This is a genomic window from Nocardiopsis ansamitocini (assembly GCF_030268225.1).
GTDB classification, from domain to species: domain Bacteria; phylum Actinomycetota; class Actinomycetes; order Streptosporangiales; family Streptosporangiaceae; genus Nocardiopsis_D; species Nocardiopsis_D ansamitocini.
The window spans coordinates 1-56,495 of the sequence record NZ_BSQG01000006.1 but is presented as its reverse complement, the minus strand read 5'-3'; the positions used below and the strand labels follow the sequence as shown (position 1 = coordinate 56,495).

Here is a 56,495-nt window from a genome sequence, read left to right as displayed (position 1 = left end):
GGTTGGGCCACCGAACCAGGCCGCGCCGGAGGGGTGGATGCTGCGAACGGTCGCGGACAGCGCGCCCGCATCCCGCGACCGTTCGCCTCGCGTGGCCACGCCCCCGGCAGAGTGTCGGCCACTGCGTCCCCATCGTCACAGGCGTGCGCCCTTCCCCCCAGATGCGCCAGTCACGAAAACCCGATGACATCTGTCACCGCGTGGCGGCAGGCAGCCACTGCACCGCTCGTCGGTTCCGGCATCGGTGAACGGTCGAGCAGGGCGTCGAACGATCCGGCATACGTGCGCGCAGCCGTGCCCGACGCACGGCCCGGCACTCATTGCGGCCGTCAGGGCAGTCGGGCCGGACGGTGACCACGACCCGCCTCAGCCGTCCTGCCCCGGCCCTCGCGGATCGTCGTGCTGCCCCCCGATCACGTCGCGGCCCGCCCGTGCCACCCGCTGATCGAGGTGATCGCCACGGTAAGCGGTGGCGGCGACTCCACCGTGGATGGTGCGGGCCTGCACCGCGATCCCCGACACGTCACCCGTGATCGTGTTCGCGACCCCGCTCTCTTCCGCGCGGGGGGCGAGCTCCTCCAGGAGAGCGCGCAATTCCTGGACCGCCTCGGGGTTGTCGGTGAGCAGGCGCCGCAGCTTCGGCTTCCACTCGCCCACGACCTCCTCCGCCAGCTCCGGGCCGGCAAGCGCATCGAGGCGGGAGCGTTCCAGCTCCGCGACCACGCCCGTGGCGGCACGGCCGAACAGGCCCGCGAAGCGGTCCCGTACGGCCTCCCAGCCGTCGGTGATCATGGCCTGTACCAACGTCGTGGCCGCGCTCGCCGCCAGTGTCACCGCTATCGGGTCCATTTCGCCTCCTCAACCGATCCGATCCCGCGCCGAGTAGCACCAGGATTGACGGACAGGCCAGGATAGTTCTCCCCGCTCGGCCGCCGCTTGCCCCGGCCGCAATCGGCCACTTTCCCCACCTGGGGCGTCGGAGCCGCGACGGCCCCGACCCGACGGTAGAGCGGACGGGGCGGCCCTGATCGAACGGCTCGGACCGCCCGGTTCCACCGAACCGTTCTGCGAGCGAGCGCCCGGGGCCTGTCCAAGGCGTCGGACCTCACGATCGGCGTGTCCGCGCCATCGCCGTCCGAGTCGAGGCCCTGGGGAAGGAGTTCGTGACCTGAGCGGCCCCGGCTCCGGGGAAGCCTGTTCGACGATGGCCGCACCACTCCCGTGGTACCTCCCGCGCAGATGGGAACCACCTTTGCGAACCGTCGGGCAACCTTTCCCTTTGGGCCGCATCCGGCCAAAAAGGGACGCCGGACCGGCCGTCCGGGAAAGTACCCGGTCAACCGGCAGTTGCCCGCGCTGCCCCGGCCCGCAGGGAGCACCGTGTCGACGAGGCTCGCACTCATCCGTTATCTCGCCCGCGACATCTACCTCGACCCCAACGAAGACGACCTCGGATTCAGTCGCCATCCCGGGCTCTGGGACGAATTGCGCACGACCCCTGAAGGGCGGCGTCGCAGCATCAGCCGAGGCGAACTCCAGTGCCAGGGATGCGTCTCCATCGGCCGCGCCTCACCCTGGGTCCATCTGCGCGAACAACGCGACGGCAGTCGGCAGATCGTGCACCACGGCTCTGCCGAGGGCCCCTGCCATGAACCCGAAAGCGACGAGCACAAGGCGTGGAAGGAACGGGTGGCGGCAGATGCCCAGCGCGCCGGATACAGCGTGGTTGTCGAAGCCACAGCCGCTCGCCGCGCCCCCACATCCGATGTCGTGGTGCACGGCGACGGTCTGGACCTGGGCTGGAGGATTCAGCTGAGTCGCCTGCGGCGAGCGACGGTCGTCCGGCACGCCGGTCTCGCCCGCCGGGATGGGCTCACCCCTTCCTGGCTGACCACCGACGGCCGGTCGCCCCTCGTCGACCGGGTGCCCTGGACCCTGGCCAACGACATGCCCTGGCAGACCGTCCTGCGTGACCGTTCCCTGCGGGTGGCGGGAGGCGTGTACCGGCTTCGCTACCCGCTGTGCAAGGACCTCGGCGGCGTCTGCCCCGATCCAGTACCCGGACGCCTGACTGTCGACTGCGGTAAACGACACTCCCACTGGGAGGCGGTACGCCTGCTCGTAGAGGAACTGGTGGGTGCGACCGCCGGCGGCGTCTACGTTCCCATGGCCATCCCAACCCCCGACGGCGGCGTCGTACGACGCTGGGTACCGGCTTCCGACCGCGAACGCTACGCACACGCCATCAAGAAACCCTGTACCGAGGAGACCTTGTCCCCTGCGTTCCCCGGAAGGGTGCCCCACCCCCGTACCCCGGACCGGGAGAACTGGAACGACTCCCCCCTGCACACCCCCGGGCAGGACCGGCGAACCGCACCGCGCCGCGGGAGCACACCTCTCTGCGAACCGCGCCTGCCCGTGCACACGATAAGCGCACAGTCGGCCACCACGACCGCCCTGCTCACCCAGGACGGCTGCCTCCACGGGTGCGCCGGCCCCGCTCGCCTCTACCTGGGCGGATGGCGCTGCCCGGCCCACGCTCCCCGATCGTGACCGTCCCGGTCACGATCGTCTGGCCTCCGGGGTGGATCGGGTCGGCAGGAATCCGGAGAGCACGACGGCCACCAGCCCCGCGAGCGGGACGACCACCAGGCCGTAGCGCAGTGCGGTCGCGTCGGCGACGAGTCCCACCACGGGCGGGGAGAGCAGGAAACCGAGCCGCATCAGCCAACTCAACATCGTCAGACCGCTGCCGGAGCGCAGACCGGGGAGTTGGTCCGCGGTGTGCATGGCCGCGGGCGCCAGGGTGGCGATCCCGAGACCGGCCAGCCCGAAGCCGATGATCGTGCCCCCGATGGTGGGAAAGACCAGGGCAAGCCCCATCCCGAGGGCGGTGGTCGCTCCGCCGACCCTGGCGACGGCCCGTTGGCCGAACCGGTCCACCAGGCCGTCGCCGATGATGCGGCCCACGAACTGCATTCCGGCGAGCGCCACGAAACCCAGTGCGGCGACCGTCGGGGCCGCCCCCAGAGACCCCGACAGGTAGAGGGCTGCCCACGTGCCTCCTGAGTCCTCCACGAGAGAACCGCTGACCGCGATCATGCCGAGGGCCAACAGGATCGCGTAGGTGCCCAGGCGCGCGGCTGCGCGGGTCCCGGAGGCGGCCTCGTCCTGTACGGCCGCCTCCCCTTCGACGCGCGTGGGCTCGGGCCCGGCGAGCAGGAACCGGTAACACAGGAGGTTGACGAGGGAGAAGACGAGCGCGGAGGCGGCCAGGTGCAGCCCCGGAGGGATGCCCAGGCCGGCGGCCGCTCCGCCCATCAGCCCCCCGAGCATGGCCCCCACACTCCAGATCGCGTGGAAGGAGTTGAGGATCGAGCGGCCGTAGCGACGCTGCACGCGCAACCCGTGGGAGTTCTGGGCGACGTCGGCGACCGAGTCCAGTGCACCGACCATGAACAGCGCCGCGCCCAGGAGGACCAGCATCGGCGAGACCCCGGCCAGGAGGACGCACACGCTCGACGCCACCATGCAGGCCACCGCCACGCGGGAGGAACGAAAACGCCTGATCAGCATCCCGGCCAGCAAACCGGAGGAGAGAGCGCCCAACGGACCGGCGGCCACGGCCAGCCCGAACTCGGCGTTGGTCGGCTCCAGACTCGCCACGATCGCCGGGTAGCGCGGGATCAGGTTGGCGGGCACCGCCCCGTTGGTGAGGAAGAGCAGTGCCACGGCGATTCGGGCACGACGGTCCTCCGGGGCCACCGGGACGGGGGATGCACTGATGGTCGCAGTCATAAGGGTGCGTCTGTCTTCACGGGGACACAAAAGGGCGTGCGAGCAAGGGGCGGCACGGGGAAGAGCCGGCTCGGAGACCGTCGGCTCCGAGGGTTCCCGGGGAAAACGAACTTCCAATGTACGATCGTACGTCAGAAGAGTACGATCGTACATATGAAGGACTACTTCGCGGGGGACCCCCGAACCAACCGTGAACGCATGCTCGCCGGCGACCTCTACATCGCCGACGACCCCGACATCGCCCGGGAATCGCAGCGGGCCGTGCGACTGGCCGCCGAGTATCTGGCCGCCTCTGTCCAGAACCCCGAAACCGCGCGCCCGATCCTCGTCGAACTCCTCGGCTTCCTCGGTGAGGAGGCCGTCATCAGGCCCCCACTGGCCGTGGACTACGGCAGCTACATCTCCGTGGGCGCGCGCACCTTCATCAACTTCAACTTCACCGCCCTGGACGTCGCGCCGATCACGATCGGCGAGGACTGCCAGATCGGCCCGAACGTGCAGTTGCTGACGCCCACGCATCCCGTTGAACCGCAGCAGCGACGTGACAAACTTGAGGCAGCCGAGCCGATCGTGATCGGCGACAACGTGTGGCTCGGCGGCGGGGTGATCGTCCTGCCCGGAGTCACGATCGGGGACAACAGCGTCGTCGGCGCGGGCGCAGTCGTGACCAAGGACATCCCCGCCGACGTGGTCGCCGTCGGCAACCCGGCACGGGTGATCCGGTCGATCTAGGAGGCGGCAGTGGCGACCAGGCGGGTGGACCCCGAGCGGCGGGACCGGATCATCGCCGCCGCCACCTCGCTGATCGCCGAGGTGGGGGTCGCAGGGACCTCACACCGCAAGGTCGCCGCCCGGGCCGACGTGCCTCTCGGGTCCATGACCTACCACTTCGAGAACATGGACGAGCTGCTGCGCGAGGTCTTCACCCGATTCTCGATCACGATCAGCGACCGGTTCGAGAAGCGCCTCTTCGCGGCCACCACCCCGGACGAGGCCCGGCGCGCGGTCGCGGACCTCGTCCACCAGGACCTCGCGGACTCACCGCGCGACCTCGTACTGACCCACGAGCTCTACACCCTGGCCGCGCGCGATCCCGCATACCGCCAGCTCACACGATCGTGGATGCACCGCAGCAGGAACGCCCTCGAACAGCACTTCGATCCGCTGACCGCACGACAGGTGGACGCGCTGATCGAGGGTCTGGTCATCCATCGGGCGCTGGAGACCGAACCCCACGATCGCGCACTGACCGTCGACGCGATCGCGCGCCTGACCGCTGGTACGGGGGAACGGCTCACGGAGAGTTGATCGGGGCCGGTTCCAACGGACGGCCACCGGGTCGCCTCCCCGGTACGCGGCGGCCTCCGGAAGGCACAACGGGGCCCTGTCGCCAGATCCCGGGGACACGAAAAGCGCGGCGGACCGGTTCGCGCCGCTCGCGGCCGTGTTGTACCGATGGAACCCGACACGTGTCCGGTCTCCCGCGCGCAACAGGCCCGACGGTACCTACCGCGCGGCACCGGCCCCTTCCGAAAGGACGCAGCTGTGCCGCACGCGACGAGCCCGGACGGGACCCGCATCGCCTACCAGCCCAGGGGTGAGGGCGCACCGCTCGTCCTGCTGGCGGGGCAGGCGAACAACCACCACTGGTGGGACGACGTCCGCGACGACTTCCCCGATCACCGCACCGTCACGCTCGACTACCGCGGCACCGGGGAGAGCGACAAACCCGACGCGCCCTACAGCACCGAAGGCTTCGCCGAAGACGTGGTAGCGGTGCTGGACGACCTCGGTGTCGAACGGGCTGACGTCTACGGCACGTCGATGGGTGGACGCGTCGCCCAGAAGCTCGCGGCCCGCCATCCCGACCGGGTCCGCTCCCTCGTACTGGGCTGCACGTCGCCCGGCGGCCGGCACAGCGTCGAACGCGACAACGAGGTGCGCAGGTCGCTGGCGGGGACGGACCCGACCGCGACCAGGTGGGCCCTGCTCGAACTGATGTACACACCGGCCTGGCTGGCGACCCACCCGGGCCCCTACCCGACCCTCGGTGACCCCGACATGCCGCCACACGCCAAACGTCGGCACCTGGTGGCCAGCAACCAGCACGACGCGTGGGACGCACTGCCCGCCGTCTCGGCACCCACCCTGGTGGTGCACGGAACCGACGACCTGCTCAACCCTGCCGCGAACGCGTACCTGATCGCGGACCGCATCCCCGGCGCCCGGCTCGAACTGATCCCCGGAGCGCGGCACGCCTACTTCGAGGAGTTCCGTGCCGTCGCGAGCCCACTCGTGCTGGCGTTCCTTGCCGAAGCGGCCCTCCGGCCCTAGGACAACTCCAGGGGCGCGACGGACGAGGAGCGACCCGTAGAACTGCGGCCCGGCGGCCGGGGAGGTCTCCGGCCGTGTGGCGGACTGGGCCTCCCAAGGACGCGCCGTCGATCCTTTGACCTGCTGAGATACCGAATCCTCCTGGCCGCAGCAGCTTGAGGCGGAGCGCACGCGGGCGCCGGCCCCGGGCTCCGTCCGTCCAGGACCGATGGGGCCGGACCGCTCGTCGCGCTGTTTCGCGGAGGCTGGGCCGATGGGGACTTCGCGGTGGATCAGGAAGCGGGGGTGATCCCCACGAGTGGCACCACCTCGGCCTCGACGTTCGGGGCCCTCGTGGACGACTGGGACCCGGTGCTTCGGCCCACGCGGGGCGACGCGCTCCCCCGGGCGCGTCCCACCTGTGAGCAAGGGACCTGGGCGGAGCGACTGCCCGCGTTGGTCGGCATCGCGCCCCGGCGTGGCACTCCCGCACGTTCGTCACCGGCGTGGGGCGATGGTCCCGGCCGACGCTCGATCGACAACAATCACGCAGGGTCGTCAAGCCATCAGCGTGGCGGCCTGACCTGGACAGCACGGGGACACTGAGCAGGCACGGCGCCCTTGCGCGTGCCCGCCCGGCGTTGTTCGGCGCCGGACACACCGACCAGGGCGTGTGGCACCGTCCCAAAATCTGACGAAGATCAGCTCCAGCGGTGACCGATACCGGCAACTGGAAGATTTCTAACGCTTGGCCCCGTTATGGTCCGATATGTCGGCGCGACACAACGTCGCCCCCCATCCCCCTTCAGGAGAACCCATTGCAGCCCCAATCCCCCTACCCCCAGCCCGGCGGTCAGCCCAAGAAGAAGTCCCCACTGCTGTGGGGGTGCCTCGGTTGCAGTGGCCTGCTCGTCCTGTTTCTGATCATCGGCGGTATCGGTGCCGCACTGACCAGCGGTGGCGGCGGCGAGGCCACCGGCGGTTCGGCCTCGGAGTCCGTGGAACCGGCCGCTGACGGCGCAGCCGACGACGCGGTCGAGGAACAGGAGGGCCCGGTCACGCTGGAGGCGCAGGCGGCCGAGTTCGTGCCGAGCGTTCTCGCCGACGGCAGCGACTACACGAGCGTCCAGGTCACGGTGACCAACAACGGTGAGGAATCGGTGGAGGTCAACCCGTTGTTGTTCTCCATCACCGACGACAGCGGCACCAAGCACTCCACCGCCGGCGGCCTGGGCATGGCGGAAGGCCAGATCGACACCCTCACGCTCGACGCCGGCGAGAACGCCACCGGAGTGGTCACCGCGAAGGGTTCATTCGTTCCCGCCTCGGTGGAGTTCGCTGAGGGCTTGTTCGGCGACAACACCATCAAGGCCTCCGTGCAGTAGCCCCGGCGGACACCGACTCCTTCCCGGTTCGCTCCTCGGCCCGTCCCGACCAGGAAATACCGATCGCGGGCGGGACGGACGCCCGGCCGAGGGCGGGGAAGCGGCGGTGTCCTTCCTAGCGTTGCCGGCCGCTGTGGAGTCGATCCACCACCCGGTTGTGCAGGAGTTCGTACTCCATGCGCAACCGGGTGATTCTGGGCGGCCGAGGGATGACGCGTCCCCCGGTGACGACTTCCTCCGAACGAAACTGTTCGCGGGTGAGATCGATCTCCACCCCCATCCCCAGGCTGTTCCACCAGTGGTAGTCCGTCTGTTCTCCCCCGACCCGGACCTCTCCGCGGATCAGCGCACCGCCGAGCAGGTCGTTGAGCACAAGGGCGGTCACACCGCACTGGTTGCGGGCCGGATTGTCCCTGCTCCAGTACGGCCGAAAATCCGGTGTGCACGTATCGGCGTCCCAACTGGCGCGCACGGCACGCTCGATGTCGGCGAGGAGCAACGGGATCTGCATGGCGGCCATCATCGCAGCGGACGTCACCGCCCGGCCGCCGTCACCCGGGGAGAGTCCAGGCCGGAGGCGCAACCGCCCCCTGCGCCTCACCAGGCCGGGACCACCAGGAGAGCGCGCCACGGAACCGGCGGGCGACTCACCTTCCGACCTCCACCGCCAGGATGGTCTGCCCGGGAATGCGGTCGGAACCCGTGTGGGAGCGGGCCCGGCAACGACGGCAGGTCACCGGCTCGGACACGGCGCGCAGGCGCAACGGGTCGGCGGTGGCGTGGCAGGCCACACCGGGGACCGGGAGGCCCGCCCACATCTGGGTGGTGAGCGCGTGCACCACGCGGGCATCGCCGATCACGGCGCCGTGGGCGTCGGCGAGGTCCTCGCGGACCCTCCTGAGCTGGGCCACCAGGTGCTCGACGACCGGGTCGTCGACAGTGACCAGGGGTGGCTGGGAGTGCACGGGGAGAGGCATACCCCAAGTGTGCCCGCCTCCGCGGACAGGACCACGCGGCCACGCGCGCAAGCGCCGTGTCCGACGCGCGTCATGACGATCGTCCCTCGGCAGCGGCCGGGCACCGGCGCCGAAGAAGTGGGATCACGCCTCGTAGACGTCGGCGAGAAGGCTCAGCGCGGCGATCGGGTCCGGCAGGACCGGTGGCGTAGCGCCCAGGACGAAGGCCGAACGGATCCAGGTCACCTCACCGTTGCCGGGAAGAACCGACCCCGGGGCCGGAACATAGCTGTCACGGCAGTGCCAGCGCAGACCGGGCGAGTCGTCGACGGTCTCGGGGACGCAGTCCAGACTGCAGGACCACCACTCGTCCTCGTCGACGGGTGATCGGGTGGCGACGAAGAACAGCGTGCGCAGACCGCCCACCGAGGCGACCGGCCCCGGGGCGAACCCGTGATGGGCGTCCATCCTGGCCAGGGCGAGCGTGCCCGTGTCGGCGGGGACGTCCAGGACGTCGAAGACCCGGCCGGTCGCCAAGATGATGTTGGCGTCGGGTTCGATCTTCCACCAGCGTTCCAGGACGGCGGCGTCAGTGGTGGCCTCGGTCGCCCAGGCAGCCGACATCGGGTGCACTCCGGGGTCCGGACAGCCCATGCGATCGCAGGTACACGAGCGGGGGCCGACCCGATCGGGGGACGCACCCCGGCACACCGGCCAGCCCAGAGCCGCATACTCCTGGGCCGACGCGAGCATGCCGCCCGGTTCCTGACGCTTGCGCCGTTTACGCCTACCGCTCAAAACGTCGGCCACTGGATATCCCCCTCGCGGTCGTGCCCGTCGGCTGACGCTCCGTGAGTGGAACCGGCTGGGCCGGGTGCACAGAGCATCGTGGTCGGTTCTTCGTCACCTCCCGACCTCGGACGGAGCCCGACCGGGAGAAGCTTCCCGGTTACCTGAGCAGGCGCGCTGCCTCGGTCGCCCAGTAGGTGAGGATCTGTCCCGCACCTGCCCGGCGGTAGGAGGTGAGGGTCTCCAGGATGACCCGCTCACGGTCCAGCCACCCGTTCTGGGCTGCTGCCTCCACCATCGCGTACTCCCCGCTGACCTGGTAGGCCGATACGGGGACCCGGACGGAGTCGGCGATCCTGGCCACGATGTCCAGGTAGGCGAGCCCCGGTTTGACCATCACCATGTCCGCACCCTCGGCGATGTCCAACTCGGCCTCGCGCAGTGCCTCCGACGCGTTGGCGGGATCCTGCTGATAGCTGGCGCGATCGCCGAACTGCGGTGCACACTCGGCTGCCTCGCGGAAGGGTCCGTAGAAGGCCGAAGAGTACTTGGCGGCGTAGGCGAGGATCGCGACGTCGGTACGGCCGGCCTTGTCGAGCGCGGTACGGATCGCGCCGACCTGGCCGTCCATCATTCCGCTGGGGCCGACCACCTGCACGCCCGCTGCGGCCTGGGCCAAGGCGATGGAGGCGTAGCGCTCCAAGGTCGCGTCGTTGTCCACCTCACCGGAGTCGGTGAGCAGGCCGCAGTGCCCGTGCGAGGTGTACTCGTCCAGACAGAGGTCGGCCATGAGCACGATGTCGTCGCCGAGGTCGGCGGAGAGATCCCGCAATGCCTTCTGCACGATGCCCGCGGGATCGTCGGCGGAGGAGCCGTGCTCGTCCTTGAATTCCGGGATGCCGAACAGCATGATGGCGCCCACTCCGGCCTCGACGGCCTCGTGGGCTGCCTTTCGCAGGCTCTCGCGGGTGTGCTGGTAGACGCCGGGCATGGACGACACCGGGTGCGGCGACTCGATGCCCTCCTTGACGAACATCGGCAGGATGAGCTCACCGGGGTGGACCCGCGTCTGTGCGACCAGGCGCCGCATAGCGGGCGTGGTGCGCAACCGGCGCGGACGGGCCACCGGGAAACGGGCGGTCATGGCGTTACCCCTTAACTACTGCTCGCGGAGCGTCAAAGCGTCTTGCGGCGACGGCCGCGGCGCTTCTGGCTGGGACGCAGGACGGGCTTCCCAGCCTCCACAGCCGCTTTCCGTTGTGCGGAACCGTACTGCGAAAGCGCCTCTGCCAGGGCTGAAACCGAGGTTTTGGGTGCGATGACGTCGACGCGCAGACCGAACTCCTCCGCGGTCTTCGCGGTCTCCGGACCAATCACGGCGATCACCGTGGTCGCATGCGGTTTCCCGGCGATACCGACCAGGTTGCGCACCGTGGAGGAGGAGGTGAACAGGACCGCGTCGAAGCCGCCCCCCTTGATGGCCTCACGGATCGGGGCGGGCGGCGGCGCGGCGCGCACGGTGCGGTAGGCGGTGACGTCGTCCACCTCCCACCCGAGGTCGGCGACGCCCGCGGCGAGGGTCTCGGTCGCGATGTCGGCACGCGGCAACAGGACGCGTTCGATCGGGTCGATCTCCGCGTCGTAAGGAGGCCACACCGCGACCAGTCCGGCACCGGACTGGTCGTGGGCCGGCGGGACGAGATCGGGCTGGATGCCGAAGGCCACCAACGCCGCAGCGGTCTGGTCGCCCACGGCCGCGACGCGCACGCCGGCGAAGGCGCGTGCGTCCAGGCCGTACTCCTCCAACCGCTCCCGGATGGCCTTGACCGCGTTGACCGAGGTGAAAGCGACCCACTGGTAGCGGCCGGTGACCAGGCCGCGCACGGCCCGCTCCATCTGCTGGGGGGTCCGGGGCGGCTCCACCGAGATGGTGGGGACCTCCTCGGGCACCGCACCGTATCCGCGCAGCTGCTCGGAGAGGCTCGCGGCCTGCTCACGGGTACGCGGGACGAGTACGCGCCAGCCGAACAGCGGACGGGTCTCGAACCAGGAGAGCTCCCGCTGTCGGCGCGCTCCCTCGCCGACCACCATGAGGGCCGGCTTGGTGACGGTGTGCCCCTTGGCGTCGGCGGCCTTGAGGTCCGCGGTGAGTCGCGCCAGCGTCGAGGAGACGGTGGTCTGCTCGGTGGTGGTCCCCATCCGGGTGACGGCGACAGGCGTGGTGTCGGGACGTCCGCCTGCGATGAGGGTCTTGCAGAGCCGGTCGAAGCCGGGGCCTCCCGCTCCGGGGTCCTCGTCGTCGGACGCATCGGGGAACATCACGAGCAGCGTGGCGTTTCCCTCCGCCGCGCGGTCCCAGTCGAGACCGGTCTCCTTGGCGTTGAGGACGCGCAGCTCCCCGATTCCCTCGGGCAGCAGCGGGAGCCCGGCGTAGGCGGGGACAGCCGTGACGGCCGACAGACCCGGCACGATCTCGTACTCGACATCGGCCGCGCGAGCGGCGGCGGCCAGGTCCGCGCCGCGGCAGCCCAGCAGCGGGTCCCCGCTGTAGAGGCGGACCACGCGCTGACCGTCGCGGGCGTGTGCCAGAGCCAACCCGTCGGCGTCGCCACCGCACTCGGCGGCGTCCACGACCAGGACGTCGGGGCGACAGTGGCTCAGCAGCGCCGGCCGGTACTTCGCGAGTTCCGGCCCGGGCTCGCGCAGCGTGAAGACGACATCGGCGCGCGCGAGAAGCGCGGCCCCCCGCAGGGTGAGCAGATCGGCGTCACCCGGGCCGGCCCCGACCAGGGCGATGTGGCCGACTGCGGGCTCGGCCGGCTTCTGCGACCCCGGCTCGCGGTTCTCGGTCTGCGCGTTCACTTGACTCCTTCGTACTTGCCTGGCCTGCCCCGGTGGTGCTGCGCGGATGGGACATCCAGTGCTAGCTGTCTCTCTGGGCCGCTTCTGCCACAATCCGGTCCGCCCCATGCGCGATCATCTCGCGCGCGAGGTCGCGGCCGAGGTGCGCGGCCGCCTCGACGGAGTCGGGGAAGTCGCTGGTGGAGACGGCGCGCTCCATGCGTACGGCCTCCGCGCCGTCGGTGGACACCACCGCGGCGCGCAGGCGCAGGCGCCCCTGCCCCGTGAACTCGGCATAGGCCCCGACGGGTGCGGCGCAGCCGGCCTCCAACTCGGCCAGGACCACGCGTTCGGCGGTAACGGCTGCCCTGGTTTCGAGGTGATCGACGGCGGTGAGGTAGTCCAGTGCGGCCACGCCGATGGGGCACTCCACGGCGAGCGCGCCCTGCCCAGGCGCGGGAAGCATCTGCTCTGGCTCGAACACGTCGGTGACGTCGTCGACGCGGCCCACGCGGACCAGACCGGCGTAGGCCAGTACGACCGCGTCGAGCTCACCGGAGGTCACCTTGCCCAGGCGGGTCTCGGCATTGCCGCGGATCGGCAGGTAGCGCAGGTCGGGCCGCAGCGCGGCCAGTTGGGCGACCCGCCTGGGCGAACCGGTGCCGATCGTCGCGCCGGCAGGCAGGTCGGCGAACTTGAGGCCGTCACGGGCGCACAGGGCGTCGCGGGGGTCGTCGCGTTCGGGGATCGCGGCGAGGGTGAGTCCGTCGGCGGGTGCGGTGGGCAGGTCCTTGAGGGAGTGCACGGCGAAGTCGACGCTGCCGGCCAGCAGCTCGTCGCGCAGCGCGTTGACGAAGACGCCGGTTCCACCGAGCTGGGTCAGGTGGGCCTTGGTGACGTCGCCGAAACTGGTGATGAGCACCAGTTCGATCGGGACACCGGTGTGCTCGGTGATGGCGTCCGCGACCAGCTGGGACTGGCTGGTGGCCATGGTGCTGCGGCGAGTGCCCAGGCGTGCGGGAACCGGGGCCATGTCAGCTCTCCTCGGCGGCGGGCTTGGGGGTGGCGACCGCGTCGGTGATCGCGGGGTCGAGGTCGAACAGAGCCCGCAGCGCCGCCTCGTACGCCCCTCCGTCGGGCTGGGCCGCGAGCTGCTTGACGCGGACCGTGGGCTGGTGCAGGAGCTTGTCCGCGACGCGGCGCAGGGCGTGGGTGATCTCACCCCGGGCCTTGTCGTCGAGGTCGGGAAGCCGCCCGTTCAACCGGGCGAGCTCGGTGTCGACGACCGTGCGAGCCTTGCCGCGCAGGGCGACGATGGTGGGAGCGACGCTCTCGGCGCGGCGCACCGACTGGTACTCGGCGACCTCCTCGTCCACGATGTCGCGAACGACGGAGACGTCTGCGGCGCTGGTGGCGGAGCCGGTGGCAGCCTGCGCGGCGGCGCGCAGGTCTTCGATGTCGATGAGGATCGCGCCGGGCAGCTCGCGGACGGCCGGGTCGATGTCGTGCGGCAGTGCGAGGTCCACGAACACCAGGGGGCGGCCCGGGCGGTTGCGGATGGCGGCTGCGACGTCGGGGGCGTCGAGGACGAGTCCCTGCGCTCCGGTACAGGAGATGACCAGGTCCACCTCTGCCAGGTGGGCGGCGGCGTCCGCAAAGGGAACGGCTCTGCCGGCCAGGGAGTCGTATGCCTCGGTGAGGCACTCGGCCAGGCGTGCGGCGCGTTCGAAGGTGCGGTTGGCCACGATGACGGAGCTGGCTCCCTGGCGGGCCACGGTGTTGGCCGACAACGCGCTCATCGAGCCCGCTCCGAGCACCATGACGCGGTAACCGGTGAGGTTCTGGGGCCGGGGCAGCGCGGCCGCGATCTCGCCGGCGATCCCCGCATGTGCGTCGTCCATGGGGCAGCGGGCGCCCGAACGGGCGGCGTCGGCGGAGGCCGCGGGCAGGTGTTGCTGGGCGACGGCGAGACCGAGGGTGACCATCCCCGCGCCGGCCTGGTCGAGGTGGGTGTCGGTGTGGGCGCGCTTGCCGACCCTCAGGGCCCGCTGGCCGAGGTCGTTGAGGACCCGGCCCAGCGTTCCCGCCTGCTGGGCGTCCTTGAGGGAGTTGCGGACCTGCCCCAGGATCTGGCCCTCACCCACGACCATCGAGTCCAGACCGCAGGCCACCGAGAACAGGTGCTGGACTGCGCGTTCCTCGTAGTGGACGTAGAGGTGGCGGGTGAGTTCACCGAGCGAGACGCCCGTGTGCCAGGAGAGCAGCTCGGAGATCGCGGCGACACCGGGGTGGAACTGGTCGACGTCGGCATAGACCTCGACGCGGTTGCACGTGGCGACCATCATCACCTCGTTGACCGCTGTCGCGCCCATGATCTCGGACATGACCTTGAGGCGCACCTCGCCACTCAGGGCAACGCGCTCAAGCAGCGCCACGGGCGAGCTTCGGTGGCTCATCCCAACGGCGAGGACACTCATCCGTACTCCAATGCAGGCACGTTGCTCAACGCTTTTGTCACGACTCGGCACCCGCCCGCCTACGCGCGCGCCGGCCCCGGCCACCTCACTGGTCCAGGGCGCCGACCCATTCGGGCCCTTTGTCCCCGCCGGCCTTGCGCTGTTCGTGGAAGGCGAGGATTTGGAGTTCGATGGATAGATCGACCTTACGCACATCCACATGGTCCGGCACATTGAGGACCATCGGAGCGAAGTTCAGGATGCTGGTCACTCCGGCACCGACGAACCGGTCACACACCCCCTGGGCCGCCGCGGCCGGGGTCGCGATGACGCATATGGAGACGTTCTCCTTGGCGACAACGTCTTCAAGAGTGTCAATATGCCGCACCTGAAGGCCCGCGACCTCATGGCCCACCATGGCCGGATCGGCGTCCAGGAGCGCGGCGATCCGGAAGCCCCGCGTGCCGAAACCCCCGTAGTTGGCGAGGGCGCGCCCGAGATTGCCCGCACCGGTGATCGCGACCGACCAGTCCTGGGTGAGACCAAGCTCACGGGAGATCTGGTAGATGAGGTACTCGACGTCATAGCCGACCCCGCGAGTTCCGTAGGACCCCAGGTGGGAGAGGTCCTTACGCAATTTTGCGGAGTTGACACCGGCCACCGAGGCCAGTTCCTCCGAAGACACAGTGGGCGTGCCACGCTCGCTCAGACCGTGCAGCGCCCTCAGGTAGAGCGGAAGCCTCGCGACTGTCGCCTCCGGGATTCCCCTCTCCCGAGGCCGTGGGGTACGGCTGGTCACAGGTGTGCGCTCCTGGGCGACTATCGGCGTTATTGATCCTCTTCGGACGCCTCGGACCGACGCGCCCCGATTCGGGGCGCCTCCGGTGTCCGCCGAGAACCGAACCGGAAAAGACCGTGCGTCCAGATTACGCCCTTGTGAATGCACGCACAAAGTGGATGCCGAATTAACAGAACCGCACGGCGGTCGGGACCGGGCGCTACTTCCCGGCCAGGGCCGCACGTAGCCGGGACTCGCTCACCCGCCAGAAATCGTGCTGCGCACCGTCGATGAAGGTGACCGGGATCTTCTCCCAGTACTCGTCCTTCTCCTCTTGATCGGAGCAGGTGATGTCGCGGACCTCGTAGGGGATGTCCAGGTCGGCGGCGACCCGCTCGATGACGGCCAGCGCCTCGTCGCAGAGATGGCAGCCCGGTTTGCCCAACATCGTAATGACGTGAGGCGTTTCACTGTGACGTCGACCTGATTTCCACAACGGCATAACCGCTGATCACCCTCCTGCGAACGGCGGAAGGACCTCGACGACCCATCCGTTGGACAGCGACACGCCCGCGGGCGGACGTTTTCCCACAGACACCCCGTTCACCAGCAGAGACGAGCGACGCAGCACCTCAAGGAACCGGTGATCGCCGCTGCGCCTGCCCCTTACCAGGTCAAGTGCCTCGGCCAGGGAGTCGGCGTCGAGGGTCTCCTCCCCCGTGCCGGCAGCATCTTTGGCCGCTGCCCAGTACCGCATGGTCCCGTTTGCCATTGATTGATTATCCTTGTGTTTACTCGGAGGCAATTTCCACAGCATTTTCACCGAGGGCAATGGGGCCTTCGATCAGCCGCGCAGCGCGGGCGACGGGAAGAAGCGCATGAGCCATCTCCTGCTACTGACGAACTCCAACGAACCGTCCGACCATGTCCTGCCCGCACTCGGGCTGCTCCTGCACTCGGTGCGGATCGCGCCCGCGGAGGCCAGCGCCCTGCTGACCCCCGGTCACGACCGTACGGCGGGCCTGCCGGTGGACGCCATCCTGGTGGACGCCCGGACCGACCTCGCAGCGGTGCGCAACCTGTGCCGCCTGCTCAACACCACGGGGCTCGACTGCCCGCTCATCACCATTCTCACCGAGGGCGGCGTCGCCGCACTCACCCCGGACTGGCAGGTGACGGACTTCCTGCTCACCTCCGCCGGACCGGCCGAGGTCGAGGCCCGGCTGCGTCTGTCGATCGGCCAAGCCGACAGCGCCACCGACGACCCCGACGAGATCCGCCGCGGCGACCTCACCATCGACGAGGCCACCTACATCGCGCGGTTGCGCGGGCGCATCCTGGACCTGACCTTCAAGGAGTTCGAGCTCCTGAAGTTCCTCGCCCAGCACCCGGGCCGGGTTTTCACCCGAGCACAACTGCTGCAGGAGGTGTGGGGATACGACTACTTCGGAGGCACCCGCACCATCGACGTCCATGTGCGGCGTCTGCGCGCCAAGCTCGGCAGCGAATACGAGTCGCTGATCGGCACCGTGCGCAACGTGGGGTACCGGTTCGTCCCCGATCCCGCCACCAAGGCGGCGAGCGAGGAGGCCGCACGGCAGGTCGAAACCCCGGAGCAGCTCGCCAACCGGGTCTGAGCCGGGAGTGGACACGCGGCTTCCAGGAACCCGGGGCAGGGTGATTCCTTCGTTACGGATCGTCACTCAAGGCTCGTCATCCAGGGCCGGAACGCTTAAGATGCTGGACAGCAGTCGCTGTGCGGCCGGTTTCGCGAGAAATCGGCCGCATTGCACGGAAACGGGCTAGGCACACCCGGGCGACTGGGTTAATTTGGGACGCCCAGCCCGCAGATCGGCCTGGCGCCGCCCCGACCGAGGAGGACCGCCCGCATGCCGAAAGAATCGACGGCGACCACCGCGCCTCGATCCTTCCCGCGGGTATGGGCCGGCGTTCCGCTGTGCGCGGTGTTCATCGGATGCACTCTGATCGGGTCGTCGTTGACCTCCCCCGCCTGGGCCGACTCCCGCACGCTGGGACTCGGTGTCGCAGGGCCCACCGTCGCCCCCAGAGCGGACTTCTCCCTGCCGCTGACCCTGACCAACAACCGCACGGACACCGCGCTCACCATCACCGGTGCCACGGTGACGGAGTCGGGCATGGGGATGAACATCACCCGGTTGCCCGCCGCCCTCGACGCCGGCGGGCAGGCGCCGGCGACGATCACCGGCCAGGCGCCCGCGGAGGCCGCCGAGCCGGTGGCGTTCACCGTGCGGGTGTCCTACGAGTACGCGATCGTCCCCGAGGACTGCGACCGCGAGCCGTCCCCCTCGCCCGCCGACCCCAGCGCGTCGCCGGCGCCCGAGTCGTGCCCGCGGGAGCAGCACAAGGGCACGACCGAGATCACCCGGTCGGTCACGCTGAGGAAGCCCGCCCCCTCACCGGAGCCGTCGGAGCCGAGCACTCCGCCGCCACCGTCCACGTCGCCCCCGCCCCCGCCGTCGGACAAGCCGACCACGACGCCGCCGACGTCGAACCCGCCGAGTTCGAGCGCGCCGACCGCACGGCCCTCTACCCCGGCCAACCGCCCCTCCTCCCCGGGCATCCGACGTCCGGCGGCACCGCACAGCCCCGTCTCGACCACGCGTTCGGACGCCGCCGACGACCGCTTCGGGCTGCCCACCGGCAACGCCCAACTCCCCGACCTCACCGCCCCCGGCGAGAGCGGGGCCGACAGCGGCCCGTTGGACCTTCCGCTGGTCTCCCCGGGCGAGGACGAGGAGGCCGCGACCACCGTGGCCCAGGAGTCCCAGGACCTGCGCGGCTCCATCACACCGAGCATCCTGTTGATGTTCCTGCTCCTGCTCCTGCTCCTGTCCGCCCCGCTTGCACCGGCCCGGCGGGTCAGGGTCGGCGGCGCCTACACCGGCAAGCGGCGCAGGAAGTAACCGCTCCGCCCAATGGCCCCGCACTGGTCATAGGCTCGGGCCCATGAGCCACATCATCACTGCGGAAGCACTGGATCCCAGCCGTCGCGACGCCGTACTGGCCCTGGCCGAGGCCGCCCGGGAGGCGGACCAGGTGGCCCCCCTGTCCGAACAGACCCTGCTGCGGGTCCGCCACGGCGCGCCGGAGGGGACGGGGCGCTTCTCCTTGCTCTACGAGGAGGAAGCCGACGGCGAGCGCCTGAGCGCCTTCGCGTTCACCGAGATCGCGCCGGGCGAACCCGAGTCGGCCGAGTTGGTGGTGGCCCCGGATCGGCGACGCCAGGGGCTGGGTGGATGGCTGTTGGGGGACCTGCTGACCGCCTCCGTGGGCCCCGGCCTGCGGGTCTGGGCGCACGGACGCCTGCCGGGCGCGGTGGCTCTTGCCCGTTCCGCCGGACTGGAGCAGGTCCGGGGGCTGTTGAAGATGCGGATGGCACTGAACACGTCGGCAGGCGCGCCGGTCCCCGACCTGCCCGCGCCGGTCCTGCGCCCCGAGACCGCGCAACGGTTGGAGCTGCGGGCTTTCCGAGTGGGCGAGGACGAGGCGGGCTGGCTGACCGCCAACGCGCGTGCCTTCGCCGACCACCCGGAGCAGGGGCAGATCACTTTGGAGGACCTGCGCCAACGCGAAGCCGAAGACTGGTTCGACCCCGCCGGCTTCTTCGTGGCCGTCGAACACGGCAGCGGCGACGTGGCCGGCTACCACTGGACCAAGACGCACGCCGACGGTGCCGGACTGACCGACGGGGAAGCGGTGGGCGAGGTCTACGTGGTGGGCGTCGATCCGCGGTGGCAGGGCAGCGGGCTGGGACGGGCCCTGACCCTCGCGGGGCTGGTGCACCTGCGCGACCGCGGTCTGCCCTGGGTACTGCTGTACGTGGATGAGGAGAACCGGGCTGCGGTGCGTCTCTACGAGTCGCTGGGCTTCACCCTGTGGGACGCCGACGTGATGTACGCCAAGCCGGGAAACTGACCTCTCGGCGGACCCAACACAATGGCAACTCTATGTGTCTTCTCGATAGACACAGTGCGATAATCGCAGCTCAGTTACCGACATAATTCACAAAAGGGGCGCGGTTCATCTGGTGGACACCAGAAAGCCGCGTCTTTTTCGTGGACTCTCACCGCCACGTTCACCGTTCGTTCATCCTCCCTGGTCCGACTGGCCACCTGGGCTGCCTACCTTCACATTTGACGGGAACGGCAGTCGAACTCGTCCACAGGTGACCATGCTCAAAGGAAGGACCCCCGGGCTGTGAAGCTCTCTAGGTATGGCCGAATCGCGGGCGTGACCCTCGCCGGCGCCCTTGCGCTCTCCGCCTGCGGCAGCGACCAGGCCGTCGACCCGGCCGGCGACGGCGCTACCGCGGCCGGCAACGCCGACTGCGTCGACGGCGGTGGCACCCTCGCCGGCGCCGGCGCCAGCTCCCAGGAGAAGGCCATGGCGGCCTGGGTCGCCGCCTACACCGGCTCCTGCGAGGGCACCACCGTCAACTACGACGCAGTGGGTTCCGGCGCGGGTGTCGACCAGTTCCTCGACGGTGCGGTGGCCTTCGCGGGCTCCGACGGCGCGGTCGAGGGCGAGGAGCTGGACCTGGCCACCGAGCGATGCACCGGCGCCGACGCCGTCAACCTCCCGGTCTACATCAGCCCGATCGCCGTCATCTTCAATCTCGACGGCATCGACTCGCTGAACCTCAAGCCCGAGGTGATCGCCAACATCTTCAACGGCGAGATCACCACGTGGAACGACGAGGCCATCGCCGCGGACAACCCCGACGCCGACCTCCCCGACACCACGATCACCCCGGTGAACCGCTCCGACGAGTCCGGCACCACCGAGAACTTCACCGCCTACCTGGCCGGCGCCGCCGGCGACGCCTGGCCCAACGAGCCGGAGAAGGTGTGGCCCTACGAGCCCAAGGAGGCCGCTCAGGGCTCTTCCGGTGTGGTCTCCGCGGTCGAGGGCGGCAACGGGACCATCGGCTACGTCGACGCCTCGCACGCCGGCGAACTGGGCACCGCCTCCGTGGGCGTGGGTGACAGCTTCGTCGAGTACAGCCCCGAGGCAGCCGCTGCGATCGTGGACAGCGCCGAGCCCGCCCCGGGCAACGACAACGACCTCGCCATCACGCTGGACTACGGGACCTCCGACAGCTCGGTCTACCCGATCGTCCTGGTCAGCTACCACATCGCCTGCCTCAGCTACGCGGAGCAGAGCGACGCCGACCTGGTGAAGGGCTTCCTGAGCTACGTCATCAGCGAAGAGGGCCAGCAGGCCGCCGCCGACGAGGCCGGCTCCGCGCCGATCTCCGCCGAGGCACGCGACAAGATCCAGGCGACGCTGGACAAGATCGAGGCCGCGGCCTGATCAGCGCGTCGACTCCGTCGAGGGTAGGGCTCCACCGAGCGAGGTGGGCCCTGCCCTTGGTCGCGTTGGTCACCCGCGGCCCGCTCGGCGGAGTCGGCGCCCGGCTCCTCCCACGCACTGGGAACGCCAAGCAAAACCGGTCCATCACCGCAGGTCAGAGCGCCCTGTATCGCCCAACCGGCAGTCGCGTTCCAACCCGCGGCGGGCAAGCTCCACAATGTAACAGGCCCCGCCATCGTCTGTCTGGAAAACGCGCAGAAGAACGCTCTGCATGGGGGCGGACCTTGAACCATCTCGACCGGAGTCTCACATGACCACCACAGACCCGTCTGTGACGGCCCGCGAACCGCAGGGCAAACGTCGCGTCGGCGACGTCGTCTTCGCCAACAGCGCGAAGGGATCGGGGATCCTGATCCTCGCGATCCTGGCGGGTGTCGCGGCGTTCTTGATCGGCCAGTCCTACGACTCACTCGCCGCGAACACCGCAAACTTCTTCACCAGCTCCGAATGGGGCGCCAACACGCGCGAGGCACCCGCGTTCGGTGTGGCCGCACTGGCCTTCGGCACCGTGCTCGCCGCAGCGATCGCCCTGATCATCGCGACTCCCATCGCCATCGGCATCGCGCTGTTCATCGTCTACTACGCGCCGCGGCGCGTCGCGGCGGTCCTGGGCTACGTGGTGGACCTCCTCGCCGCGATCCCCAGCGTCGTCTACGGCCTCTGGGGCATCGGCTGGCTGGTCGTGCAACTGGTTCCCTTCTACGCCTCCCTGGAGACGTACCTGGGCTGGATCCCGTTCTTCTCCGGACCGGTCTCCACGACAGGGCGCACCATGCTGACGGTGGGCATCGTGCTCGCGGTGATGATCCTGCCGATCATCACCGCGATGTCGCGCGACGTCTTCCAGCAGGTCCCCCAGTCCCACCGCGAGGCGGCCCTCGCCCTGGGCGCCACGCGCTGGGAGATGATCCGGATGGCGGTACTCCCCTTCGGCCGCCCCGGCATCATCGGCGGCGCGATGCTGGGTCTGGGCCGGGCGCTGGGCGAGACCATGGCCGTCGCCATGATCTTGTCGCCCTCCCTGGTCATCTCGTGGTTCCTGCTACAGAGCGGCAACCAGACGATCGCCGCACACATCGCCCTGCAGTACCCAGAGGCCACCGGCTACGGCGTCTCCGCGCTGATCTCGGCCGGCCTGGTCCTGTTCGCCATCACGCTCGTCGTCAACATGGCAGCGCGCTTCGTGGTGTCGCGCCGCAAGGAGTTCGCGTAAATGTCCGCCTCCACGCAACTGTCTCCGTCCTCCACCGAAGGCGGATCCACCCCGTCGGCGAACACACTCTCCCTCGGCGGGACACTGCCCAAGCCGATGCCGCCGGCGACCCTGGCCGCGATCGTGGTGCTCGGCGCCGGCACCCTCTACGCCCTGGACGCGTGGAGCCTGCCGATGCTGGCCGTGATCACCATCGTGGGCTACATGGTCGCGATCACCACCGCCTCCGCCTTCTACGAGAACGGCCGCAAGGCCAAGGACCGGCTCGTCACCGCGGTCGTCTACACCTGTTTCGCGCTGGCGATGGTGCCGCTCGTCTCGGTGCTGTGGACGGTTCTCAGCTCGGGCCTGGTCCGCCTGGACGGCTACTTCCTCCAGGTGTCCATGAACGGGGTCACCCCGAGCATGGACGCGGGCGGTGCCTACCACGCCATCGTGGGGACCCTGATGATCACCGGCTTCGCCGCGGTGGTGTCCATTCCGATCGGCCTGCTCACCGCCGTCTACCTCGTCGAGTACGGTCGCGGCCGGCTCAAGCAGGCCATCACGTTCTTCGTGGACGTCATGACCGGCATCCCCTCCATCGTGGCCGGCCTGTTCGTGGTCGCGCTGTGGATCATGCTGTTCGGCCCGGGCAAGACCAACGGCGCCGCCGGAGCGATCGCCCTGTCGGTGCTGATGATCCCGGTCGTGGTGCGCTCCTGCGAGGAGATGCTGCGCCTGGTTCCCAACGAGCTTCGGGAGGCCTCGTATGCACTGGGCGTACCCAAGTGGCTGACCATCGTGAAAGTGGTCCTGCCCACCGCGATCGCCGGTATCACCACCGGCATCATGCTGGCGCTGGCCCGCGTCATCGGCGAGACCGCGCCCCTCATCCTGACCGCCGGCTCCTCCGCGGTGGCGATCAACTGGAACCTCTTCGAGGGCCAGATGATGAGCCTCCCCGTGTTCATCTACTCGCAGGTGCGGATGGGCGGCGCCATCAACTACGAGCGGGCCTGGGCCGCTGCGCTGACGCTGATCATCGTGGTCATGCTGCTGTTCTTCGCGGCTCGGATGATCTCGCGTCTCTTCGCACCCAAGCTCGGGCGGTGAGGCCGTGCCCCTCGCCGACGCCCCCGCTCCCCTACTCTTGAGAACCTGAGGAACTTTCAGTGGCCAAACGAATCGACGTCTCCGGACTGCACGTCTACTACGGCGACTTCCTCGCCGTCGAAGACGTCTCGATGACCATCGAACCCCGCTCGGTGACCGCCTTCATCGGCTCCTCCGGCTGCGGCAAGTCCACCTTCCTGCGCACCCTCAACCGCATGCACGAGGTCACCCCTGGGGCCCGTGTCCAGGGCAAGGTCATGCTCGACGACCAGGACGTGTACGGCCCCGAGGTCGACCCGGTGGCGGTACGGCGCGAGGTCGGCATGGTGTTCCAGCGCCCCAACCCGTTCCCCACGATGTCGATCTACGACAACGTCATCGCCGGCTCCAAGCTCAACAACCAGCGGATGAGCAAGGCCGTCGCCGACGAGACGGTGGAGAACGCGCTGCGCGGCGCGAACCTGTGGGAAGAAGTCAAGGACCGGCTCAACAAGCCGGGAGCCGGCCTGTCCGGCGGCCAGCAGCAGCGTCTGTGCATCGCGCGGGCGATCGCCGTCGAGCCCAGCGTGCTGCTGATGGACGAGCCCTGCTCGGCGCTGGACCCGATTTCCACCCTCGCGATCGAGGACCTGATCTCCAAGCTCAAGGAGAACTACACGATCGTGATCGTCACGCACAACATGCAGCAGGCCGCCCGGGTCAGCGACGTCACGGCGTTCTTCAACCTGGCCGGCACCGGCAAGCCCGGAAAGCTGATCGAGATGGGCGAAACGAACCGGATCTTCACCAACCCGGAGAAGAAGGAGACCGAGAACTACATCACCGGTCGCTTCGGGTAGCCCTCGCCCCCCGGCCATCGACGCGGGGCGTCTCAGTGGCCCTCCAGGGGCCGCGGGACGCCCCGCGGCTGTTGCGGGCCGGACCAACCGCACGGAACAGGCTCACATCAGGTACAGCAGACCGTAGACGCCGGCTGCGATGAGGGCGGCGCTGGGAACGGTCAGCAGCCAGATCACCACGATGTCGCCGGCCACTCCCCAGCGCACCGCCGAGAGCCTGCGCGTCGAACCGACCCCCACGATCGCCGACGTGATGATGTGCGTACTGGAGACCGGTACGTGCCAGATGAACGAAGTGGCGCCCATGATCAGCGAGACGGTGGCCTCTGCCGCGAACCCCTTGGGTGCGTCCAGTTGGATGACCCGATGGCCCAGTGTGCGCATGATCCGCCAACCGCCGGTCGCCGTCCCCAAGGACATCGCGACCGCGGCGCCGACGATTGCCCAGGTGGGGACGTCGTAGGACTGCTGATAGCCGGTGGTGACCAGCGCGAGGACCACGATCCCCATCGTCTTCTGCGCGTCCTGGAGCCCATTGCCCAGCGCCATGGCGGCAGCCGACACGCTCTGCGCGAGCCTGAACTTACGGCCCACCGAGCGCGGACGGGCGTTGCGAAAACCCCACAGGATCGCCAGCATCAGCAGGTAGCCCAGCAACGCACCCATGAGCGGCGACACCAGCATCGGGATCAGGAAGCTGGTTCCCACTCCGCCCCAGTCGACAGTGGCCGCCGACACCAACGCCGCCCCCAGCATCCCGCCCACCAAGGCGTGCGAAGCCGAGGAAGGCATCCCCCGGTACCAGGTGAAGACGTTCCAGGCGATGGCACCGCACAACGCTGCGAAGAGCACCATGAGGCCCGGATGACCCGGCGGCGGAGCGATGATGTTCTGGCTGATCGTGCGGGCCACTCCTTCCCCGAGGAAGGCGCCCAGCAGGTTCATGCACGCGGCCATGACGACAGCGACCCTCGGGGTCAGGGCACGGGTCGAGATCGAGGTGGCGATGGAGTTGGCGGCGTCGTGAAAACCGTTGGTGAAGGCGAACACCAACGCGACGGCGACGACGGCGAGCAGAGCGGGGTCGGTTGGCACGATCAGCTGGGTTTCCCCCTGGGCGACGGGCTCAGGATTCCTTCACGGCGATGCTCTCGACAGTGTTGGCCACGTGCTCGAACGCGTCCGCGGCCTTCTCCAGCTCCTCGATGACGTCCTTGAGCTTGAGCACGGTCAGCGCGTCGTACTCACCGCTGAACAGGTGCGCCAGCAACCGCCGGTAGATCTGGTCGGCCTGGTTCTCCAGCCGGTTGATCTCGATCCAGTAGCTGGTGAGGTTCTTCATGGAGCGCAACCGCGTCATGGCCTCGGCGGTGAGCTCCGCGGCCCGTTCCAGGACCTCGACCTGGTCGATGATGCCCTTGGGCAACCGATCGAGGCTGTAGAGGCCGATGAGGTCGACGGCCGCGTCCATGGAGTCCATGACGTCGTCGAGACAGGAGGCGAGCCGGTAGATATCCTCGCGGTCGAACGGGGTGACGAAGCTCTCGTTGAGCCTTCGCATGATGGCGTGGGTGCGGTCGTCACCGGCGTGCTCGCAGGCCCGCATCTTCTCGGTGATGGCCTCGCGATCAGCACCGTCGCTGATCAGCTCCACCAGTAGTCTCGACGCGATGACCAAGTTGTTCGCCGAGTCGGCGAACATCTCGTAATAACTGTCGTCGCGCGGTGTCAGGCGAAGACGCACATCTCTCTCCCGGGAGTGCGGTGGGGCTCGTGGTCCATTTGGGGCAGCCGCGTTCGATGGCCACCCCTCCCCTGGGCGTGGCCGCGCGGCACCCCTTCGTTAGCTGACGCAGGGGCGCGTCACTCGATGTTCACTTGAACCGCACCGGCGTCAAATGCCGACGTAGTGGCGCAATCATCCTAACCACCCCTGCTCTCGGTGCGGGGTATCCGGGCGTATTGGGCCTTTTCACGGTGACATGCGCCGACAGGGCACGGGAATCCGGGTGCGGTGCCCTTGAAGAGCGCCCTCCTCGGCTCATGTAACCCACATGACACATTTGATCAACTTACTCGTTGGGGGCAGTTTTCCCAATCGCCGTCTTCGTCCGTGTCGTAACCGCACGTCAGACGGGTGAGACATTGTCGATCGTTTCGGGATCGTGATCGTCGCGAGACGGGCTAGGGTCGTGGGGTGCCCGCCAAGCCCACCTCGACCCAGCGACGCCGCGCCGCATTGCGGACCGCCCTCGACGACCAGCTCAAGGCCCTGGACGAGGCCCCCTATTGCGGCCCCGACCTTCCTACAGATGTCCTCCGGGCGTGCGCGCACGCCGTGCTGCGCGCCCAGGACAGCGGGGCCGCCCCCGAACGCTCTGCGGTGAAGGCGGTGGTGCGCGCAACCCTGGTCGAACTGGCCGAGCGCGTCCCCGGGCACGCCCTGGAGGTCAGGGTTCCCCCTTTCGGAGCGGTGCAGTGCCTGTCCGGGCCACGGCACACCCGGGGCACTCCGCCCGGCGTCGTGGAGACCGACCCACTCACCTGGATCGCGCTGGCCGCAGGAACTCTGGACTGGCCCGAAGCCACCTCTGCGCACCGGGTCTCGGCCAGTGGAGTGCGCGCCGACCTGTCCGCCCTGCTTCCGCTCTGGGGACACGAGTCCCGACCTGCTTGACACGGGCTTGGACATGAGACGTTAAGCTGAAGCACGTGTCGCATCCCGACGGCCGGCTGACCATGGATATCGATCCACAAGAACGCGGACCGCAGGACGCCTGCGGAGTGTTCGGGGTCTGGGCTCCCGGCGAAGAAGTCAGCAAGCTCACCTATTTCGGTCTCTACGCTTTGCAGCACCGTGGACAGGAGTCCGCGGGCATCGCCCTCAGCGATGGCGAACGCATCGTCGTATACAAGGACATGGGGCTCGTCTCCCAGGTTTTCAATGAGGCGACCCTCGAATCGCTCCGAGGTCATCTGGCGATCGGCCACTGCCGTTACTCCACCACCGGTTCCCCGGTGTGGGAGAACGCACAGCCGACCTTCTACTCCGCCCGTGAGGGCGGTCTGGCGCTGGGCCACAACGGCAACCTCATCAACACCCCCGAACTCGCAGCGATGCTGCCTTCGGACCGGCTCACCGCCACCACCGACACCGAGGTGCTCACCAGCCTCCTGGCGTCCAATCCCGACCGCACCACCGAGGAAGCCGCGATGGAGCTGCTTCCCAAGGTCAAGGGCGCCTTCTCCCTGGTCTTCATGGACGAGGACACGCTTTACGCGGCACGCGACCCGCAGGGCATCCGCCCGCTGGTGCTCGGACGCCTCGACAGCGGATGGGTGGTGGCCAGCGAGACCGCGGCACTCGACATCGTCGGGGCCACCGTGGTCCGCGAGGTGGAACCGGGCGAGATGCTCGTCATCAACGCCAACGGCGTGAGCGCCAAACGGTTCACTCCGGCAGAGCCCAAGGGCTGCCTGTTCGAGTACGTGTACCTTGCCCGTCCCGACACCACCATCGCAGGACGCAACGTCAACAGCGCACGGGTGGAGGTGGGGCGGCGACTCGCCAAGGAGCACCCGGCCGAGGCCGACATCGTCATCCCGGTTCCCGAGTCGGGGACTCCCGCCGCGGTGGGCTACGCAGAGGGCAGCGGCATCCCGTTCGCGCAGGGGCTAGTGAAGAACTCCTACGTGGGCCGTACTTTCATCCAGCCCAGCCAGACCCTGCGCGAACTCGGCATCCGGCTCAAGCTCAACCCCCTGCGCGATGTCATCGGGGGCAAGCGGCTGGTGGTCGTGGACGACTCGATCGTGCGGGGCAACACACAGCGGGCACTGGTGCGAATGCTGCGCGAGGCGGGTGCCGCCGAGGTGCACGTGCGCATCTCCAGCCCGCCGGTGTTGTGGCCCTGCTACTACGGCATCGACTTCGCAACGAAGGCCGAACTGATCGCGGGGAACCTCTCCACCGAGGAGATCTGCCGGTCCATCGGCGCCGACTCCCTCGCCTACATCGGTCTGGACGAGTTGATCTCGGCCACCGAGGTACGCAAGGACCGGCTGTGCCGGGCCTGCTTCGACGGCGTCTACCCCATCGAGGTGGACGAGGACTCCAGAGGCAAGTACCTGCTGGAGAAGTCGTGCGGCACCCCCAAGAGCGCGTCGGTGTCGGCGTAGTCAAGTTCTCCCCGTCCCGGCGGCCCCAGCACGGGCCCGCCGGGACGCCAGTCGAGCGAAGAAGAGGTTTTCCGCGTGTCCGAGGGCACCAACACCACTCCGGCCTACGCCGCTGCCGGGGTCGACATCGCCGCTGGTGAGCGCGCGGTGGACCTGATGAAGAAGCACGTGGCACGGACCCACCGCCCCGAGCTCGTCACCGACTCCAGCGGGTTCGCCGGTCTGTTTCGGCTGGACCCGACCAAGTACACCGCGCCCGTCCTTGCGACCTCGACCGACGGTGTCGGCACGAAGGTCATGCTCGCCCAGACGTTGGGCAAGCACGACACCATCGGCATCGACCTGGTCGGCATGGTCGTGGACGATCTGGTGGTCAGCGGCGCCGAACCGCTGTTCATGACCGACTACATCGCCTGCGGATCGGTGGTGCCCGAGCGGATCGCCGAGATCGTCGGCGGGATCGCCGAGGGCTGCCGTCAGGCCGGATGCGCGTTGATCGGCGGCGAGACCGCCGAACACCCCGGAGCGATGGGGGCCGACGAGTACGACCTCGCCGGCGCGGGGACCGGCATCGTCGAGGCGGATGCCATCCTGGGCCCCGACCGGGTGCGGGCGGGCGACGTGGTGATCGCGCTGGCTTCTTCCGGCCCGCACTCCAACGGCTACTCACTGATCCGGCACGTGATCGACCGGGCGGGGCTCGACCTGCGCGCCGAGGTGCCCGCGTTGGGCGGGGTGCTGGGGGACGTGTTGCTCACCCCGACCAAGGTGTACGCCAAGGACTGCCTGGCGCTGATCGAGGCGGCGGAGGTCCACGCGTTCTCCCACATCACGGGAGGCGGCCTCGCCGCGAATCTGGCACGGTCCCTTCCCGGCACGGTGGACGCGACGCTGGACCGCTCGACGTGGAGCCCGGACCCGGTCTTCGGCTATCTCGCCGAGCAGGGAAAGGTGTCCCGCGCGGACATGGAGGCGACCTTCAACATGGGTGTGGGAATGGTCGCGATCGTCGCACCGGCCTCGGCTGAGCGCTCGCTGGCGGTTCTCGCAGAACGCGGCGTGCGGGCCTGGACGATGGGGACGCTCGCCCCGGGGACGGGCGAAGCCGTTCTCACCGGTGAGTACGCCTAGCTCGGGTCCTTGGTGCAGACATGCGAAACCGGGGCCTGTCTCAGTGAGACGGCCCCGGGTTTCGACGCCCCGCTGGCGGGGTTACCTGCCTCGTTTCACCGGCCACAGACTCCGTGGCCCAGCCCACTGACGTGGACCGGACCGGCAGGGCCTGCTCAACACCGATGAACCCGGTTGAGCGGATATTGCAGCCTGCTGACGGTACTACCGGGCGCATCAGCGACGATTGTCCGAACGTTCGGAATCGTCCCCTGCGCCCTCTTCACCACCCGCGTACCGATCGGCGTAGTCCGCGTAACGGTCGACCAGGTCGTCGTAAGGGTCTTCGGTGTCATCCGGAGGGCCCGAAGGCTCCGCAACCGACACGTCTTCCTCAGCGACACCCAGCTCTGACCGAAGCCGATCAAGGTCGGTACCACCGGCGCTGTACTTCAACCGCCGGGCGACCTTCTGCTGCTTGGCCTTGGCTCGGCCGCGCCCCATTGGCTCGACCCCCTCAACGATTGGGTTCTCACAAACCCCAGATCACTAGCAAAACCACAATGCCTGGCTGGCGACCATCACCGCACTGACGAGGACAGGCGCCAGCTTACGTACGGATACAACCGTACCCGGTTCAGGACCAACCTGCCTACGCCGCCCGCTCGGAACCGAGCGTGCCGCACAAAGCCGGAACGACGCCGACACTCTCCGGCGTCCCCCGCACCGCCCCTGCACACTCACGTGCCAGCGCTCGTCGCCCTCCGGGCTCGCTTCGCAGACATCGGGGGACGACCGGTGCGACCGGAGGAGTCGGCGCACGGCTCACGCCGCCCGCTGTTCCCCCGGCACGCGGGTCACGCCCCGTGGAGTGCCACAGACACGGTACCGTCTCCGCATTTAAGGGACGGCATCGGCATGCCAGCGAAGTGACCACAAGTGGCTTGCTGGCAGGGGCGGAGGTCCCCCGAAAATCCCCTGTCGTGTGCCACGATTCAGGCGTGCTCCCCTATACGGCCTATCTCCGGCTCTACCAGCCGATTGTGGCGTTCTCCAGCCGCGACCGGGCGTACTGGCGCGCGTACGCGGACTCGCCCGCGCGGCCGCGACGGGTGGAGGCCATGGCGGTCGAGCACGCACAGAGCCTGGTCCGGCTGAGCGCCACCCCTCCGGTGGTCGCACCGGCGAAGGAGAGCGGCGACGCCTATGTGCGCAGGATCGGCGACGAACTGTTCATCTGCCCATGGCAGACCAGACTGCGCTCCTGGCTGGCATTCGAGTCGTTCGAGACCCAAACCGACGAGCGCCGGCGCGGGGCGTTCATCACAGAGACGGTGGCCGGAGAGGTACGCGCGGACTTCGCCCGCTGGCGAGAGCGCGGCGAGCCCGCCAGCCCACAGATCCTGACCAGCACCTGGCGGGTCCCGCTCGCGTGGCTGCTGCCGTTCGAGGCCGACGAGCGCTGCCTGGTCCTGGGGCCTGCTCGCGGTGCCGATCGCGACCTGTCCTTCCCCATCCCGGGCGGAACCGGAGCCCTCGGGGAGACTGCCCCGCAGCCCGCCCCACGCCACGAGCCCCGAACCCTGCTGTACGTCGCTGAGATGGCCGACGCCCGCTCCCGGCTGACCCGGGCGGTATCCCTGCTGGGCGGGGTTGCTGCGGCCGGTTCCTCGTTACTGTTCGCGGTCGAGCGCCTGGAGGAGTGGTTGGTCGAACTGGCCCACCCACGGGCCCTCCTCGAGCTCGACTACGGCGGCCTGGTGCATCTCATGGACGACAGCGCCCTGCGCGACGACCACTCCGTAGCGGAGGCGTCCGCGGCGCTCATCGGCCTGGAGACGGGGCACCCCGAGTTGGCCAAGGCCATGGCCGGGCGGCTTCGACAGCGCTGGAACGCTGTTCGGGCACTGCGCAACGCCAACTGAACGCAGGCAGCAGGCCCCTGAGCCCCCATCCGGCGCTCTGGCGGGGGGCTGCGAGCGGTCGGGCGCGGGCCCGGTTCCCTGTCTTTCCCACCCCTCGGGGTCAACCTGGTGCACCAGGTTTCTCAGGGTGTTCCACCGATTTTCGAACAGGTAGAGGTGGGACAGGTCATGACGAGCTACACAGTTGGCATCAACTTTGCTGAAAATGGGCATACCATCCGATAGATATCGACATAGACTGTGTTGAGACCGTTACAGAGCGCACTCTGTGTAACTGAACACCCGTGCCGCAAAGGGGGTTCACATGGCACCTGACAGGCGCCGACACACGCACCAGGCATTCATGCCCAGCAGGCAAAACTGCTGATGGGTGGCCCGGCAGCCCCGCCCAGCCGACGGGGCATCCAGAGCATCGACCAACGCCGCCCTAGCACCCCAAGGTCGTTGAATCGAGAACGACAGGGCCGGAGGACGAAGTTTTGACCGAATACGCCACATGCCACTAAACGTGTCGCTAGAATCACTCAGCGTGACGCAACGCATGTGCGACTTTGGAGCTCCCATCCAACAAAGTCGCGTTAAGTGGTCGCGCAATCACCTCGGGTGATGCCAATATGTAGACCTAAGGGCAATATTGGACATCCGGGCCAAGTGCCAGGATTGAAGTCTCAAGGATCGGCACACAGATCCAGGAGGAGAGGCCGTACAAATGTCAACTCGCACGCCCGAGGCGGAGCCCCTGTTGACCCCTGCCGAGGTGGCCACCATGTTCCGCGTGGACCCCAAGACCGTCACGCGCTGGGCGAAGGCCGGCAAGCTGACCTCGATTCGGACTCTGGGCGGCCACCGCCGCTACCGCGAGACCGAAGTCCGTGCACTCCTGGCCGGGATTCCGAGCCAGCGCAGCGAGTAGCCCGCCCTCCAACTTCCGGAGTCCGGAAGGATCGCTGGGGGAGAATGACTGCCCGACGCACGAGGGCGGGTCGCCGAGGAAAGCGACCCGCCCTCGGCATGTCCGGGGCTAGGAGACGACCCGGCCCTCGACGTAGTCGGTACCCACCTGCTCCCAGGCGAGAAAACGTTCGGATTCGCCGAGCAGGGCACTGGTCAGCCAGACCGCGACACCGATGTCGTCGGCCAGCCCGAGGAACGGGATGAACAGCTCCGGGATGAGGTCGACCGGAGAGGCGATGTAGGCGATTCCGGCCAGGAACAGCAGTACGCGGGATGCCGGGAGCTGGTCGTAACGCCCCCTGGCCTTGGCCCCGAGCATCCGGGGCAGCGCCTTGATCCGGTCGGCGACGGGGGGCTTACCCGGCTGGTTGGCCTCACTGACGACCTTCCAGGCTGCCGCGCCGGCCGCGGCTCGGTTGGACTTGCGCATTCGCTTCACCTCGACAAGATCGGTGCGCTCGGGACGCTCCGAGTGCTCTTGCGATATGACGCGTCCCTGCCCCGTTCTGTTCCCGCCAAGTGGCGGTGTTATGCGGACTCCGCGGTGAAATGGGCCTCACCCCGGCCATCGGACGCGAGCCGGAGAGTCGGTGCGTGACATAGGTTGTTCACGCAGACCCGACCGAACCACCCCACTTCATCCCAACGGGGGCAAGCATCGGCACCACCCGCGGCCTCCGCCGCTCTCGATCATCGCGCATCCAGGCGCTCGCCCTGCTTCCCGTGCTGTGCCTGTCCCTGGCGACCGGATGCGCAGGTTCCCTGCCCGAGGGTGCCCGGCCCAATCCTGAGGGCACCGCCGACCTGCCCCTTCCGACCCCCGGGGCGGGCGAAACGGCCGCCGGCGACAACGCGGCACCTCCGCGGCCGCAGCTGCCCCTCTCGGGTGCCACCGTGGTGGTGGACCCCGGGCACAACGGCGGGAACGCCGAGGCCGCGAGCGAGATCAACAAGCAGGTTCCCGCAGGCCCCGAGAAGAAGGCGTGCGACACCGTCGGTGCTTCCACCGGCGACGGGTACCCCGAGCACGAGTTCAACTGGGATCTGTCGCTACGTGTGCGTGACCGCCTCGCCGCCGAGGGGGCGACGGTCGTGCTGACCAGGCCGGACAACAAAGGCGTCGGCCCCTGTGTGAACGAGCGCGCGCAGATCGGCAACGACGCCGAGGCCGACGTCGCGATCTCCATCCACGCCGACGGCGGACCCGCGAGCGGACGCGGCTTCCACGTCATCGCCCCGGGCGAGGTGGCCGGGTACACCGAACCCATCCTGGAGCCCTCCCGCATACTCGCCGAGGACCTGCGCGACGAGTTCGTCGAGGTGCAACCGCACGCCGACTACCTCGCCGACGAGGGACTGGACTTCCGTACCGACCTGGGCGGGCTGAACATGTCCACTGTGCCCAAGGTCTTCCTCGAGGTCGGCAACATGCGCAACAGCACCGACGCCGCCAACCTCACCGACCCCGATTGGCGCGACGAGGCGGCCGAGGCCATCACTGCGGGCCTCTCCCGCTATCTTCTTCGGGACTGACCCAGGAATATCCGGTCCGCCCCGCGCCCTGTTTTCGGTGCGACCGTTGCAGGGCTTCGCGGGTTCCGGCCGACCGTCGCCACCGGCGGGCCGAAGAGGACTGCACAGCGTCCGGCCCGGCCTGGCGGACCCGCGATCCCCTACGGACGAAGCGATCCGGTCGACCGCCGCAGCAATACCGGAGATCTGGAGCAAAGACGCGCGCAATCGGGCGCAGATATGGTGTGGGTCACGTCGGATATGCACAATATGGCTATGCCACTGACGCCCGCGGACATCCGCAACAAGCGGTTCAGCACCTCGCGCCTGCGCCCCGGATACGTCCGGGATGACGTGGACCTATTGCTGCGCAGGGTCGAGGCCACCCTCACCGCGGTAGCGAACGGACAGCGCGGCGGCGACCTGATCACAGCCTCGGATGTCATGCGGTCGCAGTTCCGGACCACTCTTGTCCGTAGCGGCTACGACGAGGAAGAAGTCGACGAGTTCCTCGACCGGGTCGCCGAGAGCCTGCGCGCTGCCGGACTGTACGCCGCAAGCGTGAACACCGGACAGTTCAAGCGAACCGGTGTCCCGAACAAGCCGGCCGGGACGGTCTTTCGGCTGCGCCCCGAGGACATTCGGAACAAGGGGTTCACCACCACCCGGCTGCGCAGCGGCTACGTCGAGGACGAGGTCGACGCCTTTTTGGACCGGGCAGAGGCGACGATCTCCGCGGCGCTCAACGGAGCCGACGCAACCGAACCGCTGAGTGCGACAGAGGTGCGCGCGGTCCGGTTCACCTCGGCCCGGCTGCGCAGCGGTTACGCCGAGGACGAGGTCGACCAGTTCCTCGACCTCCTCGTCGACGAACTCGAACACCACGGCCTGCACTGAGGCCCGCCCCTGGAGGAGGTCCCGTCTCCACGGGGCCCGCTTCACGAAGCAACGGGCGGTCCGCCCTGCACGGCAGTCGGGTGGCGAGGGCGGACGGGCTCGTCACCACCGCTGCCGGCGACAGGACGATCCCGAAGAGGGCGCCGGCACCCCGACCGCCGGTGGGGCGGCGATCGCGTCACCCCCGACAACGACAGGACAGGGCTCCACCAGAACCTGGCGCGGAACCCGCGGTGCGGTTGCCTGCGCCTGGTGAACCGTGTCGTCCGCGTCCCGCCCGCCCGTTCAGCGTCCCACCTCGACCGATACCCCATTGGGGTATCGGTCGAGGTGCCGAGTGGATTATTCCGCCTCCGCCGCCCCGAATCGCGCGGAACACGCGTGGATGATTCGATCACAACCAGATACGGAAAGTAATATTCCATTACTTGAAGTAGCCATTATGTGGCTGGCGGGCCGCGATGCGAACGGCAGGGTGCGGAAATGGCCCAGGCGAAACTCCCCGAGAACCACGACGACACCGCCCGATTCCCCTATGGCGCGGCGCCTCTTCCCGCACAGTTTCCCCAGGGATACGCACCGGGGACGCCTTACCGATCCCAGCAGGTACCCGGGCAACGGTCACGGACCGTTCCGGCCGGCGCCGCGTCGGCGAGACGACATCCCTGGGAGCTTCCGCTGCTCCTCACCTGCCTGGTGATCACAGTGGGCATGGCCGCTGCCCTGAGCCGCGCCCTGTGGATCCACTCGGGCACCCCCGGCACGGCCGCCCTCGCCATGCTCGGCACGATAACGGGATACTGGCTGATCAGAGGACTCATCGAGGCCGATCACAAGGCGCGCTCGGCCAAGGTCTCGCCCACCCAGTTCCCCGAGGTGTACCGAATGCTGCGCGAGCTGTCCGCTGCGATGGACCTGCGGCGCGTCCCGGCCGTGTACGTGGGACCCGGCCGTCGACCGCTCCTCGGTGCGGCCGGGCACGGCTCCCGGCGCTACGTGGTCCTCGACCCCGACCTCTTCGAACTGGGCGGGCGGCTCCGCGACCCCGAGGCACTGCGGTTCCTGATCGCCCACGAGCTCGGCCACATCGCCGCCGGTCACACCGGCTACTGGCGCCGTCTGGGCAGTTGCGCGGGTTCCCTCCTGCCCGGGGTGGGCTCGTCACTGTCACGGGCGATGGAGTACACCGCCGACGACCACGCCTACGCGCACTGCCCTGACGGCGCACACGGCCTTCGGGTGCTGGTCGGCGGCAAGTACCTGTACCCCTACATCAACCTGGGCGAGATGGCCGAGCGCGCCCGAACCGAACGGGGGTTCTTCTCCCTCCTGCACAACCTGCTGTCGCGGCGGCCGAGCACGGTGCGTCGCCTCGCCGCCGTCCGGGACCGAAGCCGCCCCGGACGGGTGTTCGGCTGACGAGGCGCGGTGCGGTGCGCCCTCCCCCTCCCTGAGCGCCCGCACCCCCGACCAACGGGTGCAGCCGCTCCCCCACGACCGGTGCGGACGCCGTTCCCGGATACTGCCGTCGGTTGAGGTCACGGCGTCTTCCCCTCCCCGGCCGTCGGTCCGCCTCAACGGAACCGCGGACTCGGGACGGCAGACACCCCCGCTACGGCGGCGTCGGGACAAGAGAGGGCAGAGGCCGGGCCGGGTCAGGTCAGGTCAGGTCAGGTCAGGTCAGGCGCACGACAACAGACCGCCCGCCGGCCGGGGCTCACGTCCGGAGGCTGGCCAGGAGCAGGTCCGCGAAGTGCTCGCCGACCTGGGCACCGCTCAACTCGCCGTCGGCGTGGTACCACATGCCGAGGTGGTGGACCGCGCCGAAATACTGGCTGACCACGATGTCGGGCGGCACGTCGGTCCGGAAGGCGCCCTCGCGGGCCCCCTCCTCGACAAGCGACCGGAACAGTTCGTGGTAGGAGCGGCGTTCTTTGCGCACCTGCGACTGGCGCGCGGGAGAGAGCATGTGCAGGGAACGGAAGAAGATGAGGGTGTCGTCGAGGTTGTCCACCGTGGTGATGACGACATCGGCCGCGGCCTGGTGCAACCGCCGGGCCACCGGCCCCTCCGCCTCGGCGAACGCGGCGAGCCGCCGCGTCTGCATACTCAGCACCCGCTCGTACACGGCGAAGAGCAGATCGTCCTTCGAGGTGAAGTAGTGGTACATCGCGCCCTTGGTGACCCCTGCGGCCTCCACCAGTTCCTGCACCGAGGTTCGCTCGAACCCGTGCTCGGCGAAGAGCCGGGTCGCCGCGGCGGTCAGCCGGTCCGGGACCGAGAGTGGGGCGGTTTCAGCAGCACCCGCGTCCGGTTCCACCGGCTTGGTCATGTGTCCGCCTCCCGCGTCGTGCGGCCTCGGACGCCCCGGGCCCCTTCCCGACCAGGATAGGCCACCTACATACCGACCGGTCTGTGATTCTCGTCCCGCTCAAGCGGCAGGGAAAGCCCGGCTCAGCCGGGATCGACCTCCACCACTGTGCTCCCTCGCACCTCGCACAGAGCCTGGCCGGCGGTGAGCTCGGCGATCCAGGCCAGGAACCCGGGAAGTTCCTCGTCGGACACCGCCACGTCCACCTGGACATCGGTCTCGTAGCGCACTGCCAGGACCCGGTGGCGGGAGTCGCGCAGATCGCTCTCCAGACGTCCGGCCTGCTGATAGTCGGCGAGGACCTCGACGACCAGGAGCGTACGCAGCTCCAGCAGCCCGGACACGTCGACGGCAGCAGCAACGGCGTTCCCGTACGCCCTGATCAGACCGCCTGCACCGAGCTTCACCCCACCGAAGTAGCGGGTCACCACCGCGACGGTGTCGGTGATCCCGCGGTGGCGCAGCACCTCCAGCATCGGGACCCCGGCCGTGCCCGAAGGTTCACCGTCATCACTGGAGCGCTGCACACCGCCGTCGGCACCGAGCACGTACGCGGTGCAGTTGTGGCCGGCACCCCAGTGCAGTCTGCGTCGTTGTGCAATGAACGCGCGGGCCGCGGCCTCGTCGCCGACCCGGGCGAGCGCGCAGATGAACCGGGACTTCTTGATGTCGAGCTCGTGCTCGCCGTCGTGCTTGATCGTTCTCATCGCCGACCCGATCGTACGTGCCGGCGCCCCCGCGCCGGCACGTACGCCCTGCCCTGGGGACAGGACGCGGGTACCCGCGCCGCTGGGAGGGGAAGCGGCGCGGGTACCCGTTTTCTCCGGACCGACCAGCCGGGGAGGGACGGGAAGGCGGTCAGCCGGTCTTGGGGTGCCCGGCCGAGGCACCGGCCCTGTCGCCCCCGTCGCCGGGCGGCGCGGGATCGGTGCCCCCTTCTGCGGACGCGGTCTGGGCGGACGCGGCCTCGGTGGACGCGGTCTCGGTGGATACCGCACCGGAGGTCTCCGCCTCGGAGTGCGGGTCGAACTTCATCAGGGCGTCCATGTCGACGGAGTTGGGGTTGTCCAGCACGTAGCGCAGACGCTCCCGGTCGAGCTCGCCGTTCCAGCGGGCGATCGCCAGCGTCCCGATGCCGTTGCCGGTCAGGTTGGTGAGCGCACGGGCCTCGGACATGAAGCGGTCGATACCGACGATGAGCGCGATGCCGGCCAGCGGGATCACGTCGTCGAAGGCCGCCAGGGACGCCGCCAGCGTGACCAGGCCGGCACCACTGACACCCGCGGCGCCGTTGCTGGAGATCAGCATGAACAGCAGCAGGCCGATCTGGGTCCAGATGGACACCTCGACGCCGGTCACCTGGGCGATGAAGATGGCACCCATGGTCATGTAGATGGCGGTGCCGTCCAGGTTGAACGAGTAGCCGGTCGGGATGGTCAGGCCGACCACCGACTTCTTGGCGCCGGCCGCCTCCAGCTTCACCAGCATCCGGGGCAGGACCGACTCGCTGGAGGAGGTGCCCAGGACGATGAGCAGCTCGTCGCGGATGAACCGGATGTACTTCAGCAGGCTGAAGCCCGTCATCCGGCAGACCGCACCCAGGACCAGGCCGATGAACAGGATGCAGGTGATGTAGAAGCTGAGCATGAAGTAGGCGAGGCTGCCGAGGACCTGCTCGCCGTACTCGCCGACGGTGAAGGCCATTCCGCCGAACGCGCCGATGGGGGCCGCGTACATCACGATCTTGATGACACCGAACATGATGTGGGACATGGTGTCCAGGGCGCGGATCGCGGGCTTGCCGCGCTCACCCATCATGGACAGCGCGCACGCCACGAGGATCGCCAGTACCAGGACCTGGATCAGCTGGCCCTCGGTGAAGGCGGAGAAGAACGTGGTGGGGATCAGGCTGAGCAGGAAGCCGGTGAGGCCCTCGCCTCCGGTCTCCTGAACCTGTTGGATGGTTCCGGCCGCCGCCGACTCGTCCAGGGTGATGTTCAGCCCCACGCCGGGCTGGAGCAGGTTGATCGTGACGAGGCCGATGCCCAGGGCGAAGACCGTGGTGACGTTGAAGTAGAGGACGGTCTTGAGCGCCAGCCCTCCGGCCCTGGCCAGGTTGCCGAGGTTGGCGATACCCACGACGACCGTGCAGAAGATCGTGGGGGCGATGACGACCTTGACGAGCTTGATGAAGAAGTCGGCCAGCCACTTGGTCTGGGCCGCCTGCTCCGGGAAGGTCAGGCCGAAGGTGATGCCCAACGCGATTGCGACCAGCACCCAGAAATAGAGCTGGTGGTAGATGCGCTTGCGTCGGGCCGGCTTCGCGGAACCGGTGTCCGGGCCTTCCGGGGATGGTGCGGCTTGTCCGAGGGCTGACACGTCGGACCTCCTAGCGGGTTTGTGCGGGGCGTCACATGACTCTCGCCACAGTCGTGTTTTACGAGCAAGCCACACGGTTGAAACTTCAGGTTCGTCTGACATTCCGGTGCGCTGGGTCACCGGAATGCACACTGTGTGACGCCCGTCTCCCTGTGTGGCCACCGTTGGCACGCGGCTGTGAGCGGGGTCGCACCCCGAAACAGAGCGCGTAGGCTTGCGGCGTGCTCGAACGCCCCGGTCTCACCCGCCGTGCCGCCCTGCTGGGCGGCCTCGCGGTGCTGAGCGGATGCGCCTCCGACACCGTTGTGGACCCCGCGGAGCTGATCCTTGCCACCGGTCCGCCCGGCGCGGTGTTCCGCGAGATCGGCGCTGCTCTGGCGGGGGTCCTGGCCACCCGGCTGACACAGACGAGAGTGCGGTCGGTGGAGACGGGTGCCTCGGCGGACAATCTGCGAATGCTCAGCAGGAACCAGGCACAGTTGGGGTTCGCCAGTCTGGACGCGGTGGTCGGCGAGAACGCCACCCCACCGCCCTGGGCACGATCACTGGGCCGGGTCTACGACAGCCACCTGCACCTCGTGGTGCTCGCCGGTTCCCCCGTCGAGGAATACGCGGACCTGGCCGGTCGGGTCGTCTCCCTGGGCGCGGAAGGCTCGGGCACCGAGTTCACCTGCGAACGGTTGATCCGCCTGACCGGTCTGGGCATCGACGACGTGCGCCTGGACCAGGCCGAGTCGGCACGGGCACTGGTCGACGGCGAGATCGACGCCCTGTTCTCCCTGACCGGTATCCCCACCCCCGCGATCGAGGCGTTGGCCCGGGACCACGACGTCCGCTTCATCCCTCTGGAGGAGCAGGCGACCGACCTGGTGGACACCTACCCCGGTCCCTACATTCCCGCGACCGTGCCGTCCACTGCGTACCCGGGGGTGCCGCCCTGCCGCACCGTGGCCATCCCCAACCTGCTGCTGTGCCGGGCCGACCTGGCCCCGGAGGTCGGCGCGATCGTCACCGAGACCGTCTTCACCCAGTCCTCGGTGATCGCCGCCGACCGTCCCGAGGCCGCGCACATCAACGTGCGCACCGGCATCGCCACCGGCCCCGTGCCGCTGCACCCGGGCGCGCAGACGTGGTTCCGGGCCGCCAAGAAGTGACCGGTGCGGCGCGCCCCGCAGCGGCCGCCCCGGCGGCGGGCGCTCTGTAGGGTCGGGACATGCCGACTCCCTCCTTCGTCCTCGAACTGCGCGAGCGCCTTGGCCACGACCTTCTGCTGCTGATCGGTGCGACGGCGATCGTCATCGACGACCAAGACCGAATCCTGCTGCACCGGCGCGCCGACGACGGCCACTGGGCCACCCCGGGGGGAATCGTCGAGCCGGGCGAGCAGCCGGCGGCCGCCCTCGTGCGCGAGATCGAGGAGGAGACCGGCGTGCGGATACGGGTGGCGGAACTGGTCAGCGTGGTGATGGAGGAGCCCCACACCTACCCCAACGACGACCGGGTCCAGTTTCTGGACCTCGCGTTTCGCTGCCATCCGGTGAGCGGCACCCCTCGGGTCAACGACGACGAGTCCTTGGAGGTCGGCTGGTTCGCCTACGCCGACCTGCCCCCGATGCACGAACGCCTCATGCGGCGCATCGACCAGGCGCGCGCCGGTGTCAGCGGCTGGTTCGACCCCGACCGCACCGGCCCCTGGACCCCGTGATCCCACCCCGGCCGCACGGTTTCCGCCATTACCCCGGGGTGGACGGGGACGCCGCGGTCAGCGGGGGTCGTCCTCGGCGCGCGGCAGACCGATGACCACCGCCAGGCCGTAGCCGCCGTCCCGGGGCAGCCCCGGGCGCAGACGCAACTCACCGCCCGCGGCCTGCACGAGTTCGGCGCAGATGGCCAACCCCAACCCGGTGCCGACGGTGTTCTGGTGTTTGGTCGCCCGCCAGAAGCGCTGCAGCGCCTGCACGCGCTCGTCGGAGTCCAGGCCGACTCCGTCGTCGATCACCGACAGCTCCACCGGATCGCCGGGACGCGCGCGCAGCACGACGCGGGAGCCGCCCGAGAGCCGGATGGCGTTGCTCATCAGCTCGTCGAGAACGCTGCCCAGGCCGCCCGGCGGTTCCAGGATGCGCAGCCCCGGCGGGATGTGCGTCTCCAGGTCGAGTCCGCGCTCTGCGCACAGCACCCGCCAACGCTCCAGGCGGGTGTCGAAGACCTCGTCCAGTTCGACCGGCTCGGCCTGATTGAAGCTCTCCAACCGGGTCGCGGCCAACAGCGCGTTGAGCATACGGTGCATGGCCTTCGCTTCCTCGACCGCGTCGGCGTGGGCTTCGCGGGCCTGCTCGCCCTCCAGGTGGGGCTCGATGTTCTCCACCGCCAGACGCAGGCTGGCCAGTGGATTGCGCAGTTGGTGGGAGGCGTCGGAGACGAACGCCCGTTGACGGTGCAGGGAGCGCTCCACGACGTCCACCATCGCGTTGAAGGACCCGGCCAGGGTGCGCAGCTCGGGTGGGCCGCCCTCCGCGTCGGCGCGCACCGACAGGTCACCGTCGGCGATCTTGGCGGTGGCCGCGTCCAGGCGACGCACCGGCAGGAGCACCCAGCGCGAGACCGGCCAGGCCACGGCTGCGAGCGCGGCCGTGGGCAACAGCCCGACCAGGGCGAGCCTGCCCCAGCTGACAAGGATCTGGTCGCGCAGCTTCGCGGTGGGCGACACCAGCACCATCACCCCCACCACCTCGCTGTCGCGCCCGATGGGCTCGGCGAGGATCAGGGGGGCGGGATTCCAGGGCCACACCGCCGTGGGCGCCTCCGGGCGGTACCCGGCCAGTGCCTCGTTCAGTACGCCGCGGGTGGCGGGGTCGGCTAGCACGTTCTCGACCTCGTGCCCGGGCCCCGAGGACAACAGCACCTCACCCGCGGGGTCGAGGAGCGCCACCGGGATGCCGTAGAGATCCTCGTAGCGGGTCAGTTCCATGGCCAACGACTCGGTGCGCTCGGCGGCCAGTGCGGTCGCCGCCAGCGAGGAGAACCGACCGATGTCGTTGAGCCGGTCCACGTAGACCTCTTGGGTCTCCTGTTGGGCCACGATGGTGCTCAGCGGCACACCCAGCGCCGCCACCAGGACGAACGCCAGCGGCAACAGGACGATCAGCAGCCTGCGCAGCACCGGCTAGCCCGGTTCCGCCTCGGCGAGGAGCCGGTAGCCGACCCCGCGCGCGGTCTGGATGCGGACCTGATCACCGAGCTTGCCGCGCAGGGCGGCGATGTGGGTGTCCAGGGTCCGCGAGGACGACTCCCAGGTGGCCCCCCACACCTGGTCCAGGATGACGTCACGGCCCACCACTCCCGGCGCCCGACCGGCCAGCAGAGCCAGCAGGTCGAACTCCTTGCGGGTCAGCGACAGTGCCGCACCGCCCAGGCTCGCCTCCCTGGCTTCGGTGTCCACCGTGAGCGGCCCGATCCTCAACGGGGGTTCGGGATCGGCCCCGGCGCGGGCCGCTCGGGTCCTGCGCAGCACGGCGTCGATGCGCGCCAGAAGCTCGGCGATCCCAAAGGGCTTGACGACGTAGTCGTCGGCGCCGGAACGCAGGCCCCGGACCCGTTCCCGTTCCTCTGCGCGTGCGGTGACGGCGATGATCGCGATCTCGGGTCGTTCCCGGAGCTTGCGCAGCAGGTCGATGCCGTCCGCGTCGGGCAGTCCGAGGTCGAGCAGCACGACGTCCGCCGCTGGCGCACGCAGCGCAGCAGCGGCGGTGGAGACCCGGTTCACCTCGTAGGACGCGTTGCGCAACGCGGTGACCAGTCCCCGCGCGACGCGATCGTCGTCCTCGACCACCAGTATGCGCATCGCAAGACATCGTAGAGCGCCTGGCAAACGGCCGGGCGCTCCCACTGGGCGAAACACCGCTCCCGGCGCAGCGCACGGCTGCGCCGGGCCGGCAGGCACGACGTGACCGCCTGTGCCGCGGACCCGGCCGAGGACTGCGTCCGTACGCGCCGCTGGCGGGCTATCCGGGAAGGTTCTCCTCGATCGCCGAGATGACCTCGGGATCCTCGGGCTGGACGCTGGTCCGGAAACGATTGAGCACCTTGCCGCCGGGGGCGACGAGGAACTTCTCGAAGTTCCACGCGACGTCTCCGGCCAGTCCGGAGGAATCGCGGGTCTTGGTGAGCTCCGCGTAGAGCGGCAACCTCTTCGGCCCGTTGACCTCGCTCTTCTCCAGCAGGGGGAAGCTGATGCCGTAGGTCATGGCACAGAACAGCCGGATCTCCTCCGCGGAACCCGGCTCCTGACCGGCGAACTGGTCGCACGGAACGCCGATGACGGAGAAACCCCGGTAGGCGTACCCTTCCTGCAAACGCTCCAGGCCGCTGTACTGCGGAGTCGCGCCGCACTTGGAGGCGACGTTGACAATCAGCAGCAGCTGGTCCTGCGGCAGCCGGAACGACTCACCTTCCAGGGAGCGCAGTTCGCTCTGATAAATCCTCATGGCACCGGAGCCTAACCCGCCTCGGGTGGTCGCCGCGGTTCGCGGGAGCCCAAGCGGCGCCCCGCAAGCCGCGGACGTGCCCGGCGACGCGTACCGTAACGGGACGGACAAGGGCTGTGTCACGGTACGACAGCTGGTTCTAGGATCGGTCAACAGGGACAGCCGTCGCGAGGGGAGTGAACGGGAATGCGCAGCCGGGCGCGAGGGGTACTGGCGCTGACGGCCGGGGCGTGTCTGCTCGTCACCGCCGCGGCCTGTACCGACGACCCCGAACCCGAGGCCCCGACCGGTTCTCCGCCCCCCTTGCCCACCACCTATGACGGTGCGGCCCCGCCAGGGCTGTCCGGGAAGGCGCTGCGGTTCCTGCACGGGCCCGAGGGCAGTGGCCCCGACCTCCTCGACGACCCTCTCGGCGTGCGCATCCAGGCGGTCGGCGACTCCTTCCTGATCTCCGCCAACAGCGAGGAACGGCACCTTCTCCAGGACGCCGCCGACGGCCGCACGCTCTGGGAGGACTCCCAGCGCGTGGAGCGGTTCACCACCGACGACTCCGGCGACGACGTGTTCGAGGTGAGCCGCCCCGGCGACGGCACAACCGTCACCACGGTCCTGGACGATGCCGGCGAGCAGGTGTGGAGCGGCTCGGACCCCCGCGAGGGCTACCTCAACGGATGGGTGGTGCGGCGTCCCGCCGACTGGACGCCGAACGAGCCCTACGGCGCGTTCGCCATCGCGCGCCCCGACGGCGAAGCGGTCTGGGAGTACGAGTTCACCGAGCCCGAACCGCCTGCCGCCCCCGAGAAGGAGGACGACGAGGAGGCGGCGGACCCGACCGACAGCGCAGAGGCGGAGGAGGCCGTCGCGCACCTGGGCGTGCCGGTGACCGCACGCGGCGAGGTGGTCCTGCTCGACGACGGCGCGGGACGTCTACAGGCCCGCGATCTCGACGACGACGGCGCGTTGCTGTGGAGCGTGTCCGGCGAATCCCCGGAACTCGCCGAGGACACCGTGCTGAGTGGCGCCCGCCCCCAGGTGGCCGGGTTCTACACGCTGGACGTGCCCCCCGATGCCGAGGCGACCGGGCCGGCAACGCCTTCGACCAGTGCACGTCCGAGCCCGGCCCCCTCGGCCTCTCCCGCCCCGCCCGAGGAGCGCGAGACCGTACTGGTGCGTTGGGGCATGCCCGAGGAGCCGTCGGTCCTGTCGCTGCACGATCTGGACGACGGCGCACTGGTGTGGTCGCTCGCCGAACCCGGTGCCAACCCCGTCAGCGCGTCCCTGGGTACCGCGCCGGTCCCCGGTACGGTCCTCGACCCGACCACCGACACCCTGCTGCTGCCCCAGTCCAGCGGCACCACCCCGATGATCGCGGTGGATCTGGCCACGGGCGCGGTGCGCTGGCAGTTCGAGGACCAGGAGGAACGCTCGATCGTGCCGCGGTTCGCACTGGGGGGCTACATCTACGGCGACTCCCGGGGCGCCGAGGACGACAGCGGCCAGGTGGTGCTGGAGGCCGACGACAAGGCAGCGGTCTCCGACGAGCTGACCGGCTACGTGGAGGCGATCACCCGGGACGGTCACGCCCTGGTCGTACAGAACCGTCAGCGTTTCGTGTTCGCTCCCGAACCGGACGCTCCCCGGCCCAGCGATTCCCCCGGCCCCGGGGCGTGAGGACGCGGTCCGTCACCCGGGGCACTTTCGGTCCCGGCCCGGTCACTGGCAGGGTGCACCAGCTCGGGAACGAAAATTTTGTGCACCCTGGTGGACCCGATACCGAACGGCGTTCTCTACGCTTTCGGCTATGAGTGTGCCGGAGAACGCAGCCACCGCACCCGAGGCACTGGCCCTGGCAGCCGAGTTCCCCTCGGCCGATCCCGGGCAGTGGCGCGAGTTGGTGGCGGGGGTGCTGCGCAAGAGCGGGGCCGACCCCGACTCCGCCCGTTCTCCCGAGGACCTGCTCAACTCGACCACCTACGACCGGATCACGATCCGACCGCTCTACACCGGGGACGACGGCCTCGACTCCGGCTTCCCCGGCCTGGCACCGTTCACCCGCGGCTCACGGCCGCAGGGTGCGGTGCCCAACGGCTGGGACGTCCGCCAGCGTCACGCCGATCCCGACCCCGCCGCCACCCGCAAGGCGGTAATGGCCGACCTGGAGAACGGCGTCACCTCCCTCTGGCTGGCCACGGGCGCCGCCGGGGTCGCCACGGAGCACATCGGTGAGGTCCTCGCCGACGTCTACCTCGACCTCGCCCCTGTCACCCTGGACGCCGGAACCGATTACGAGGCGGCAGCGCGGGCCCTGCTCCAGGCGCACTCCGACCGCCGCGTTCCCGACAGCGCTGTGGTCGGCTGCCTTGGCATCGACCCCTTGGGGACCGCCGCGCGCACCGGTGGCCGGGCCGAGGTCGCGGAGGCCGCGGGGTTGGCGGCACCCTACGCCGCCCGCTACCCGGCCCTGCGGCTGATGGTGGCCGACGGGACGCCCGTCCACGACGCGGGCGGCTCGGAGGCCCAGGAACTGGGCGCGGCCGTGGCCGCGGGTGTCGCCTACCTGCGGGCCCTCACCGATGCCGGGCTGAGCACGGCCGATGCCGCCTCCCGGATCGAGTTCCGCTTCGCCGCGACGGCGGACCAGTTCCTGACCATCGCCAAGTTGCGGGCCGCACGCGCCATGTGGAACCGGGTCACCGAGGTGTGCGGCCTGGCACCGCACCACCGGGGGATGCGCCAGCACGCGGTCACCTCGGCGGCGATGATGACGCGGCGGGACCCTTACGTGAACATGCTGCGCACCACACTGGCCTGCTTCGGTGCGGGCGCCGGCGGCGCCGACGCGATCACGGTGCTGCCCTTCGACACGGCAGTGGGACTGCCCGACGGCCTGTCCCGGCGCATCGCCCGCAACACCCAGGCGCTGCTGGTGGAGGAGTCGCACGTGGCGAGGGTGATCGACCCCGCCGGTGGCTCGTTCTACGTGGAGCGCCTCACCGCGGACCTCTACGAGCACGGGTGGGCGTTCCTGCGTGAACTTGAGGGCGCCGGCGGCGCCGCAACGGCGTTGGCGGACGGGGTGGTGGCCGAACGGGTACGGGAGGTCTGGGAGCGACGCCGGGCCAACCTGGCGCACCGACGCGATCCGCTGACCGGGGTGAGCGAATTTCCCAACCTGGCCGAGAAGCCGCTGGTCCGTCCGGCCGCACCTTCCGCACCTGCCGCACCGGGTGCGCTGCCCGTCCACCGCTACGCCGAGGACTACGAGGCGCTGCGCGATCGCTCCGACGCCGTACTCGCGGCAACCGGTGCGCGACCGCACGTCTTCCTCGCGACGCTCGGACCGGTGGCCGCCCACACGGCCCGGGCCACCTTCGCCGCCAACCTGTTCCAGGCGGGCGGGATCGCGACCACCCCCGGGGGCGGCGCCGAGGGGCCTGAGGCGGTGGCCGCCGCCTTCACCGCCAGCGGCGCGCGCATCGCCTGCCTCTGCTCGAGCGACAAGGTCTACGCGGAGCACGCAGCCGATGCGGCCGCCGCGTTGAAGGCGGCCGGCGCCGAGCAGGTGCTGCTCGCCGGAAAACGGTCCGCGGAGCTGGAACGGGCCGGGGTGGACGGTTTCGTCTTCGCCGGTTGCGACGCACTCACCCTGTTGACACGACTCAACGACACCCTGGGGGCGGCGCGATGAGCGCGAACATCCCGAACTTCGCCGCGGTCGAGGGCGGCGCCCTCCCGGTCTGCGACAGTCCTGCGCTGAGCGGGCAGTGGCGCGAGGCACTGGCGGCGGCCACCGGCAAGGGGCCCGATGCCCTGGTGTGGGAGACCCCGGAGGGCATCGGTGTCCGACCGCTGTACACCCGCGCCGACCGCGCCGGGCTGGACTTCGTGGGCACCTATCCGGGAATCGCACCGTTCCTACGGGGCCCCTATCCGACGATGTACGTCAACCAGCCGTGGACGATCCGCCAGTACGCGGGCTTCTCCACCGCCGAGGAGTCCAACGCCTTCTACCGAAGGAACCTCGCCGCGGGGCAGAAGGGCCTGTCGGTGGCCTTCGACCTGGCGACGCACCGCGGCTACGACTCCGACCACCCGCGGGTGTCGGGCGACGTGGGCATGGCCGGGGTGGCCATCGACTCCATCTACGACATGCGCCGGCTCTTCGACGGCATCCCCTTGGATCGGATGAGCGTGTCGATGACGATGAACGGCGCGGTGCTGCCGGTGCTGGCGCTGTACATCGTGGCCGCCGAGGAGCAGGGGGTGAGCGCGGACAAACTCTCGGGAACCATCCAGAACGACATCCTCAAGGAGTTCATGGTCCGCAACACCTACATCTACCCCCCGCAGCCCTCCATGCGGATCATCTCCGACATCTTCGCCTTCACCTCGCAGAAGATGCCGCGCTACAACTCCATCTCCATTTCCGGCTACCACATGCAGGAGGCCGGGGCCACCGCCGACCTGGAACTGGCCTACACACTGGCCGACGGCGTGGAGTACATCCGGGCCGGCCGCGCGGCCGGGCTGGACGTGGACTCCTTCGCGCCGCGGCTGTCGTTCTTCTGGGCGATCGGGATGAACTTCTTCATGGAGGTCGCCAAGCTGCGCGCGGCGCGGCTGCTGTGGGCCAGGCTCGTCAACGGCTTCGCACCCGCCAACACCAAGTCGCTGAGCCTGCGCACGCACTCCCAGACCTCGGGCTGGTCGCTGACCGCCCAGGACGTCTTCAACAACGTGGTGCGCACCTGTGTGGAGGCGATGGCCGCGACCCAGGGCCACACCCAGTCGCTGCACACCAACGCCCTGGACGAGGCGCTGGCGCTGCCCACGGACTTCTCCGCGCGTATCGCGCGCAACACCCAGCTGTTGCTGCAGCAGGAGTCGGGCACCACGCGGGTGATCGACCCGTGGGGCGGCAGCGACTACGTCGAACGCCTGACCTACGAGCTGGCCGCGCGCGCCTGGGGCCACATCCGCGAGGTGGAGGAGGCCGGCGGGATGGCCAAGGCCATCGACGCCGGCATCCCCAAGATGCGGATCGAGGAGGCCGCGGCGCGCACCCAGGCCCGGATCGACTCGGGTCGCCAACCGGTCATCGGCGTCAACAAGTACCGTCCCGACCACGACGACGAGATCGACGTGTTGAAGGTCGAGAACAGCCGGGTGCGCGCCGAGCAGTTGGACAAGCTGCGGCGGCTGCGCGAGGAGCGCGACGAGGACGCGACCCGTGCGGCACTGGAGCGGCTGACCAATGCGGCGGGAGCCGCCTCCGACGGAACGACGCTGGAGAACAACCTGCTGGCCCACGCGGTGGACGCCGCGCGGGCCTACGCGACGGTCGGGGAGATCTCCGACGCGATGGAAAAGGTGTTCGGTCGCCACTCCGGGCAGATCCGTACCATTTCAGGGGTGTACCGGGACGAGGCGGGTTCTTCGAGCGGGGGGACGGCGACCATGGACGCGGTCGCGGCGCGAGTAGTGGAGTTCGAGGAGGCGGAGGGGCGCCGTCCCCGCATCCTGGTCGCGAAGATGGGTCAGGACGGCCACGACCGGGGGCAGAAGGTCATCGCGACGGCCTTCGCCGATCTCGGCTTCGACGTGGACGTGGGCCCGCTGTTCCAGACCCCCGCGGAGGTCGCGGTCCAGGCGGTGGAGGCCGACGTGCACATCGTCGGGGTGTCGTCGCTGGCTGCGGGGCACCTGACGCTGGTGCCGGCGCTGCGCGAGGAACTGACGGGGCTGGGCCGCCCCGACATCATGATCGTGGTCGGCGGCGTCATCCCGCCCGCGGACTTCGACGCCCTGCGCGCGGCGGGGGCCTCGGCGATCTTCCCGCCGGGCACGGTCATCTCCGAGGCCGCGCTGGACCTGCTCGGCACCCTCGGCGAACGACTCGGCCACTAGGAGGTTCCGCTGCGCGGCCATCCCGTTGTCCACGGCCACCGGGCCCGGTGCGCCAGACTCCTGCGCGGACCTGGTCTGATGGCGGGTGGGCGCACACGGTCCTCCCTCACCCCAAGGCGGCCCCCGGGTCCGGGGACGTTCCCGCGTCCAGGCGACGATCCGGCGTAGGCGGAAGAGAAGACATGGCCACATCCATCGACATCGACACCTACGCCGAGGGCGTCCTCGCGGGGCACCGCCCCACCCTGGCGCGGGCCATCACCCTGGTGGAGTCGCGACGCGCCGACCACGCCGCGCTGGCCCAGGAGCTCCTGGTGCGATTGCTCCCGCACAGCGGGGCCGCGCACCGGGTCGGCGTCACCGGGGTGCCCGGCGTGGGCAAGTCCACCTTCATCGACACCCTCGGCACGAGGCTGACCGGTGACGGGCACCGGGTCGCGGTGCTGGCGGTGGACCCTTCCTCCACTCGCAGCGGCGGCAGCATCCTGGGGGACAAGACCCGGATGGCGCGCCTGGCGGTGGACCCCAACGCGTTCGTGCGTCCCTCCCCCACAGCCGGGACGCTCGGCGGGGTGGCGCGGGCCACCCGGGAGACCATGGTCCTCATGGAGGCCGCCGGATTCGACGTCGTACTGGTGGAGACGGTGGGCGTCGGCCAGTCGGAAGTGGCGGTGGCCGCCATGGTGGACTGCTTCCTGTTCCTGACCCTGGCGCGTACCGGGGACCAGTTGCAGGGGATCAAGAAAGGCGTTCTGGAACTGGTGGACGTGGTCGCGGTGAACAAGGCCGACGGCCCGCACGAGGCGGACGCCCGCAAGGCCGCGCGCGAACTGTCTCGCGCGCTGCACCTGTTGCAACCGGTCAGCCCGTCATGGACGCCCCCCGTGCTGACCTGTAGTGGCCTGGAGGGGAACGGGCTCGATGCCGTATGGGAGCAGGTGCTGGCGCACCGTACGGCGTTGGAGGACGCCGGTGAGCTGGCGACGCGCCGCGCCACCCAGCAGGTCGACTGGATGTGGGCGCAGGTCCGGGACCGGCTGCTGCACCGGTTGCGCACCGACCCCGCGGTCCGCGCGCTCGCACCGGATCTGGAAACGACGGTGCGTGACGGGGAGATCACCGCCACGTTGGCCGCCGAACGACTACTCAGCGCCTTCAGTGGCGCGAACCAAACCACTGTCGAAGCCGAACCGTAATGGCGGAATCCGGGGCATTGAACACCCATACGCCCCCAGAACACCGCACTTCCCAACCGGTTTTGTGACCGGCGGGCGAAAATTTCTACCGGTTCGCCATTCCCGAGGGGCGATTCGCCTAATACCGTGTGTGTCCAAAGCCCTAAGGGTGGCCAAGTGGTACCGGGGAGTGGGTCCGCGGCCTGTCGGTGGAGGATGGAGGCCGTCCGGCAGCGGACGCGTCGGCGTGAACAGGGACCGCGCCGTGCGGGAGTCACCGGTTCTCCATTGCTGGTTATGGTTGCCACGAGGGGACCCTCATACGTACGTGGGGCTGGGGAGGAGTGAACGTGCACAGACTTGGGGTGAGCACTCGGGTCGAGAACCACAGTGTGATCGTTTCCGTCGAGGGCGAACTCGACATCGCGACCGCTGGCGACCTCCGCGAGAACGTCCAAAACGCTATCGACGCGCACGGGCCGTGGCTGATCCTTGATTTCTCCGCATTGGAGTTCATGGACTCAAGCGGACTCAATGCGGTCATCAACGCCTACCGACTGGTTCGGGAACGCGGGGGCAGTCTCGCGTTGGCCGCTCCGAACGAGCGGGTCACCAAGGTCATCCGCCTGGTCGGCCTGCACCGCCAGGTACCGGTCCACCGGACGGTCTCGGCAGCCCTCATCGCGATGGAGGCGCTCGAAGCCAAGAAGGAAGCCGGATAACCGCACCGCCAAGGGGCCGGACCGACCCAAACCCCGATTCCCGCGACCGCGCCGCCCCAGAACAGACCGGCCCCGCCGACTCCACCGCTTCGGCCCCCGCCTGAGCGGCACCGGCTCCGCACCGGCGCGCACGCGACAGCCATCGAACCGGTGGGGTCGTGACCCCACCGGTTCGCTTGTCCGGCACCGCCCGGCGGGTGCGTCCTCCCGGAGCACGCACCCGAAAGGTCCACGTGCCCTTCGACCTGAGTTGGAGCCACAACTCCCACTACCACCCCCTGCTGCTGCGCCATGTCCCCGTCGGCGCCGTGCGCGCGCTGGACGTGGGGTGCGGATCAGGGCGCTTCGCCCGGCGCCTCGCCCGGCACGTGGACCAGGTGGACGCGTTCGACGCGTCAGCGGAGATGGTGGCCACCGCACGCGAGCGCACACCGCCCCGGCTCGCCATCCACTACAGCGTGGCCGGACTGGCCCGTTTCGTCCCCGATCCACACGGCTACGACTTCATCGCCGCCATCGCCAGCATCCACCACATGCCGCTGGCCGAGTCCACCGCGCGGCTGCGCTCGATGCTGGCCCCCGGCGGGGTTCTGGCGGTGTGCGGTCTCTACCGGTCGAACGGCATCGGCGACACCGCCGCCTCCGTCGCAGCGCTGATCCCCCAGTGGACGACGGGCGCGGGACTGGCGGTGGGCCGCGCCGTGTCCGGGGTCGTCGATCCCGACCGTGCCGGCGGCCCTGCCATGCCGGTGCTCGATCCTGAGACGACGCTGCCCCGTGTCCGGGCCGTCGCCGCCGCGCACCTCCCCGGCGCGAGGGTGCGCCGCCTGTTGTTCTGGCGCTACCTCCTGACCTACCGGGCTCCCCGCTCCGCCTGAGCCCCCGGGCCGGGCCACGAAAGCACGCGCGACACCCTCGATGCGGGTCCCCAACGCCGGCGGCCCCCACCGTCGTGAAGACGGTGAGGGCCGCATCCAACGGCATACGTGGGTCAGAGACCGGCGACCTCGTCGTCGGCCGCGCCACGCACTGCGTCGCGGGCCTGAGCCGGACCGGCCGCGGCCAAAGCGAGCTCGGCGAGGTCACGGCAGTCGGCGAGGGTGTGCCGGGCCAGGGCGTAGCGGACCGCCGCAAGGGACGGAGCCGACATCGACAGGCTGCTCACCCCCAACCCGACCAGGACCAGGGCAAGCAGCGGGTCGGCGGCCGCCTCGCCGCACACGCCCACGGGCTTGTCCGTGGCGACACCGGCGGTTCCGACCTCCTGGATCAGCCGCAACAGCCCCGGCTGCCACGGGTCCAGCAGATCCGGCAACGAGTCCAGCATCCGGTCGGTGGCCAGGGTGTACTGGGCGAGGTCGTTGGTCCCGATCGAGACGAAGTCCACCCGGTCGAGAACCTGGCGGGCCAGGAGGGCCGCACCGGGAACCTCGATCATGACGCCGACCTCGGCGAGGCCGGCCGCGCGGGCGAGCTCCGCGAACTCCGCGGCCTCGGCAGGCGTGGAGATCATCGGTGCCATGACCCGCACGTGGGCACCGGTGTCGGACGCGGCCCGCGCGATCGCCGCGAGCTGACGCTCCAGCAGGCCGGGCAGTGCCCGTGCCGTGCGGAAACCCCGCACCCCGAGAGCAGGGTTGGGCTCCTCGCCCTGCGCCACGAAGGCCAAGGGCTTGTCCGAGCCCGCGTCGAGGGTGCGCACGGTGATGATCCGGTCCCCGAAGGCCCGGAACAACCGCGCGTAGCTCTCGTACTGCTCATCGGGGGTGGGCTCGGTGTCGCGGTCCAGGAACAGGAACTCGGTGCGCAGCAGGCCCACACCCTCGCAGTCGTGCGCGGCGGACTCGCCAGGGTCCTCCGCTCCGACGTTGAGCAGCAGTTTCACCGCCACACCGTCCTCGGTGCGCCCGGCGCCACTGCTGTGCGCGAGGATCTTCTGCCGACGCTCGGCGCGCTCGACCGCGGCGGCGACCTGGGTCGCTGTCGGGTTGAGGACGACCTCTCCCCGATCGCCGTCCACCGCGACCTCGACGCCGTCGGTGAGCTCCCCGGCCCGACCGCAGGCGATGACCGCGGGGATGCCCAACGAGCGCGCCAGGATCACGGTGTGGCTGGTGGGGCCGCCTCGCCTGGTGACGATCGCCAGAACCTTGGCGGGGTCCAGCTGAGCGGTGTCAGCGGGCGCCAAGTCGTCGGCGACCAAGACGTAGGGGTGCCCCGGGTCGGGCAGCCCCGGCATCGGGACGCCCAGCAGCACGGCCACCGTGCGGTCGCGGATGTCCGCCAGGTCCGCCGCACGCTCGGCCAGGTAGCCGCCGGCCGCGCGCAGGAGGTCCTGGTAACCGGCCACCGCGCTGTGCACAGCCCAGGCGGCCGGAACACCCTCGCCGATCTCCTTGGCGATGTTGGTGCCCAGCTGCGGGTCGCGTGCCATGAGCGCCTGGGCGCCCAGCACCGCGGCCGCTTCGGGCCCGCTGCCGGCCGCCCGGGTCTCAAGACCCACCGCGACCTGCTCCAGCGCCGCGTGGGCGCGGTCGGTCTCGGCTGCGGTGTCGGTCACCTCGGGCCGCTGCTCCGGGAGCGCCGGAGGCGCGGCCAGCACCGCCACCGGGGCGACCGCGCTTCCGGGGCTGCCGGGGGTCCCGGTGATCGTCTGAGTCTCGCCCTCGGCGGGCTCCGGATGCGTCTGCGACACCGCTGTCTCCTCGGCCTGCACGGTCGCTTCGGGCGTGCTCTGCGACATGATCCCTGTTCCCTCTGTCGTTCCAGGCGCCCCCGCCGCGCGGGCGGGGGCGGGGGCGGATGGCATGGTCACGGCTCGATGGTCACGGCTCGATCGTTACCTTGATGGCCGTGCCGGAGGCCACGGTCTCGATGGCGGTGAGCACATCGGACAGCGGCATGCGGTGGGTGATGAGGTCGGACACCGGGACCTGACCGGAGGCGATCAGCTCCAGGGCGCGCTTGTTGTGGTCGGGGCTGGAGCCGTTGGCGCCGTAGATGGTGATCTCGCGGTAGTGCACCACGTTGGAGTCCAGCGTGATGGTCGGCTTGTCCTTGGGCAGGCCACCGAAGAAACTGATGCGGCCGCGCCGCGCCACCATCTGCAGGGCGTCCTCCTGGGCCTTGCCGGAGGCGGCCGCGGTGATGACCACGTCCACACCACGACCGTCGGTGAGGCGCTTGACCTCCTCGACCGCGTCGACCTCGGCGCCGCAGATGGCGGCGTCGGGGTGGACGACGTCGGCGGACATGTCCAGACGGCCGCGGTTGAGCTCGACCAGGAAGACCTTCTCGGCCCCGCGTGCCCGGGCCAGGCGCACGTGCAGGCAGCCGATGGGGCCGGCGCCCACGACCACGACGGTGTCGCCCTTGTTCACACCGGCGAACTCCTGGGCGTTGAGGGCGCAGGCCAGCGGCTCGGCGACGGATGCCTCGTCGAAGCCCACGCCCTCGGGAATGCGGTTCAGACCGTCCACGGCCAGGACCTTGGCCGGGACGATCATGTACTCGGCGAAACCGCCCTCGTACTGGTAGCCCATGGACTCCTGGTTGGGGCAGATGGTCATCCACCCGCGCTGACAGTCCGGGCACTTGCCACACGGGATGGCGGCGATCACCTGGACGCGGTCGCCCTCGGCCCAGCCCTCCACACCCTCGCCCGCGGCGACGACCTCACCGGCGATCTCGTGGCCGATGACGCGCGGCGGCGAGATGTGGTGGTGACCGTGCCGGTGGATCTTGACGTCGGTTCCGCAGGTGGAGCAGTTGCGGACCCGGATCTTGACCTCGCCGGGGCCGGCGTCGGGCTCGGGTGCGTCTTCGATGCGGACATCGCCGGGCGCGTAGAAACGGGCGACCAACATGTGTGCTGCCTTCTCTCTGTGTACTGCCTAGTTCGCCTGGACCGGCCGGAGCAGGTCGATCACGGTGGCCGCGTCGGGCGCGGTGCGCAGCCGCTCGGCCTTCGCGGGGTCGGTGAGGACGGTGGCCAGCGCCGAGAGCACTCCCACGTGATCCTCGCCGCTGGCTGCGATGCCGATGGCCACGGTGACGGTGTTGCCGTCCCAGTCCACTCCGTCGGGGAACTGGATGACGGCCAGCGCGCTGTGCTTGACCAACGCGCGGGCGGCGTCGGTGCCGTGCGGGATGGCGACGCCCTCACCGATGTAGGTGGGGATCGACAGCTCGCGCTCGTGCATGGCGGGCAGGTAACCGGGCTCGACCGCGCCGAGCTCCAGCAGGAGCTGGCCGCACTGGTCGATGGCGTCGGACTTGTCCGAGGCGGTGCGGTCCAGCCGCACCGCCTCGGGACCGACCGAAAGGTCAGTCGGCAATCGTCTCACCGGCCTTGATCGCCTGCTCCAGCCGCGCGAACGCCGGGTCGCCCAGGAACATCTGGAATCCGATGACGACCTTGTCGGGGGCACCGGCGCGGGCCCGGTCCACCAGACCGGTGTGGCACAGGACCACGTCGGCGTCGTCGGGGATCCGGTTGACCGGGGCGTGCGCGACCTTGACCGAGTAGGGGGCAAGGCTCTTGGACAGCTGGGAGGTCAGCAGGACGCTGCTGCCCATCCCCGCGTCGCAGGCCACGATGACCTTCTTGACGTCAGAACCGTTGATGCTGCTCATGCTGCTGAAACCTCCGAGTTGTCGTTCTCAGCCTTCTCCTTGGCGCGCTCCGCGCGGCCGAAGCCGAGCAGGAGCGAGGCCACGGCGAAGGAGACCGCTGTGGCCACGAAGACACCCGCCAAGACTCCCAGGTGTCCGCCCTTGGGCGTAACCGCCATCAGGGCGATGATGCTGCCCGGGGAGGGGGAGGCCACCAGGCCGGCACCGAAGATCATGAAGGTGGTCACACCCGCCATGCCGCCGGCGATCACCGCGAGGATCAGCTTGGGCTGGGCCAGGATGTAGGGGAAGTAGATCTCGTGGATGCCGCCGAAGAAGTGGATGATGATCGCACCCGGGGCGGTGGCACGGCTGATCTTGGGGC

The 56,495-nt window shown here is 69.6% G+C and carries 54 protein-coding genes and 1 pseudogene; 28 read left to right on the top strand and 27 right to left on the bottom strand.

Annotated features, from left to right (window positions below; genetic code table 11):
* Window positions 1–366: 366 nt before the first annotated feature.
* On the bottom strand, window positions 367–849 hold the full coding sequence (locus tag QSJ59_RS17410) for a hypothetical protein (RefSeq protein WP_285760658.1): 483 nt from the start codon (window positions 847–849) through the stop codon (window positions 367–369).
* A gap of 531 nt (window positions 850–1,380) precedes the next feature.
* Between QSJ59_RS17410 and QSJ59_RS17405 the strand changes: the two genes are divergently transcribed.
* Window positions 1,381–2,553, top strand: coding sequence for a hypothetical protein (locus QSJ59_RS17405; RefSeq protein ID WP_285760656.1), 1,173 nt, complete (start codon window positions 1,381–1,383; stop codon window positions 2,551–2,553).
* A gap of 9 nt (window positions 2,554–2,562) precedes the next feature.
* On the opposite strand, the gene QSJ59_RS17400 is transcribed toward QSJ59_RS17405, so the two are convergent.
* Window positions 2,563–3,798, bottom strand: coding sequence for an MFS transporter (locus QSJ59_RS17400; protein WP_285760655.1), 1,236 nt, complete (start codon window positions 3,796–3,798; stop codon window positions 2,563–2,565).
* 153 nt (window positions 3,799–3,951) lie between these two features.
* On the opposite strand from QSJ59_RS17400, the gene QSJ59_RS17395 reads away from it, so the two are divergent.
* The 4 genes from QSJ59_RS17395 to QSJ59_RS17380 all read left to right on the top strand — a co-directional run bounded on the left by QSJ59_RS17395 (window position 3,952) and on the right by QSJ59_RS17380 (window position 7,496).
* Window positions 3,952–4,530 carry a sugar O-acetyltransferase gene (locus QSJ59_RS17395; RefSeq protein WP_285760653.1) on the top strand — a complete coding sequence of 193 codons (579 nt, stop codon included), beginning with the start codon at window positions 3,952–3,954 and terminating at the stop codon, window positions 4,528–4,530.
* Between the two features lie 9 nt (window positions 4,531–4,539).
* On the top strand, window positions 4,540–5,106 hold the full coding sequence (locus QSJ59_RS17390; protein WP_285760652.1) for a TetR/AcrR family transcriptional regulator: 567 nt from the start codon (window positions 4,540–4,542) through the stop codon (window positions 5,104–5,106).
* 237 nt (window positions 5,107–5,343) lie between these two features.
* The gene (locus QSJ59_RS17385; RefSeq protein WP_285760651.1) at window positions 5,344–6,132 is read left to right on the top strand and encodes an alpha/beta fold hydrolase; all 789 of its coding nucleotides are present in this window, start codon (window positions 5,344–5,346) and stop codon (window positions 6,130–6,132) included.
* A 797-nt stretch (window positions 6,133–6,929) separates the two neighbouring features.
* Window positions 6,930–7,496, top strand: coding sequence for a DUF4352 domain-containing protein (locus tag QSJ59_RS17380; RefSeq protein WP_285760650.1), 567 nt, complete (start codon window positions 6,930–6,932; stop codon window positions 7,494–7,496).
* A gap of 115 nt (window positions 7,497–7,611) precedes the next feature.
* Here the strand turns inward: QSJ59_RS17380 and QSJ59_RS17375 are convergent, their stop codons facing one another.
* The 10 genes from QSJ59_RS17375 to QSJ59_RS17330 form a co-directional block, all read right to left on the bottom strand.
* Complete coding sequence (locus QSJ59_RS17375; RefSeq protein WP_285760649.1) at window positions 7,612–8,007, bottom strand: YunG family protein; 396 nt, start codon at window positions 8,005–8,007, stop codon at window positions 7,612–7,614.
* Window positions 8,008–8,143: 136 nt separating this feature from the next.
* The gene (locus QSJ59_RS17370; protein WP_285760648.1) at window positions 8,144–8,473 is read right to left on the bottom strand and encodes a hypothetical protein; all 330 of its coding nucleotides are present in this window, start codon (window positions 8,471–8,473) and stop codon (window positions 8,144–8,146) included.
* Window positions 8,474–8,596: 123 nt separating this feature from the next.
* Complete coding sequence (locus tag QSJ59_RS17365) at window positions 8,597–9,205, bottom strand: bifunctional DNA primase/polymerase (protein ID WP_285760647.1); 609 nt, start codon at window positions 9,203–9,205, stop codon at window positions 8,597–8,599.
* A 196-nt stretch (window positions 9,206–9,401) separates the two neighbouring features.
* Complete coding sequence (gene hemB / locus QSJ59_RS17360) at window positions 9,402–10,385, bottom strand: porphobilinogen synthase (RefSeq protein WP_285760646.1); 984 nt, start codon at window positions 10,383–10,385, stop codon at window positions 9,402–9,404.
* 32 nt (window positions 10,386–10,417) lie between these two features.
* Entirely contained in the window at window positions 10,418–12,103 is a 1,686-nt protein-coding gene (locus QSJ59_RS17355) for a bifunctional uroporphyrinogen-III C-methyltransferase/uroporphyrinogen-III synthase (RefSeq protein WP_285760645.1), read from the bottom strand.
* A 61-nt stretch (window positions 12,104–12,164) separates the two neighbouring features.
* Entirely contained in the window at window positions 12,165–13,115 is a 951-nt protein-coding gene (gene hemC / locus QSJ59_RS17350; protein WP_285760644.1) for a hydroxymethylbilane synthase, read from the bottom strand.
* A 1-nt stretch (window position 13,116) separates the two neighbouring features.
* On the bottom strand, window positions 13,117–14,559 hold the full coding sequence (locus tag QSJ59_RS17345; RefSeq protein ID WP_285760643.1) for a glutamyl-tRNA reductase: 1,443 nt from the start codon (window positions 14,557–14,559) through the stop codon (window positions 13,117–13,119).
* 85 nt (window positions 14,560–14,644) lie between these two features.
* Window positions 14,645–15,337: a redox-sensing transcriptional repressor Rex gene (locus QSJ59_RS17340; RefSeq protein ID WP_285760642.1), complete on the bottom strand. Its 693-nt coding sequence runs from the start codon at window positions 15,335–15,337 to the stop codon at window positions 14,645–14,647.
* 199 nt (window positions 15,338–15,536) lie between these two features.
* The gene (locus tag QSJ59_RS17335; RefSeq protein WP_285760641.1) at window positions 15,537–15,764 is read right to left on the bottom strand and encodes a glutaredoxin family protein; all 228 of its coding nucleotides are present in this window, start codon (window positions 15,762–15,764) and stop codon (window positions 15,537–15,539) included.
* Window positions 15,765–15,827: 63 nt separating this feature from the next.
* A complete protein-coding gene (locus QSJ59_RS17330; protein ID WP_285760640.1) occupies window positions 15,828–16,088 on the bottom strand; it encodes a MoaD/ThiS family protein in 261 nt (86 codons plus the stop codon).
* A 106-nt stretch (window positions 16,089–16,194) separates the two neighbouring features.
* Between QSJ59_RS17330 and QSJ59_RS17325 the strand changes: the two genes are divergently transcribed.
* The 7 genes from QSJ59_RS17325 to pstB all read left to right on the top strand — a co-directional run bounded on the left by QSJ59_RS17325 (window position 16,195) and on the right by pstB (window position 23,878).
* On the top strand, window positions 16,195–16,953 hold the full coding sequence (locus QSJ59_RS17325) for a winged helix-turn-helix domain-containing protein (protein ID WP_285760639.1): 759 nt from the start codon (window positions 16,195–16,197) through the stop codon (window positions 16,951–16,953).
* A gap of 252 nt (window positions 16,954–17,205) precedes the next feature.
* Window positions 17,206–18,261 (top strand): hypothetical protein, encoded by a 1,056-nt coding sequence (locus QSJ59_RS17320; protein ID WP_285760638.1) that lies wholly within the window; start codon window positions 17,206–17,208, stop codon window positions 18,259–18,261.
* 43 nt (window positions 18,262–18,304) lie between these two features.
* The gene (gene mshD, locus QSJ59_RS17315) at window positions 18,305–19,273 is read left to right on the top strand and encodes a mycothiol synthase (RefSeq protein WP_285760637.1); all 969 of its coding nucleotides are present in this window, start codon (window positions 18,305–18,307) and stop codon (window positions 19,271–19,273) included.
* Between the two features lie 282 nt (window positions 19,274–19,555).
* Entirely contained in the window at window positions 19,556–20,671 is a 1,116-nt protein-coding gene (gene pstS, locus QSJ59_RS17310; RefSeq protein ID WP_285760636.1) for a phosphate ABC transporter substrate-binding protein PstS, read from the top strand.
* 310 nt (window positions 20,672–20,981) lie between these two features.
* On the top strand, window positions 20,982–21,944 hold the full coding sequence (gene pstC / locus QSJ59_RS17305; RefSeq protein ID WP_285760635.1) for a phosphate ABC transporter permease subunit PstC: 963 nt from the start codon (window positions 20,982–20,984) through the stop codon (window positions 21,942–21,944).
* Window positions 21,945–23,039, top strand: a complete 1,095-nt coding sequence (pstA, locus tag QSJ59_RS17300; RefSeq protein ID WP_285760634.1) for a phosphate ABC transporter permease PstA — start codon at window positions 21,945–21,947, stop codon at window positions 23,037–23,039. It abuts the gene before it with no gap.
* Window positions 23,040–23,098: 59 nt separating this feature from the next.
* A complete protein-coding gene (gene pstB, locus QSJ59_RS17295; protein ID WP_285760633.1) occupies window positions 23,099–23,878 on the top strand; it encodes a phosphate ABC transporter ATP-binding protein PstB in 780 nt (259 codons plus the stop codon).
* A gap of 102 nt (window positions 23,879–23,980) precedes the next feature.
* Here pstB and QSJ59_RS17290 read toward each other — a convergent pair whose 3' ends face one another.
* The gene (locus QSJ59_RS17290; RefSeq protein WP_285760632.1) at window positions 23,981–24,973 is read right to left on the bottom strand and encodes an inorganic phosphate transporter; all 993 of its coding nucleotides are present in this window, start codon (window positions 24,971–24,973) and stop codon (window positions 23,981–23,983) included.
* A 31-nt stretch (window positions 24,974–25,004) separates the two neighbouring features.
* Window positions 25,005–25,622, bottom strand: coding sequence for a DUF47 domain-containing protein (locus tag QSJ59_RS17285; RefSeq protein ID WP_285760631.1), 618 nt, complete (start codon window positions 25,620–25,622; stop codon window positions 25,005–25,007).
* Between the two features lie 453 nt (window positions 25,623–26,075).
* On the opposite strand from QSJ59_RS17285, the gene QSJ59_RS17280 reads away from it, so the two are divergent.
* The 3 genes from QSJ59_RS17280 to purM all read left to right on the top strand — a co-directional run bounded on the left by QSJ59_RS17280 (window position 26,076) and on the right by purM (window position 29,188).
* Window positions 26,076–26,555: a sterol carrier family protein gene (locus QSJ59_RS17280; protein WP_285760630.1), complete on the top strand. Its 480-nt coding sequence runs from the start codon at window positions 26,076–26,078 to the stop codon at window positions 26,553–26,555.
* Window positions 26,556–26,617: 62 nt separating this feature from the next.
* A complete protein-coding gene (purF, locus tag QSJ59_RS17275; RefSeq protein WP_285760848.1) occupies window positions 26,618–28,057 on the top strand; it encodes an amidophosphoribosyltransferase in 1,440 nt (479 codons plus the stop codon).
* Between the two features lie 75 nt (window positions 28,058–28,132).
* A complete protein-coding gene (gene purM / locus QSJ59_RS17270; protein ID WP_285760629.1) occupies window positions 28,133–29,188 on the top strand; it encodes a phosphoribosylformylglycinamidine cyclo-ligase in 1,056 nt (351 codons plus the stop codon).
* 216 nt (window positions 29,189–29,404) lie between these two features.
* On the opposite strand, the gene QSJ59_RS17265 is transcribed toward purM, so the two are convergent.
* Entirely contained in the window at window positions 29,405–29,671 is a 267-nt protein-coding gene (locus tag QSJ59_RS17265; RefSeq protein ID WP_285760628.1) for a DUF3073 domain-containing protein, read from the bottom strand.
* 497 nt (window positions 29,672–30,168) lie between these two features.
* Between QSJ59_RS17265 and QSJ59_RS17260 the strand changes: the two genes are divergently transcribed.
* Together QSJ59_RS17260 and bldC are read left to right on the top strand one after the other, a co-directional pair.
* Window positions 30,169–31,092, top strand: coding sequence for a DUF8083 family protein (locus QSJ59_RS17260; protein ID WP_285760627.1), 924 nt, complete (start codon window positions 30,169–30,171; stop codon window positions 31,090–31,092).
* A gap of 709 nt (window positions 31,093–31,801) precedes the next feature.
* On the top strand, window positions 31,802–32,005 hold the full coding sequence (gene bldC / locus QSJ59_RS17255; protein ID WP_011293174.1) for a developmental transcriptional regulator BldC: 204 nt from the start codon (window positions 31,802–31,804) through the stop codon (window positions 32,003–32,005).
* Between the two features lie 108 nt (window positions 32,006–32,113).
* Here the strand turns inward: bldC and QSJ59_RS17250 are convergent, their stop codons facing one another.
* Window positions 32,114–32,476 carry a YkvA family protein gene (locus QSJ59_RS17250; protein WP_285760626.1) on the bottom strand — a complete coding sequence of 121 codons (363 nt, stop codon included), beginning with the start codon at window positions 32,474–32,476 and terminating at the stop codon, window positions 32,114–32,116.
* Between the two features lie 293 nt (window positions 32,477–32,769).
* Between QSJ59_RS17250 and QSJ59_RS17245 the strand changes: the two genes are divergently transcribed.
* The 3 genes from QSJ59_RS17245 (at window position 32,770) to QSJ59_RS17235 (ending at window position 35,874) form a co-directional block, all read left to right on the top strand.
* A complete protein-coding gene (locus QSJ59_RS17245) occupies window positions 32,770–33,579 on the top strand; it encodes an N-acetylmuramoyl-L-alanine amidase (protein ID WP_285760625.1) in 810 nt (269 codons plus the stop codon).
* 255 nt (window positions 33,580–33,834) lie between these two features.
* Window positions 33,835–34,455 (top strand): DivIVA domain-containing protein, encoded by a 621-nt coding sequence (locus QSJ59_RS17240; protein ID WP_285760624.1) that lies wholly within the window; start codon window positions 33,835–33,837, stop codon window positions 34,453–34,455.
* 483 nt (window positions 34,456–34,938) lie between these two features.
* Window positions 34,939–35,874 (top strand): M48 family metallopeptidase, encoded by a 936-nt coding sequence (locus tag QSJ59_RS17235; RefSeq protein ID WP_285760623.1) that lies wholly within the window; start codon window positions 34,939–34,941, stop codon window positions 35,872–35,874.
* A gap of 298 nt (window positions 35,875–36,172) precedes the next feature.
* On the opposite strand, the gene QSJ59_RS17230 is transcribed toward QSJ59_RS17235, so the two are convergent.
* From QSJ59_RS17230 to dctA, 3 genes are all read right to left on the bottom strand, one after another.
* On the bottom strand, window positions 36,173–36,787 hold the full coding sequence (locus QSJ59_RS17230) for a TetR/AcrR family transcriptional regulator (protein ID WP_285760622.1): 615 nt from the start codon (window positions 36,785–36,787) through the stop codon (window positions 36,173–36,175).
* 122 nt (window positions 36,788–36,909) lie between these two features.
* Entirely contained in the window at window positions 36,910–37,533 is a 624-nt protein-coding gene (locus QSJ59_RS17225; RefSeq protein WP_285760621.1) for a YigZ family protein, read from the bottom strand.
* 151 nt (window positions 37,534–37,684) lie between these two features.
* Complete coding sequence (gene dctA, locus QSJ59_RS17220) at window positions 37,685–39,205, bottom strand: C4-dicarboxylate transporter DctA (protein WP_285760620.1); 1,521 nt, start codon at window positions 39,203–39,205, stop codon at window positions 37,685–37,687.
* A gap of 221 nt (window positions 39,206–39,426) precedes the next feature.
* Here dctA and QSJ59_RS17215 point away from each other — a divergent pair, with 221 nt between their 5' ends.
* Together QSJ59_RS17215 and QSJ59_RS17210 are read left to right on the top strand one after the other, a co-directional pair.
* On the top strand, window positions 39,427–40,359 hold the full coding sequence (locus QSJ59_RS17215; RefSeq protein ID WP_285760619.1) for a TAXI family TRAP transporter solute-binding subunit: 933 nt from the start codon (window positions 39,427–39,429) through the stop codon (window positions 40,357–40,359).
* Window positions 40,360–40,418: 59 nt separating this feature from the next.
* On the top strand, window positions 40,419–40,910 hold the full coding sequence (locus tag QSJ59_RS17210; RefSeq protein ID WP_285760618.1) for an NUDIX hydrolase: 492 nt from the start codon (window positions 40,419–40,421) through the stop codon (window positions 40,908–40,910).
* A gap of 57 nt (window positions 40,911–40,967) precedes the next feature.
* Here the strand turns inward: QSJ59_RS17210 and QSJ59_RS17205 are convergent, their stop codons facing one another.
* The 3 genes from QSJ59_RS17205 to QSJ59_RS17195 form a co-directional block, all read right to left on the bottom strand.
* On the bottom strand, window positions 40,968–42,368 hold the full coding sequence (locus QSJ59_RS17205) for a HAMP domain-containing sensor histidine kinase (RefSeq protein ID WP_285760617.1): 1,401 nt from the start codon (window positions 42,366–42,368) through the stop codon (window positions 40,968–40,970).
* A gap of 3 nt (window positions 42,369–42,371) precedes the next feature.
* On the bottom strand, window positions 42,372–43,049 hold the full coding sequence (locus tag QSJ59_RS17200; protein WP_285760616.1) for a response regulator transcription factor: 678 nt from the start codon (window positions 43,047–43,049) through the stop codon (window positions 42,372–42,374).
* A 160-nt stretch (window positions 43,050–43,209) separates the two neighbouring features.
* A complete protein-coding gene (locus tag QSJ59_RS17195) occupies window positions 43,210–43,692 on the bottom strand; it encodes a glutathione peroxidase (protein WP_285760615.1) in 483 nt (160 codons plus the stop codon).
* A gap of 186 nt (window positions 43,693–43,878) precedes the next feature.
* Here QSJ59_RS17195 and QSJ59_RS17190 point away from each other — a divergent pair, with 186 nt between their 5' ends.
* The 6 genes from QSJ59_RS17190 (at window position 43,879) to QSJ59_RS17165 (ending at window position 52,374) form a co-directional block, all read left to right on the top strand.
* Window positions 43,879–45,363 carry a hypothetical protein gene (locus tag QSJ59_RS17190; RefSeq protein ID WP_285760614.1) on the top strand — a complete coding sequence of 495 codons (1,485 nt, stop codon included), beginning with the start codon at window positions 43,879–43,881 and terminating at the stop codon, window positions 45,361–45,363.
* A 130-nt stretch (window positions 45,364–45,493) separates the two neighbouring features.
* Window positions 45,494–47,380, top strand: coding sequence for a methylmalonyl-CoA mutase family protein (locus QSJ59_RS17185; protein ID WP_285760613.1), 1,887 nt, complete (start codon window positions 45,494–45,496; stop codon window positions 47,378–47,380).
* On the top strand, window positions 47,377–49,599 hold the full coding sequence (gene scpA / locus QSJ59_RS17180; protein ID WP_285760612.1) for a methylmalonyl-CoA mutase: 2,223 nt from the start codon (window positions 47,377–47,379) through the stop codon (window positions 49,597–49,599). The genes QSJ59_RS17185 and scpA overlap by 4 nt, the downstream gene beginning before the upstream one ends.
* 182 nt (window positions 49,600–49,781) lie before the next feature.
* Window positions 49,782–50,795 carry a methylmalonyl Co-A mutase-associated GTPase MeaB gene (gene meaB / locus QSJ59_RS17175; RefSeq protein ID WP_285760611.1) on the top strand — a complete coding sequence of 338 codons (1,014 nt, stop codon included), beginning with the start codon at window positions 49,782–49,784 and terminating at the stop codon, window positions 50,793–50,795.
* Window positions 50,796–51,124: 329 nt separating this feature from the next.
* Window positions 51,125–51,496, top strand: a complete 372-nt coding sequence (locus tag QSJ59_RS17170) for an STAS domain-containing protein (protein WP_285760610.1) — start codon at window positions 51,125–51,127, stop codon at window positions 51,494–51,496.
* 233 nt (window positions 51,497–51,729) lie between these two features.
* Window positions 51,730–52,374: a class I SAM-dependent methyltransferase gene (locus QSJ59_RS17165; protein ID WP_285760608.1), complete on the top strand. Its 645-nt coding sequence runs from the start codon at window positions 51,730–51,732 to the stop codon at window positions 52,372–52,374.
* A 113-nt stretch (window positions 52,375–52,487) separates the two neighbouring features.
* Here QSJ59_RS17165 and ptsP read toward each other — a convergent pair whose 3' ends face one another.
* From ptsP to QSJ59_RS17140, 5 genes and pseudogenes are all read right to left on the bottom strand, one after another.
* Window positions 52,488–54,191, bottom strand: a complete 1,704-nt coding sequence (ptsP, locus tag QSJ59_RS17160; RefSeq protein WP_432707501.1) for a phosphoenolpyruvate--protein phosphotransferase — start codon at window positions 54,189–54,191, stop codon at window positions 52,488–52,490.
* Between the two features lie 130 nt (window positions 54,192–54,321).
* Window positions 54,322–55,362, bottom strand: a complete 1,041-nt coding sequence (locus QSJ59_RS17155) for a zinc-dependent dehydrogenase (RefSeq protein ID WP_285760606.1) — start codon at window positions 55,360–55,362, stop codon at window positions 54,322–54,324.
* A gap of 27 nt (window positions 55,363–55,389) precedes the next feature.
* The gene (locus QSJ59_RS17150) at window positions 55,390–55,833 is read right to left on the bottom strand and encodes a PTS mannitol transporter subunit IIA (protein ID WP_285760605.1); all 444 of its coding nucleotides are present in this window, start codon (window positions 55,831–55,833) and stop codon (window positions 55,390–55,392) included.
* The gene (locus tag QSJ59_RS17145; RefSeq protein WP_285760604.1) at window positions 55,823–56,131 is read right to left on the bottom strand and encodes a PTS sugar transporter subunit IIBC family protein; all 309 of its coding nucleotides are present in this window, start codon (window positions 56,129–56,131) and stop codon (window positions 55,823–55,825) included. The genes QSJ59_RS17150 and QSJ59_RS17145 overlap by 11 nt, the downstream gene beginning before the upstream one ends.
* A pseudogene (locus tag QSJ59_RS17140) lies at window positions 56,128–56,495 on the bottom strand (PTS mannose transporter subunit IIA); the annotation flags it as partial. The gene QSJ59_RS17145 and the pseudogene QSJ59_RS17140, both read right to left, overlap by 4 nt.

Excerpts from the sequence above, each read along its gene's own strand:
- QSJ59_RS17410 (WP_285760658.1), bottom strand. The coding sequence starts at position 849 with ATGGACCCGATAGCGGTGACACTGGCGGCGAGCGCGGCCACGACGTTG.
- QSJ59_RS17400 (WP_285760655.1), bottom strand. The coding sequence starts at position 3,798 with ATGACTGCGACCATCAGTGCATCCCCCGTCCCGGTGGCCCCGGAGGAC.
- QSJ59_RS17395 (WP_285760653.1), top strand. The coding sequence starts at position 3,952 with ATGAAGGACTACTTCGCGGGGGACCCCCGAACCAACCGTGAACGCATG.
- QSJ59_RS17375 (WP_285760649.1), bottom strand. The coding sequence starts at position 8,007 with ATGCAGATCCCGTTGCTCCTCGCCGACATCGAGCGTGCCGTGCGCGCC.
- QSJ59_RS17370 (WP_285760648.1), bottom strand. The coding sequence starts at position 8,473 with ATGCCTCTCCCCGTGCACTCCCAGCCACCCCTGGTCACTGTCGACGAC.
- QSJ59_RS17365 (WP_285760647.1), bottom strand. The coding sequence starts at position 9,205 with ATGCTCGCGTCGGCCCAGGAGTATGCGGCTCTGGGCTGGCCGGTGTGC.
- hemB (WP_285760646.1), bottom strand. The coding sequence starts at position 10,385 with ATGACCGCCCGTTTCCCGGTGGCCCGTCCGCGCCGGTTGCGCACCACG.
- hemC (WP_285760644.1), bottom strand. The coding sequence starts at position 13,115 with ATGGCCCCGGTTCCCGCACGCCTGGGCACTCGCCGCAGCACCATGGCC.
- QSJ59_RS17345 (WP_285760643.1), bottom strand. The coding sequence starts at position 14,559 with ATGAGTGTCCTCGCCGTTGGGATGAGCCACCGAAGCTCGCCCGTGGCG.
- QSJ59_RS17335 (WP_285760641.1), bottom strand. The coding sequence starts at position 15,764 with ATGTTGGGCAAACCGGGCTGCCATCTCTGCGACGAGGCGCTGGCCGTC.
- QSJ59_RS17330 (WP_285760640.1), bottom strand. The coding sequence starts at position 16,088 with ATGGCAAACGGGACCATGCGGTACTGGGCAGCGGCCAAAGATGCTGCC.
- QSJ59_RS17325 (WP_285760639.1), top strand. The coding sequence starts at position 16,195 with ATGAGCCATCTCCTGCTACTGACGAACTCCAACGAACCGTCCGACCAT.
- QSJ59_RS17320 (WP_285760638.1), top strand. The coding sequence starts at position 17,206 with ATGCCGAAAGAATCGACGGCGACCACCGCGCCTCGATCCTTCCCGCGG.
- mshD (WP_285760637.1), top strand. The coding sequence starts at position 18,305 with ATGAGCCACATCATCACTGCGGAAGCACTGGATCCCAGCCGTCGCGAC.
- pstC (WP_285760635.1), top strand. The coding sequence starts at position 20,982 with ATGACCACCACAGACCCGTCTGTGACGGCCCGCGAACCGCAGGGCAAA.
- pstA (WP_285760634.1), top strand. The coding sequence starts at position 21,945 with ATGTCCGCCTCCACGCAACTGTCTCCGTCCTCCACCGAAGGCGGATCC.
- purF (WP_285760848.1), top strand. The coding sequence starts at position 26,618 with ATGGATATCGATCCACAAGAACGCGGACCGCAGGACGCCTGCGGAGTG.
- QSJ59_RS17265 (WP_285760628.1), bottom strand. The coding sequence starts at position 29,671 with ATGGGGCGCGGCCGAGCCAAGGCCAAGCAGCAGAAGGTCGCCCGGCGG.
- bldC (WP_011293174.1), top strand. The coding sequence starts at position 31,802 with ATGTCAACTCGCACGCCCGAGGCGGAGCCCCTGTTGACCCCTGCCGAG.
- QSJ59_RS17250 (WP_285760626.1), bottom strand. The coding sequence starts at position 32,476 with ATGCGCAAGTCCAACCGAGCCGCGGCCGGCGCGGCAGCCTGGAAGGTC.
- QSJ59_RS17240 (WP_285760624.1), top strand. The coding sequence starts at position 33,835 with ATGCCACTGACGCCCGCGGACATCCGCAACAAGCGGTTCAGCACCTCG.
- QSJ59_RS17235 (WP_285760623.1), top strand. The coding sequence starts at position 34,939 with ATGGCCCAGGCGAAACTCCCCGAGAACCACGACGACACCGCCCGATTC.
- QSJ59_RS17230 (WP_285760622.1), bottom strand. The coding sequence starts at position 36,787 with ATGACCAAGCCGGTGGAACCGGACGCGGGTGCTGCTGAAACCGCCCCA.
- QSJ59_RS17225 (WP_285760621.1), bottom strand. The coding sequence starts at position 37,533 with ATGAGAACGATCAAGCACGACGGCGAGCACGAGCTCGACATCAAGAAG.
- QSJ59_RS17210 (WP_285760618.1), top strand. The coding sequence starts at position 40,419 with ATGCCGACTCCCTCCTTCGTCCTCGAACTGCGCGAGCGCCTTGGCCAC.
- QSJ59_RS17200 (WP_285760616.1), bottom strand. The coding sequence starts at position 43,049 with ATGCGCATACTGGTGGTCGAGGACGACGATCGCGTCGCGCGGGGACTG.
- QSJ59_RS17195 (WP_285760615.1), bottom strand. The coding sequence starts at position 43,692 with ATGAGGATTTATCAGAGCGAACTGCGCTCCCTGGAAGGTGAGTCGTTC.
- QSJ59_RS17190 (WP_285760614.1), top strand. The coding sequence starts at position 43,879 with ATGCGCAGCCGGGCGCGAGGGGTACTGGCGCTGACGGCCGGGGCGTGT.
- QSJ59_RS17185 (WP_285760613.1), top strand. The coding sequence starts at position 45,494 with ATGAGTGTGCCGGAGAACGCAGCCACCGCACCCGAGGCACTGGCCCTG.
- scpA (WP_285760612.1), top strand. The coding sequence starts at position 47,377 with ATGAGCGCGAACATCCCGAACTTCGCCGCGGTCGAGGGCGGCGCCCTC.
- meaB (WP_285760611.1), top strand. The coding sequence starts at position 49,782 with ATGGCCACATCCATCGACATCGACACCTACGCCGAGGGCGTCCTCGCG.
- QSJ59_RS17155 (WP_285760606.1), bottom strand. The coding sequence starts at position 55,362 with ATGTTGGTCGCCCGTTTCTACGCGCCCGGCGATGTCCGCATCGAAGAC.
- QSJ59_RS17145 (WP_285760604.1), bottom strand. The coding sequence starts at position 56,131 with ATGAGCAGCATCAACGGTTCTGACGTCAAGAAGGTCATCGTGGCCTGC.